Source organism: Ruegeria sp. CDSB136, from assembly GCF_059610965.1.
The window spans coordinates 109,934-158,340 of the sequence record NZ_JBXWOP010000013.1; the positions used below are offsets into that span (position 1 = coordinate 109,934).

Sequence of the window (48,407 nt, forward strand, 5' to 3'; positions counted from 1 at the left end):
GCACCGCCCGGGCCCGAATAGCGGGCAACGCGGTGAACACCTTCGAAAGAGATATAGAAGCTTTCGTCAGGCGCGACGGCGAGTCCTTCTGAATCACCTGTGTAACCGGGCAAGGCGCGCCCTGTGCTGGACAGGACAGGCCAATGCCCCAATACTTTGACCTCGCTGATACGGTCCCCGTCCCGGTCAATCCGCGCGGACACAAGGACAGCCCGGTCGCTGAGCGCGATCAGCTTTCGACCGTTTTCGGACAGACGGATCGCCGAAAAACCGCCAAACCAGCCCGATCCGTGGGTCCACGTAAAACTGCCCAGATGGGTGGCGGCAGGACCCTCGGCTGCCCGAAGAGGCCCCGCCAGCACCAGTGTCGCAATCAGTTGGACTGCAAGACGGCGGTGCATTGCTGGGGCAGATCGGCCAATCGGTATTCGCGGCGTTTCTTGGGGGCCGGTGCGTTTGGATCAGGCGGCGGTGGGTTGAGGATATTCTGCACCCATTGCTGCGCTTCGGCACAGCCATCACCTTTGGGCGGCGTATCCTGATTGACGCAGCCACGCGATCCTCTGGGGCATTTCAGCCGGACATGGAAGTGATAGTGATGCCCCCACCATGGCCTGATCTTGCGCAGATAGGCGCGGTTGCCCTTTTCGTCGTTGCACATCTGAACTTTGGCGCCCGGGAAGACGAATATCCGGGCCACGCGCTTGTCCTTGGCGGCCTCTCGCAGAACAGCATGGTGCTGTTTTGTCCAGTTGCCGTTCACATATGCCCCGTTCGAGCGGCGCAGGGAAATCGACGAGATATTCTCGCGTGCCTTGCGGGACAGCCTCATGTCGTTGCCCGGCAGCATCCATATATCGATGTCCAGACCAAGCTGATGGCTGCGGTGGCCGGATGTCATCGGACCGCCACGCGGCTGGCTGATATCCCCGACATAGAGACCATTCCAACCTGGTTGCTTCGCCGCAAAACGGCTGAGGTCCTGCACGTAATCGATCGCTTCGGGATGCCCCCAATTTCGATTTCGCGACAGACGCATGGCCTGCCATGTCGGCCCGGTTTCGGGCAATTGCACCGACCCGGCCGCACATCCGCGCGAATAACTGCCGAAGGCGGCGGGTTTTTGTTGTGAACTGACTCTCTGCGCCCCGAACAACTGCTTGGCCAGGGGTTGCGCCCCCGCCGCGCCTGCCAGCGTCAAAGTCGCAAGAATTGCCAAAAAACGTAATAAAATCATCTGCTCTGATCCCCTTCCGGTTTAACCCAGCGCATTAGGAACAGGCCCAGAATAAACAACAGAACGATGGGTGACACCCCCAGTCTTGCGCTGCCCGTCGCGGTGGTGGCGATCCCGATCAGCAGGGGCGCGGCAAAAGCGGTGGCGCGACCGGACAGCCCGTAAAGCCCGAAACTCTCGACCGGCGCCTCGGGATCGGTGTGGCGCACCATCATGGATCGGCTGGCCGATTGCAGGATACCGCCCATGCCACCGATCAGGACGCCGCAACCAAAGAAGACCAGATCCGGCAGGTTTGATCCCTCGGGCAACGCGATGCCGTAAATCTGCGTCCGGTCCATCAGAACGACAGTGACGCAGACAAAGATCAGAACCCAGATAGCGACCAAAATAACCGGTTTAGGGCCGTATTTCCGGTCCATCTTGCCGCCAATCCAGGCAAAGATGGCCGAGGCAAGAACGCTGACGATTCCAAACACACCGATCTTGATCAGATCCCATTCCAGCACCAGGCGCGCGTAAACGCCGCCAAAACTGTAAAGCCCGTTCAGCGCGTCGCGGTAAAACATGGACGAACCCAGATAGGCCGCAAGACTGCCCCGGTGCCGCAGGGCAGCAATCGACTTCCCGAGCAGGCGCAAAGCCTCGCCGACACTGCCCTTCTTGTTCGTCTGCGCATCGTCGCGCACCCACAGGAAATAGGGCACCATGAACAGAACGAACCACCCGGCGGTGAAAGGCCCGACAAAGCGCGTGCCCTCACGCGCGGCGGCGTCCAGCCCGAACAACGGCTCCATCCCGATCAGCGTCTTGCCGTTGGGCTGTTCAACAAACAGCGTCAGCATGATCGCCAGCGAGATCAGCCCGCCAAAATACCCAAACGCAAAGCCCGAGCCTGAAATCTCTCCGACTTCATTGTCATCGCCCAGATCGGGAAGCTGCGAGTTGATGAAGATCAGCGCATATTCCGCACCCACAAACCCCAATCCGAAGGCCGACAGCATCAGCCACATGTTCGAACCATCTGGCAGCGTGTACCATAGCGCGGAGGACCCCACCGCATACATCACCGAAAACGCGAAAATCCACGGGATGCGGCGGCCGGACACATCTGCCATGGCCCCCAACAAAGGCGCGCCAAACGCGATGATCAGCCCGGTGATGGTCAGGCAGTTCGCCCAGACTGTCTGCGCCTGCGCGGCGGCGGCTTCTGTTTCCAGTCCGGTATTGGCATAGTATCCGGCTGCGACCCCTGCAAAATAGGGGCCGAACACAAATGTCACCAGCAGCGTGTGATATGGCTGACTGGCCCAGTCGAAAAACCACCATCCCCAGATGCGCTTGCGCTTGGAAATCTCTGCCATCACTGCCTCTTTGTGCGTTTTGCTTCATAAGACGGGGCTTTGCGGCATTTCGCAAGCGTTCTGTTGGCCTGCACTTGCTCTTTGCGGCCGGGGCGCTTAGGTCTCAGCAAACGCGCAAACGGAGTGCCCATGCTGTCGCTGATCCAAATCCTTCTGCTGATCCTAGACATTGTCTGGTTCATCATCCTGGCCCATGTGATCATGAGCTGGCTGATCAACTTTCAGGTGCTCAACCTGCATCAACAGCTAGTGGCGCAGATCTGGTATGGCCTGAACCGACTGTTGGAACCGATCTATGGCCCGATCCGGCGCGTTCTGCCCAACATGGGCGGACTGGACCTGACACCATTGGTGGTGCTGGTCGCGGTCTATGCGCTGCGGATCATCCTGATCAACAATGCGGTCTATTTCGTCTGACCTCTTGTTCACCGAATCTTAGTGTGTGATTGTCCTGTCTTAAGAGCAGATAAACCTTAAAACAGGGCACCCCCGCACATGTTCGACGCCGCACCCCTGCTGCGAGATGTCTTTGGATTCGACGACTTCCGCCCCGGGCAGGAAGAGATCGTCGATGCTGTGACCGCAGGCGAAAACGTGCTGGCGATCATGCCAACCGGCGGTGGTAAATCCCTGTGTTATCAGCTTCCTGCCCTGCTGCGCGACGGGGTGACGGTGGTGATCTCCCCTCTGATCGCCCTGATGCGCGACCAGGTGCGCGGGTTGCAAGAGGCTGGAGTCGAAGCGGGAGCCCTGACATCCGGCAACACGCCCGAGGAAACCGACGCCGTGTGGGAGGCGCTGGAAGCCGGGCGGCTCAAGCTGCTTTACATGGCACCGGAACGGCTGGCGGCAGGATCTGCGCTGGGGATGCTGCGGCGGATCAATGTCAGCCTGATCGCCGTGGACGAAGCACATTGCGTCAGTCAGTGGGGGCATGACTTCCGCCCCGACTATCTGCGGATCGGAGAGTTGCGGCGCGCGTTGGATGTGCCGCTGGCCGCCTTCACCGCGACGGCGGATGCGGAAACGCAGGACGAGATCGTCGAGAAACTGTTTGACGGCACCGCTCCGCGTAAGTTTCTGCGTGGCTTCGACAGGCCGAACATCCATCTGGCCTTTGCCGCCAAGGACGGGCCGCGAAAGCAGGTGCTCGACTTCGCCGCCGCCCGAAAAGGGCAATCGGGCATTGTCTATTGCGGCACGCGCAACAAGACCGAAGTTCTGGCGCAGGCCCTGCGGGCTGAAGGCCATTCTGCCTGCCACTATCACGGTGGCATGGAGGCCGAAGATCGCCGCATCGTCGAAACCCGCTTTGCCCGTGAAGACGGCCTTATCGTGGTCGCCACCGTGGCGTTCGGCATGGGGATCGACAAACCCGATATCCGTTGGGTCGCCCACGCGGACCTGCCCAAATCCATCGAAGCCTACTACCAGGAAATCGGTCGCGCCGGGCGTGACGGCAGCCCTGCGGAAACCCTGACCCTGTTCGGCCCCGACGACATCCGCCTGCGCCGTTCGCAAATCGACGAAGGGCTGGCCCCGCCTGAAAGGCGCATGGCCGATCACGCACGCCTGAACGCGCTGTTGGGGCTGGCCGAAGCGCTGGAATGCCGCCGCCGGAGCCTTCTGGGTTATTTTGGCGAACAGGCTGAACCCTGCGGTAAATGCGATCTGTGCGACAGCCCGCCCGAAGTATTCGACGGCACCACACCTGTTCGTATGGCCTTGTCCGCGATCCTGCGGACCGAGGAATGGTTTGGATCGGGTCATCTGATCGACATTCTGCTGGGCAACGAGACCGACAAGATCCGTGCCCGCCGCCACGATGATCTGTCGACATGGGGTATCGGCAAGGACTGGTCGCGCCCGCAATGGCAGGCGATTTTCCGGCAGATGATGGGCCACGACCTGGTCCGCCCCGATCCTGAACGCCACGGCGCGCTGCGCATGACCGAGGCCGCGAAACCGATCCTCAAGGGCGAGGCGCAGATCAACTTGCGTAAGGATACAATACGCAAGGCGACTCGTCGGCCTGCGGTCAAGATGATGGTGTCGGAAGAAGATGCGCCTCTGCTGTCTGCGCTGAAGGCCAAACGCCGGGCGCTAGCGGAATCAGCCCGGGTTCCGGCCTATGTCATCTTCCCTGACCGCACCCTGATCGAGATGGCCGAAAAGCGCCCCGCCACGCTGGATGACATGGCCCGGATCGGTGGCGTCGGCGCGAAGAAACTGGAGCGGTACGGCGATACTTTTCTTGAAGTAATCGCCGGTGCGGTCGAAACCGTGCATCCCGCACGGCGCAAGCTGGCCGGACGCGATCAGGGCGACATCTACGATCGCCTGCTTGAAATTCAGACTCGCTTATCACGCGGTCCGGACGGGATCGACAAACCGCTGACTTGCTCGGCTTCTCAACTGGCAAAGGTGGCGCAACTCCGCTCGGACGATCCAAGAGCGATCGAGCAGGTTCTGGGAGACCGCCGTCACGAAAGGTTTGGCGCTGCCTTTCTGGACGTGCTGCGTCAGGCGGGCTAGATACCCTGCATCAGGCAAGAAACGAGGGCGGATATGCTGGTAGTCATTTCCCCGGCCAAGCGGCTGGACTGGGCAGAGCGGGATGTCGATGTCACGCAACCGGACTTTCAGGTTGACGCGATCCGCCTTTCGAAGACCGCCAGAAACTTGACTCTGGGCGATCTGAAGAAACTGATGGACCTGAGCGACGATCTGGCCCGGTTGAACCGCGACCGGTACCGCGTTTTTTCCGATGCGCCGGACGCAGAAGTGACCCGCCCCGCCGCATTGGCATTTGCGGGTGACACCTATCAAGGGCTCGAAGCAACCTCATTGGACGCCGAGGAATTGGTCTGGGCGCAGGATCATCTGCGCATTCTGTCCGGCCTTTACGGTGTGCTGCGACCGTTGGATGCCATTCAGGCCTATCGGCTGGAAATGGGCAGCAAGCTTAAGACCCGGCGCGGCAAAAACCTTTATGAATACTGGCGCGACCAGTTGAGCAAGGCCCTTAACGCGCAAGGTAGCGCTATTGGGTCTGACATTCTGATCAACTGTGCCAGTCAGGAATATTTCGGCGCTGTCGACCCGAAGGCGCTTAAACTGCGGGTCATCACACCGGTGTTCATGGAAGACAAAGCCGGTACGCCGAAGATCGTCAGTTTCTTCGCCAAAAAGGCGCGCGGTGCCATGGCGCGGTATGTTATCCAGCACCGGCTGACCGATCCCATGGGGCTGCTGGATTTCGATACCGGGGGCTATCAGTACCGTCCCGACCTATCGGAACAGGACAAACCGGTCTTTGTGCGTCCCTATCAGACCTGATCCAGCATTGAAGGATCAAAAGCCACCAGTTCAACGGTGTTGCCTTCGGGGTCCTCTGTGAAGACTCCACGCCAGCCGATCCAGCCGAATTCTTCGACGCGGTAGGGTTGTCCTAATTCGGTGTACCAGCGCATGACGGACTCCTGCTCGGAAAACGGCAGAGAAAGGGCAATGTGATGCAAGGATGACCTGCCTCCGGTCACGGGCTTGTTCGCGCTGTTCGGATGCAACCCGGGCCGCGGAGCCGCCGTGTGATGAAACAACGCCAGCACCTGTGTATGTCCGCCAAACCCTTCGGCGATGCGAAAAAAGGTAATGGCGCTGTTGTGATCGCCCGACAGACGCTCAAGCCCGATCACACTTTCATAGAACGCAACCATCGCGGGCATGTCGGCGCAGCGGATCGCAATCTCGCCCAACGCACGAGGGCGAAATCCGCGGTGATCTGAGGTTTGCTTGCGGGTCATGCGATCAGGCTATTCGACATGTCCGGGTTCGGCAATGACCGGGCAGGCGCCATCGGGACAGTGGTCCAGGATCATCTGAAGTATGCGCTGCTTGTGTAGCGGTTTCGTCAGATAGTGATCCAGCCCGGCTGACAAAATTCCGGTGTCGTCCCCGTCCATCGCATGGGCGGTCAGGGCGACGATGGGTACATGGCGCCCTGTCCCAACCTCGCGCCGCCGAATTTCAGCCGTAGCCTGTTTGCCGTCCATTTTCGGCATCGAGATGTCCATGAAGATCAGGTCCGGGTCAAAATCCAGATGGGCCTGCACCGCATCACTCCCGTTATCTGCAAATCGCAGATCGATATTCGCATCCTTGACCATCTTTTTCAGGATCAGTTGATTGGTGCGATTGTCCTCGGCCGCCAAAACCCGCATCAGACGCTGCCCGGAAGGCAATTTGAGCCGGCTGGTTGCCTCGGTGACCGAGACCGCTTCCACTGTTTTGCTGGCTTTGCCAAGCGCCATCAGCTGGGAATACAGTTCGGCCCGGGGAATCGGTTTCTGCAAGACACCTTCAACCAGGTGCCGGGAAGCGCTGGCGTGGATCAAAGCCGGGTTGGCGGACATGACGACGACGGGTGTGTCACCCAGTCCGCGTTCTTTCAGGATTGCCGCCAATTCAAGCCCGTCCATATCGGGCAGGTCATGGTCGCATAATAGCAGGTCGACCGTCTCACCCACGATTTTCAATGCCTCTGACCCGGTCTCGCAAACTGTGACCCTGAATCCCAGGCGCCCCAACTGCTTGCTCAGGATGGCTCGATTTACAGCCAGATCCTCAACCACGACCACATGACGCAAACGTCCCCCCAGATCAGGTGGCTCCGGCTGTGGTCCCGGCATGGTCGGCAAAGAGATGCGAAACCCAAAACACGACCCCTTACCAGGATCGCTCTCGACCCAGATGGTCCCATCCATCAGGGTGATCAGTCGCTTGGTAATGGCAAGCCCCAGGCCGGTCCCCTCGAACAGCCGGTTTCTTTCATCTTCCACCTGGTTGAATTCACCGAATATGTGGCCGATCTTGTCTTCGGCAATTCCGATCCCGGTATCTTCGATCGCGACATGGATGTCGCACGTCTGCGCCTTGGCATTGGGGACTCCGGTTACGCGGATCAGGACGTGGCCCTGTGCGGTGAATTTCACCGCGTTGCCTACCAGATTGGTCAGAACCTGCCGAATACGCCCCGGATCGCCCATGAACAACGTTGGAAGAAACAGATCATAATCCACCAGTAAGGTCAGGCCTTTTTCCCGAACGCCGGGCTGCAGCAGCATCGCCACTTCGAGAATGCACTGTTCGAAATCGAACTGCTCGGGGTGCAGGGTCAGCCTGTCTGCTTCGATCTTTGAATAATCCAGCACATCATTGATGATGACCAGTAGCGCCTCGCCCGAGTTCCGGATGGTGTTGACGTATAAACGCTGCTCTTCCCCAAGCTGCGTCTCGGCCAGCAACTCGGTCATGCCGACAATGCCGTTCATCGGGGTTCTGATCTCGTGGCTCATATTGGCCAGAAACGAGGATTTGGCGCGGTTGGCGGCTTCGGCCCGTTCCCGAGCCGCCGTCAGTTCGGCCTCATGCCGGACCGAGGCGGTTATGTTCAACGCCAGGCTGACCACGTCCCCGCCATTGCCGCGTTGATCGATGAGCTTGATATACTGGCCATTCCAAAGCTGAATGACCACAGGTTCGGGGTTTGCCTGCATCCACCGCGACTGCATCCGCGCCTGCCAGTCGGCCGCGCACTCGGGTCCGGTATCGACGATCCCCTCGGTGGTCAGGATCTCGAGGATACGCGCGTAGGATATGCCCGCAGCGATCTCTTCCAAGCCTTCGAACACGCTCAGATACGCGGCATTGGCTCCAATCAGGCTGTGGTTTGCGTCAAAGAAGGCAAACCCGTCCTGAATGGTCTGGATCGAATGCCACAGACGCCGCTCAGCCACTTCGATCTTGGCGTGGGCGACGGTCAGGTCGGACTTGACCCGTTCGTTCTCGCCGCGAACCGTCTCAACCTCGGCCTGGGTTTCGCCGATGCGTCTGGTCAGGGCGATGGCGTGCTGGCCCAGTTTGCGGTTCGCTGCCGACAGTTCTGCCTGTTTCAACTCCAACAACCGTTCGGCTGCCAGCCGCGCACGCCGTTCCTGCGCCAGTTTGTTTGCAAGACTCATTTCAGATGATCCCGGAACACATTCCCGCACCATCCCGCCAGACCGTGAAGAAGTGTTTAAGCCGTTGCCAAACAAGCGGGCCACATGCGAGGGTTGCTGCAAATAGGAGGTTGCGATGCACCGCTTGGTTTTGATTGCAATAGTTTATTTTCTTTCACATTTTTTCCAGCCAGCCCCAGGTCAGGCACAAACTGCCGCGCCAGAGTTCCGATACATCACGACCCGCGACGCTGATTTAATCGGAACCGATCTGAATGCGCTGTTCGACACGGATCTGAAATCCTGCATTCAGGCGTGTTCGGCCATCCAAAGCTGTACCGCATTTACCTTCAACACTCGTTCGGATGCCTGCTTTCCAAAGAAGGACATAACCCGGCAGGAACCCTACAACGGCGCTTTGTCCGCACAGAAGGTTTCAACGCCAGAATCGACCCTAACACTGGCCGATACCCGCAAAGGCACGCTGGATTTCCTGCGACCGACCGATTTTGAACGGGCTCGTGACCAGGCCAGGAATCTTGGATTTCTGCACTCGGCCGGCGGGTTCAATGTCGAAGACGCGATGAACGCGGCCCGCGCCGCCAATACGCCGGCACTGGCCATGCAGTGGACCGGTGTGGCCCTGTCGATCAATGATGCCTCTGACCTGTGGACAGATTATGCCCGCCTGCTGCTTGCCATCGACGCGTCGGGTTGGAACGAAAAAAATGTCCTTTACGATCGGGCGCTTGGCGCCGCCATAAACGGATACTTGCGCGCGGAATCAGAGGGCGCTCAGGTATCAGCACTGATAATCCTGTCGAACGCGCTTGAAGCTGTCGAACGCGGGCGTGACATGATCCCTGCGCTGCGACTGGCCCAGCAGCTTCAGCCGCGCGAGGATGTTCTGGCCGCTCTGGATCAGGCGATCGGCAAATACGGGTTCCGGGTTGTGGACAGCAGCGTTGAAAGCGATGCTGCCGCGCCGCGCATCTGTGTTGAATTCTCGGAACCGCTGATCAAGGCCGGTGTCGACTATGACCCCTTTGTTCAGCGCAGCGTCGATGGTCTGGTGGTGCAGGCAGACGAGAAGCAGCTTTGCGTCGATGGTGTCGCGCATGGTGCGCGGTATCAGTTCACCTTGCGCGAGGGGTTGCCAGCCGCCTCGGGAGAAGTGCTGAACCGCAACGTCAGCCTGACCCACTACGTGCGCGACCGTTCGCCAACGGCCCGGTTTCCCGGGCGCGGATATGTGCTGCCTAAGTCAGCGGATGCGGCCTTGCCCGTTGAAACGGTCAACGTCGCCGAACTGGATCTGACCTTGCGCCGTATCAGTGACCGGAACCTGTTGCGTGCGGTTCAGCAGGGCTTTTTCGGCCGCCCCCTCAGCGAATGGGAAGAACGCGAGTTCAGCAACGAGATTGCCGAGGATATCTGGACAGGCACAGCGGAAGTCGAAAACCAGCTGAACCAGACCATGACAGCGCGCCTGCCGCTGGCTGAGGCGATTGCTGATCAATCGGCCGGTATCTACACGCTGTCCGCGCGGGTACCCGGCAGTGACCCCTACGACGACCCGTCAGCAACGCAGTGGTTCGTTCTGTCTGATCTGGGTCTCTCAACAGCTCAAGGCACGGGCGGCCTGCATGTCACGGTCCGTGGCCTGACCGACGCCGCACCCCGCGAAGGGATCGAGGTTTCGGTGATCTCGAATGCAAATGCGGTTATTGCCCGGGCCAAGACGGATGCCGACGGCCATGCCCTGTTTGATGCCGGTCTTGTTCGGGGAACGGGGGCAAGCTCGCCCGCGCTGGTCGTGGCTGTCGATGGTGACAGCGATATCGGGTTCCTGTCGCTGACCGACCCGGCCTTTGACTTGTCCGACCGTGGTGTCGAGGGTCGGGCACCAGCCGGACCAATCGATGTCTTTCTGACCACCGACCGGGGCGCCTACCGCGCCGGTGAAACGATTCACCTGACGGCCCTGACGCGTGACGATCAGGCGCAGGCCATCGAGGGTTTGCCGCTGACCGCCATACTGCACCGCCCGGACGGGGTTGAATATCGACGCGCCGTGTCGGGCGGCGGTGTTGCCGGAGGTCATGTTTTTGCGTTGCCCGTGGCTATGGATGCACCGCGCGGAACATGGCGGATCGAAGTCAAGTCGGACCCGAAGGCTGATGCGCTAGCGCAGCAGACCGTACTGATTGAAGACTTCCTGCCCGAGCGGATTGACTTCGACCTGTCCTTGCCGGACGCCCCGCTGCATCCCGGCGACAACCCGCCTCTGCGGATCGAAGCCCGCTATCTGTTCGGTGCACCGGGTTCGGATCTGAACATCGACGGCCAGGTCCTCGCGCGCCCGGCGGAAGCGGTTTCCGGATATGACGGGTATCGGTTTGGCCGCTATGATGCAGCGGTTTCCACCAAAAGCACCTATTTCGGCAATACGCGCACCGACGCCGCCGGTCTGGCAACTGTCGCGGTGGAAATCCCTGTATTAGAGACTGAGGGCAAGCCCGTTGAAGCCACGGTGATTGCCCGGCTGGCAGACGGGTCTGGACGACCGGTCGAGCGTCGGTTGACAGCTCCGGTCCGGCCAACGCAGCCGGTCGTAGGAATCAAACCACTGTTTGACGGTGTTGTGCCTGAAGGCACCGAAGCCGGATTTCAGGTCGTCGGACTGTCGCCGGACCTGTCGGCAACCCCGATGCGCCTGCGCTGGACCCTGAACCGGATTGAAACCCGGTATCAGTGGTACCAGCTGTACGGAGAATGGAAGTGGGAACCCACCACCCGGCGCACACGGATCGCCACCGGAGAGGCCGAGTTTCTCTCAGACCCGCTGACTTTGACATCTGCGGTCGACTGGGGCCGGTACGAGCTTGTGGTGCAGCGGATCGATGGCGCATACGCCGAAGCGGCTGTCGATTTCTACGCGGGCTGGTACCAGGCCGCCGACGCCACAAGCACTCCGGACAGGTTGGACATGTCATTGGACCGTGACAGCTATCGCCCCGGTGACACCGCACAGTTGAGGATTGTGGCCCGCATGGCAGGTGTTGCGCAGATCGAGGTTCTGTCGAACCGGCTGATCCAACGCCAGATGATCGAAGTCCCTGAAGGAGAAACCGTTGTTCCCATCGATGTCACGCCGGAATGGGGCGCGGGCGCCTATGTCGCCGCCACACTCATCCGGCCGATGGACGTATCCGCCGGCCAGAACCCGGCCAGGGCCATGGGGATCGCTCACGCCAGTGTTGAACCGGTCGGGCGCAGGCTGCAGGTCGGGATTGAGGTGCCCGAACTTACGACGCCAAGACAGGTGCAAAAGACCCGCATCAGGGTCGAAAATGCCCCGGCCAATGATCCCGTCTGGCTGACACTGGCAGCGGTAGATGTCGGTATCCTGAACCTAACGGGTTTTGAAACACCGGACCCGCAATCCTATTACTTCGGACAACGCCGTCTGGGCGTCGAATTGCGGGACGTCTATGGCCGACTGATCGACGGGATGAACGGGACCATGGGTCTCGTTCGTTCCGGAGGTGACAGCGACGCTGGTATGCGACGGCAGTCACCACCGCCGACACAGGATCTGATGGCCGTATTCAACGGTCCGGTTCAGGTCGATGAAGCAGGCGAAGTCGAACTGGACATTCCTCTGCCCGATTTTAACGGCACCGTGCGTCTGATGGCCGTCGCCTGGTCGCGCAGCGCAGTCGGTCAGGCCGAAGCTGAGATGGTCGTTCGCGACCCGGTTGTCGTATCGGCCAGCCTGCCACGTTTTCTGGCCCCTGGCGACCAAAGCCGGATGCTGCTGGAGATCGTGCATGCCGACGGTCCGGCAGGTGAAATGACACTGGGTCTGGCGGCTTCGGCCGGGCTGGAACTGGCCGCAACCCCGACCAGTTTCACGTTGCAACCCGGCGGCAAGACCGTTTTGGAAGTTCCAATTCGCGCAGCTGCGGTTGGTGACCCTGAGATCAACCTGTCAATCACAACACCGGACGGCCGCGATCTGTCTCGGACGTTGCGGATGCCGGTTCGCGCAAACGATCCTGCCGTTGCTCTGACACGCCGATTTTCGCTGGGCGAGGGTGACAGCTTTCTGTTTTCGCAGGATGTCTTCGACGGATTCCGGCCCGGATCGGTCAAGGCGATCCTGTCCGCCGGTCCACTGGCGAAATTCGACACGCCCGGCCTGCTGGATTGGTTGAACAGGTACCCATATGGCTGCACCGAACAGATCACCAGTCAGGCGCTGCCGCTGCTGTATTTGTCTTCGGTCGCCCAGGCCTCGGGGCTGGGGAACGAACCGGCGATCGAAGCGCGGATCAGCACGGCCATCCGCAGCATACTGACCCGGCAAACCTCGAATGGTGCCTTTGGGCTGTGGCGCGCCCAGGGCGGCGATTTCTGGCTGGATGCTTATGTCACCGACTTCCTGTCCCGCGCCCGTGCGCAGGGCCATACAGTGCCGGACCGTGCCTTTGCACAGGCGATGGACAACCTGCGAAACAGGATCAGCTATGCCCCTGATTTCGATGAAGGCGGGCAAGACATCGCTTATGCGCTGATGGTTCTGGCCCGCGAAAGCGCGGCATCCATGGGCGATCTGCGCTATTACGCCGACGTCAAGGGCGATGCTTTCGCCACGCCTCTGGCAGCCGCTCAGCTTGGGGCGGCGTTGGCCTCTTATGGGGATCAGACACGAGCCGACAGGATGTTTGCCCACGCTGCCCAGCTATTGGCCGAACGGTCGGATCAAAGACAAACTTACTGGCGCACCGATTACGGAACCGAACTGCGCGATGCGGCCGGACTGCTGACGCTGGCCGTGAACGCAGGCAGCGAGGTGATCGACCGGGACGATCTGATCCGGCGGGTCAGTTCCGCCCCGGCGCATTTGTCAACGCAAGAGGCATCATGGTCGCTGCTGGCGGCGCATGCGCTGATCTCAAACCCGGAAAGCGCCGGGCTGCGTGTGAACGGTGCGCCGGTCGAGGGACCGTTTGTGCAGGTCCTGCATTCGGACAGCGACGATGTTCTGAACATAACTGCCGCAGACGGGCAGGCCACGGATATCACGATGACGGTGACGGGAATACCCGACATCCCACTTGCGGCGGGCGGCACCGGATATGCGATCGAGCGTGTGTATTTCTCAATGGAAGGTGAACCGCTGGAACAGTCCGCACTTTCAGTGGGCACGCGATTTGTCACGGTTCTGACCGTCACGCCGTTCGAGGATGGCGGTGCGCGCCTGATGATCGACGACCCGCTGGCCGCTGGTATCGAGATCGACAATCCCAACCTGTTGCGTTCGGGTGATGTGCGGTCGCTGGACTGGCTGGATTTGTCCGAAGCCAGGCATACCGAATTCCGGTCTGACCGGTTTTTGGCAGCGGTTGACTTGCAGGACCGCAAGCCGGTCACGCTTGCGTATGTGGCACGCGCCGTAACACCCGGTGCCTTTCATCACCCGGCGGCCTCGGTCGAGGATATGTATCGCCCGCAGAACCGGGCGCACACCAACACTGGGCGCGTTGTAGTCGAATGATCGGGGGTCAAACATATCGAAGTTTTGGCAAGGCCGATGCCTAGGGCCAACCTTCTTTTATTGGCACTTGCGGGGCTATTGTATGTGACCGGCTTTGCCCGCGACCGCTTCGCGGACTGGGTCGACGCCACATCGCTGCCTGCGGTTCTGACAGAAACCTCGGTCGAGATGCGGGACCGGAACGGCGATCTGCTGCGCGCGTTTTCAGTGGCGAACGGCATCTGGCGGATGCAGCATGGCCCGGTCGATCCGGGTTTTGTCAACATGCTGATCCGTTACGAGGACAAACGGTTTCGCGCTCACTCCGGCATCGATCCGCTGGCCATGGTGCGGGCCGGGGCGCAGTCGCTTTGGAACGGCCGACCTGTTTCCGGCGGATCGACCCTGACCATGCAGGTTGCCCGCCTGATCGAGGATGGCCCGACAGGTCGGTGGAGCGGTAAGCTCCGCCAGATCCGGGTGGCTTTGGCGTTGGAACAGCGCCTGAACAAGGATCAGATCCTGTCGCTGTATCTGACCCATGCCCCTTATGGTGGCAATCTTGAAGGGGTCCGGGCGGGCAGTCGGGCGTGGTTCGGCAAGGATCCGTCCCGTTTGACGCCTGCGCAGGCGGCCTTGTTGATCGCCCTGCCACAATCCCCCGAGGCACGGCGACCCGACCGCAATCTTCAAGCAGGGCGCAAAGCCCGCGACCGGGTTTTGCAACGGCTGCATCGCAATGGTCTTTTGTCCAGACCCGAGATGCAAAGCGCCATGGCAGACCCGGTGCCAACCAGAATGCGGCCCTTTCCCCAGCTGGCACCCCACCTGACGGACCGGGCCCGTGCGGGGTTGCCTGAAGCTCTGGCGCAGGACCTGACACTGGACGGGGCATTGCAGGCAAAGTTGGAACCGCTAATCGCGCAGGCCGCCAAACGGGCCGGACCCCGCGTTTCCGGCGCAATGATCGTGGCTGACCATGAAACCGGCGCGATTCTGGCTTCGGTCGGGTCAGCGGGTTATCAGGATGCGCGTCAGGGGTTTGTGGACATGACGCAGGCGTTGCGTTCACCCGGATCAACCCTGAAGCCCCTGATCTATGGACTGGCCTTCGATCAGGGGCTGGCGCATCCGGAAACCCTGATCAGCGACAGCCCGGTGATGTTCGGGCGATATGCACCCCGCAACTTCGACGGCGTGTTCAGGGGTGACGTGCGTATTCGCGATGCGCTGCAACTGTCGCTGAACATCCCGGTGGTGCGCCTGACGCAGGAACTGGGACCTGCCCGCGTTATGGACGCCCTGCTGCGTGCCAACACCGAACCGCGCCTCACCGGAGGCGCACCGGGTCTGGCGATCTCGCTTGGCGGTGTCGGGCTTAGCCTGCACGATCTTGTGCAGCTTTTTGCGGTGGTGGCGGCAGGTGGCCAAGGCCCCGTCTTGCACTATCGGGCATTGGATGGCGACGCCGATACGCGACGTGTACTTTCGGAACCGGCGGCCTGGCAGGTTGGCAATATTCTGACCGGACTAACCCCGCCATCAGGTGCGCAATCCGGTGTATTGGCATATAAGACCGGAACCTCTTACGGGCACCGGGACGCCTGGGCGATCGGCTATGACGGCCGTCACGTCATCGGTGTCTGGCTGGGGCGGTCAGACGGCACACCGGTGCCCGGCGCTTTTGGCGGCGCGCTTGCGGCCCCAGTTTTGTTTGAAGCCTTCGGTCTTCTGAAACCCAAATTCACTCCGATGCCGCCGCCGCCGCCATCAACCCTGCTTGTCGGTGCCGCGCAACTGCCCCAGCCTTTGCGGCGGTTCCGCCCTCGCGAAGCGGCTTTTGAGGCGGACCCTTCTGCGCCGCAACTGTTGTTTCCGCCCAATGATGCCTTGTTAGAGACAAATGGAGCCTCCCTTACGCTGAAGCTGAGGGGCGGAACCGGGCCGTTTTCCGTCCTGTCTGACGGCGTGCCCGTCGTAACCGGCCAGCACCACAGAGAGATTGAAATTCCCAACCCCGGGCCCGGACACACCGCCCTTGTCGTGTTGGATGCACTGGGCAAATCCGACAGGGTTTCGTTCAAGATCAGATGACAGGAGAAAACGATTGCGCAATTGGCTTGTTTTACTTCTTGCTTTGACGGCCACTCAAACAGCGGCTGAATGCGCGTCTGACGCCCAGATCGACCGGTTTGTTCAGGACTATCTTACGAACACACCTACCGTTGCTCTGACCCCGGACGGAAGCATGGCGGATGCGCTTTGCACGCAGGCGAAACTTGTCACTGCGATGCAGCAGCATCTTGGACCGTTGATTGGCTACAAGGCGGGCCTGACCAGCAAACCCGCGCAGGACAGGTTTGGAGCTAGCGAACCGGTTCAGGGTATTCTGTATCGCGACATGATGCTGGATGACGGGGCAAGTGTTTCAGAAAATTGGGGGGCCCGTCCAGTATTCGAGGCGGACCTGATCCTGGCGGTCGGCGACGCAGCGATCAATCAGGCAACCACACCTGACGAAGTGATGGAACATGTCTCGTCTGTTCGACCCTTCATCGAACTGCCTGACCTGACCCTGGCCGACGAAGAACCCATTAACCCAGTCACCCTGACCGCAATCGGGGTTGCGCCGAAACTCGGCGTTTTAGGGTCTGAAATCGCCGTCACCGATCCCGCCGCCATGTCGCAGGATTTGATGGGCATGACGGTCACGCTTAGCGCTGCCGACGGTGAGGTTCTGGCACAGGCGCCTGGCTCAGCCGTGTTGGGTCATCCGGCAAACGCGGCACTCTGGCTGATGTCAAAAGGGATCGAATTTGCACCCGGCGATCTGATTTCGGTTGGCTCGTTCGGTCCGCTGTTTCCGCCTGCCAAAGGCAAAGGCGGCGCGTCCGTCAGGTATGACGGCCTGCCCGGCAATCCTACCGTCAGCGTGACATTCGAGTAGCCTATCGCCGCCCCTCACGCAGCCAACCAGCCAGCAGGAACCCGCCAGCCAACAGCAATACCAGCCAGGGCGGCAGCAACCCGGCCTGTGTAACATCGCGCGTCTCATAGGCGTTTCTTGGGGTCAGACCGATCCAGCCGCGCCCCGAGGCCGGCCGCCCGGCGCGCACATTGCGGATCGACGGCAGCCCGTCCTCCAGACGGACAACACCACCGCGCAAATCTGCCAGAAGCGGTTCCAGCAGGTCGCCGGTTGCTATGGTCTGCTCGAACTCTTTCGGCGCAGCGGGCCCAAGACCGATCACCGCTGAATTCTCACCTTCTTCAAGGCGGTAAAGCCCGATCTCAGGTCCGATATATTGGGCCTCGAACCGTCCTGGTGACACCTCCTCAAGCGTGATGTCCAGCGTTTCGCCATTTGGGCGTATCACGGTCACGGTTCCAACCTCATCGCTGAGCGTCTGGCGGATGATGCGCATGACCTGACCGTTAGCTTCGGCCCACAGGGCTTCTTCCTCAAGTTCGGGTTCTTTCATCATCCAATGCGCAAGCCTGCGCAGCAGTTCCAGTTGTGGGCCACCGCCTTCGAAGCCCCGGCTCCACAACCAGGCGTGGTCCGACGCCAGAAGCGCCACGCGTCCTTCGCCCACCCGATCGAGCACCAGCAACGGCCGGTCATCAACCCCGGACATCAACGCCTCACCTGACCGGTGTTTGACATCGATCTGACGCAGCCACGCGCCCCAGGTTTCGGGATCGCCGAGATCGGTTGTAACCGGGTGGCGCTGACCAAGATCCGTGACTTTCGGCACATAGCGTTCCTCAATCACACGCGCGGTCGGCTGCGCGGGCAGGATCGGAGCAAGCGGAGATCGGAAAATGCTGTCAGCCGTCGCAAAATCCGGCCCGGCCGCAATTAGAACCGCACCACCTTCGTTGATGTAGTTGGTGACATTGTCCAGATAGATCGCGGGCAGGATGCCACGACGCTTGTAGCGGTCAAAGATGATCAGGTCGAAATCGTTGATCTTCTCAAGAAACAGCTCGCGCGTCGGGAAGGCGATCAAAGACAGCTCGTCCACCGGCACCCCGTCCTGTTTTTCCGGTGGACGGAGGATGGTGAAGTGGACGAGATCAACAGAACTGTCCGATTTCAGAAGGTTACGCCATGTCCGCCCGCCCGGATGCGGTTCTCCGGAAACAAGCAAAACCCGCAGCCGATCACGGACACCGTTCATCTGAATCAGCGCGGTATTGTTGCGATCGGTCAGCTCGCCCTCGGCCTGCGGCACCGAGAACTGGATGACGTTCCGCCCGCCATGCGGCAGCGTTATGGGAAGCTCGACATCCACCCCAATGGGAATGCTGAAGCTTTCCGGCGCGGCCCCGTCGACCGAGATTTCAAGAGGCGCGGTGGCTGCTCCGGCAGGTGCGGCGCCGCTGTCCTCGACCCGCAAGGTCAGCGTCACGGGCTCTCCGATAATGGCAAAGGCAGGCGCGTTGCGGACAATCAGTCGACGGTCCCAATCGCTGGCACGGCCGGTTTGCAGCAGATGCAATGGCGCGGGCAGGTCCGGGGCCTGATCGACGTCATGCACGATACCGTCCGAGACCACCAGTATCCCGGCGATACGCGCACGGGGTTCTTCCGCAAGCGCCTCGTTGAGGGCAGCCATCACCCGCGTGCCTTCATCCCCGTCACCGTCGCCGACGGCGATGCGGCGCAGTTCGGTATTGTCGCGGGATTCGATTTCTGCCGCCAGTTCCTCTGCGGCCCGTGCCGTCTGATCGGCGCGATCCGACAGGGTCTGACTGGCGCTTTCATCCTCGATCATCAGGACGATATCCGTCAGAGGCGCGCGATCCTCGACCTGATAGACCGGACCGGAAAGCGCCGCGACAACGACCAAAGCCGCCAACCCGCGCAAGGCCCAGCCGGACAGGCCGCGCCACAGCGCAAGAATGACACCGCCCAGCGCAACCCCGGCGACAATGGCCAATACCGGCCATGGGATCAGCGGATCAAAGATGACGGTCCCGGTCATTGCCCCAACCTGTCTAGCAAAGCGGGCACATGGACCTGATCGGATTTATAGTTCCCGGTCAGAACATGCATCACCAGGTTCACACCGAAACGATTGGCCAGCTCGCGCTGACGTTCGCCGGCATAACCGCGGCCAACCGGCAGCAGGGCCTGCCCGTTTCGGTCGATGGCCCAGGCACCGGCCCAGTCATTGCCGCCGATCACCACCGGGGTGACATTGTCGTTGAGATTTCGGAACGGCATCCCTTCGATTTGTTCCGCATCCGGCGGCGCGGCTTCGACCCATACCTCGGCCCCGCCATATCGACCGGGAAAATCCTGCAGCAGGTAAAAGGCACGGGTCAGAACATGATCGCGCGGAACAGGCTCTAACGACGGGATATTCAAAGGTCCGGCCAATTGTTGAAGCTTGCGCCCGTTAGGACTGGCGGCGCCAAAACGGGCCACATCCGAGTCGCGGGTATCAAACAGAATCATTCCGCCCGAGCGCAGATACGCGTTGAGTTTCGCGTACGCCTCGGAGGAAGGCTGAGGCTGGTCCGGCGTAATGGGCCAGTACAGAAGTGGAAAGAACGCAAGTTCGTCGCGTTCCAGATCGACGCCGATTGGCTCGGCTGGTTCCACGGAAGTTCGGAACAACAGCGTTTGCGAAAGCCCGCGCATACCGGCCCCTGCAATCGCATCCACATTCTCGTCACCTGTCAGCACATGGGCCAGAACCAGTTCCTGCGTGGCGCTTAGCGCAAATTCGGTATCTTCGGGCGATTGGGCCTGAGCCTCGGGGGTCAGCATCATTGCGCCAAGGGCCACCACCGCTGTACGCGCCAAGCCCAACCGCCCGGACAAGGCCAGCGAGGCTATCACATCCACGGTCAGCAACAGCAGCGCGAGGCTCAGCAACAGGCCCCCGATCGGGGTTTCCGTGTTAACCTCCTGGCCCCTGATCGTCACATCCCCAGACCAAACCGCCGGCTGGAATGTCGCGTCATCGGTCAGCGCGTTCAGCGCCAGTTTCTGTTTACCGCTTTCATACAGTCCCGGCCGCAAGTCCGGACCGACCGCCCGGGACAACAGATCAACACCGTCCACCCCGGCCAGATTGCCCGCATCCGAAAGCGACCCGAACCCGTCCAGAACCTGAATCGGCTCCCAGACGGTGCCCTGCAACTGAGCCTCCTGCCGGGATTTTGCGGCCGAGGCCACGGCCAGACGGTCCAGCATTTCAACAAACAAACCGGACAGTGGAACAGTCGACCATTCCGCGTCAGCCGTGACGTGAAACAGGACGACCTGGCCCAGACCCAATGTCTTTCGCGTGACCAACGGCGTTCCGTCAGACAGCGATGCAATCACCCGATCGGCCAGATTTGGGTCTGGTTGGGCCATGACTTGCGTGGTCACCGTCACATCACCGGGGATCTGCAGGCCATAGAATGGCGAGCCTTCGACGAATGGCGCCAGCCCCTTGGCTTCACCCCAACTCATCGCGCCGCCGACAGAACGCCCGCCGCTTCGCAGACGAACCGGCAGCAAGGCGTCCTCATCCTTGCGGCCCAGATCACTTGCCGCCATGCGCGGACCCGCAAAGCGCAGCAACAGCCCACCCTGTTCGACCCATTGAACCAGTTCAGCCTGTTCCGTGTCAGAGAGTTTGGCCACATCGGCCAGCACGATCACATCAGGGTTAGCAGGCAACACATCCAGCAGACCGCCATCGACAAAATCAGCGGTCGGTCTGAGAACCTGTGTGAGATAGTGCAGCGGCGACAGCAGTTCCAGCCCCTCGCGGTTCAGCGTACCGGCGATCAGGGCAACCTCGCGCCGCCTCAGGCTGTCATCGGTCAGCGTCGTGGTCCCGGCTGAGCGCTGGCCTTGAATTTCGAACCGCGTAATCCGGGCGCGCAACTCGGAAGGCAGTGACAGATCAACCTGCGCCTGGCTTTCACCATCCTCGAACGTCACATCGACCGATTGCAGAACGCGCATTGCACCTGCGGGGTCGCGGCCCTGAGCCAGGATCGTCAGCGACATGGCCGGTCCGGGTTCCGACCGCAGCGCTGTCACCTGAATAACGCCGTCCTGATACGCTGCGGGCAATAGTGCAAAAATCGGCGCAGACGGGCGGTAGACCGTGACGCTCCCGCGCCCCTGTAGGGCGGACAACATCCGGTCGTGGCCGGGGTAGTTCAGCCGGTCGCTGAACCAGCGTGTCTCGAACCCGCCGTCAACATCGGCTAGCGCCGCCAATACCTGATCCAATTGTTTCGGGTTGGGCTGCCAAGGCATCGGCATCAGGCCCGGCAGGCGCCCGCGCCATGCCTCAGCGGCCTGAAATACAGGTGTTTCCGGGTCGGTCAGGCGTAAAATCGATACGGGGCGACCGGCACGGCCGGCCTCGGTCAATTGCGCGTCGATCTGATCCAGCGTAGCTGACCAACGCGTTCCACCGGCCCAACTGGCGTCCAGAACCATCAGAAGCGGCCCCGATCCTGCCTGATCGCGCGACGGGTTCAGAACCGGCCCGGCCAGCCCGATGATGATCGCCGCCGCCGCCAGCATCCGTAACAGCAGCAGCCACCACGGGGTCCGGTCCGAGACGCTTTCGTCATCTTTCAACCCAAGCAGCAACGTTACCGCCGGGAACAGTCGGCGAATGGGTGCCGGTGGCACGGCGCGCAGAATCAGCCACAGGATCGGCAGGGTCAGAAGGCCCAGCAGCACCCATGGGGCTGTAAATCCGATGCCTGCCAGAACCGTCATTGCGTACCCCCGTCCAACGCACGATAGAGCCACAACAGAGCCGCTTGCGCGCTTTCACCGGTGTGGTGCTGACCCAGTTGCCAGCCAGTTGCACGACAAAGCTGTGTCAGCGCATCCTTGCGCGCGGCCAACCTGCCAAGATAGCGGTCGCGCAGATCTCCGGCCTTGAGGGTTTCATGCCGGACCGAGCCACCGACGCTTTCGAAAATAGTGCGTCCCTGGAAGGGAAAGGTCTCCTCGCCGGGGTCCAGAACCTGCAGCAAAACACCGCGAACACCGCGATCCGCAGCCTTGGTGAGCGCCAGTTCAACCTCATCCAGCGGACCCAGGAAATCAGAGATGAACACAGCCCGGGCATGCGGAACCATGGCCCGGTGTTCCGGTGGTGCATAGTCGACCTCGGTGTCCTCGGACCAGGCTTGCGCCAGCCGGATGATCTGGGCGTTGCCCCGCCGCGGCGGCAGCGTGGTGCCGGTCAGTCCGACGCGCTCACCACCCCGCACCAGCAAGATCGCTGTCGCCAGACCCAGCAGCCGCGCCCGGTCCGCCTTGGTCGGCAGCGCCCTGTCCGAGGCAAACCGCATCGATGCGCCCTGATCCACCCACAGCATGATCGACTGGGCGATCTGCCATTCCCGCTCGCGCACGAACTGCTGATCCCCCCGCGCCGAGCGTCGGTGGTCGATCAGACGGCGACTATCACCGGCCTGCGCCGGGCGGTATTGCCAGAAATCGTCGCCCAGGCCCGAACGCCGACGCCCGTGGTCACCCAGCAGGACGGTTCCGGCCAGGTGTTCGGCCCGCGCCAAAAGGGGCGGCAGCCGGGACGCCTCGGCCTCGGATCTTTCACGAAGGGTCAGCGCGGCATTCACGCCGCGGCCTCGGTACGCACCAATCCGGCGGCGGTGGTGTCGATCAGGCTGGCCAGACTGTCACCACGCGCACGCGCTGCAAAGTTCAGCGCCATGCGATGGCTGAGCACCGGACGCGCCATGTCCAGCACATCCTCGGCATTGGGCGCCAGACGCCCCTGCAACATCGCGCGGGCGCGTACGGTCATCATCAGCGCCTGTGCCGCACGGGGGCCAGGGCCCCAGGCGACTGTCTCAGAAACACGGTCCGAAACGCCCGGTTCTTCGGGGCGGAAGGCGCGGACCAGATCAAGGATCAGTTCGACCACCGATTCACCCACCGGCATCCGGCGCAACAGGACCTGTGCCGCCAGCAATTCCTCTTTGGTGAAAATCTGGCTGGCCTCGTCTTCTTCCACGCCCGTTGTCGCCAACAGAATGTCCCGTTCGGTTTGGCGATCCGGGTATTCGACATCGATCTGAACCAGGAACCGGTCCAGTTGCGCTTCGGGCAATGGATAGGTGCCTTCCTGTTCGATCGGGTTCTGCGTTGCCAGCACATGGAACGGAACACCCAACGGGCGATCTTCGCCCGCGACCGTCACCGTGCGCTCCTGCATCGCCTGCAGCAGCGCCGACTGGGTGCGCGGGCTGGCGCGGTTGATCTCGTCCGCCATCAGCAATTCGCAGAATATCGGGCCGGGGATGAACCGGAAATGACGGCTGCCATCATCGGCGGTATCCAGAACTTCGGACCCCAGAATATCGGCAGGCATCAGGTCAGGCGTGAACTGGATGCGATTGCCATGCAGGCCCATCACGGTCGACAGCGTTTCCACCAGCCGCGTTTTACCCAGCCCGGGCAGACCGATCAACAATGCGTGACCACCACATAAAAGCGCCGTCAGTGTCAGGTCCACGACCCTCTCCTGCCCGATAAAGCGGCGGGTGATCGAGGTCTTGGCCTCTTGCAGCTTGTTTTCCAGCGCTTCGATCTCGGCGACGAGGTCGGCAGGTTCGGACATGGTTTTCCCTTCCGTGGACGAATATGATTGAAGTGTATCGCGCAGACAGGAAATGGCAAAAGCAATGAGCGGACAAAAACCTGTGACACCTTCTCCCGATGGTCTTGCGGCCTCGGTCAAATCAGTCAAAAGGCGGGGTTTACCGCCCGTTCACCTTTGGAATCCTCCGTTTTGCGGCGATCTGGACATCCGTATCGCCCAAGATGGTTCGTGGAGTTATTTAGGTTCACCCATCAACCGTTTCGAGCTTGTGAAGCTTTTTTCCTCAATTCTTAAGAAAGAAGACGGGAAGTATTTTCTGGTGACCCCGGTCGAAAAGGTGGGAATCACCGTCGAGGATGCACCCTTTGTCGCCGTGGACTTTGACAACACCAATGAAAGCGGTGTGCAAGTCCTGACGTTCACAACCCAGGTGGGCGATAGAGCTGCCGCAGGGCCCGATCATCCGATCCGCATTGTCATCGATCCGGAAACGAATGAGCCGTCCCTTTACATATTGATGCGCGCAAACCTTGAGGCGCGCGTTGACCGCAAAAGCTTTTACCGCCTTGTAGATATCGGCACTGACCATGACGGCTGGTTCGGCGTCTGGTCCGGGGGCGTTTTCTTTCCCCTGATCCAGTCTGATGCGCTGGAGCGTAACTAGGCCAGGCGCACCGATCTTCGGTCTTGTGCCAGCACAACCGCCAGCGCGACGATGCCCGCGCCCAGCGCGCGGGTCCAGTTCCACTCATCTCCAAGCATCACCATGATCAGCATCACGTAGAACGGCGCGATGTTGATGTGAAACGAGGCCAGCGCGACGCCCAGCCTTGCGATGGAACCGACAAACAGAATCTGACTGATCCCCATCGAAATCAGCGCATAGATCGCCAGCATCCCGACCTGATCAACGTCAATCGGAGCAGACGGCAGAATATCCATCCCCAACTGATGCGACAGGATCATCAGAATGGTCGCCATGACCAGACCACCGACAAAAACGATCGTGGTGCGCCCGGTCTGGCTCAGTTCGGGGAAATCCCTCGCCGTTGCCTGACTAGCCCAACAGAACAGAGCCGTTGAAAGCACGGCGCAGACCGCGCCCAAGCCCAGCTGCGCCGGGGCCATTGAACTGGTGGCGATCAGGCCTCCGATAATCGATACAGCAACGCCAAGGGCAAAGTTCCACTTCAGACGCCGCGTACCTGCGGCAAGTTCGAGCAAGGTCGCCGTCAGCGGGGCGCAGGACGCGATGATCGCGACGGTGACGGGATCCGTCAGTTTCTGTGCGAGGATGATCAGGAACATGCCGGTGCCTATGCCAAGCCCGCCCACCAACAGCGCGTGCCGCCACCGTGCGCGAAGAACACGTGTCGGACCGTCGATCAGGATCCAGACCGGCACCAGAACAAGCACCGCCAAAGCCAGGCGCGCCGCCAACAGGGCGACCGGGGGCCAGCTTTGAAGCAAAACCTCAGCTGCCGGAAACCCGGCAGCCCAGCACAGCATGGACGCAACCGCCAGGCCATTGCCCGACAAGGCAGAGCTCTGGCCTTGGGGCACAGACGCGGATTGACCGCGAACGGTTTCAGAGCTCATCGCCATGAATTTCAGACCTTCTGTTGGCAGGGCGTCGCAAAATTGATTCGCCGCACAGGCCCGACGGTCGGCGATGTGCCACCGCTATTCTGGTCGATTTTCGACAATCTGTCGTTTTCAGTCCCTTTCCCGGACATCACCCCGGGTCTAAGGTCCCGGCGAAAGGAACACCGAGCACATGCCAAGATTTGCCGCAAATATCTCGCTTCTGTTTGCCGAACTTCCCTATCTGGACAGGTTCGAGGCGGCCGCGCGTGCCGGGTTTTCGGCCGTGGAGATACTGTTTCCATACGATCTGGCGGCCCGTGAAACCAGCCGCGCCCTGCTGGAGAACGGGCTTGAGCTGTTGCTGATCAATGCCCCACCGCCCAACTACACAGGCGGACAGCCCGGCTATGCCGCCGTTCCAGGTGGCGAAACCCGGTTTCAGACCGATATCCGCCGGGTCCTGAGATATGCGCAGGTGCTGCGCGCGGGTCAGATCCACATCATGTCCGGCTATGCAGAAGGCTCAGCAGCGTTTGAGACCTTTGTACGAAATCTTCAATGGGCCGCTGATTTCGCGCCCACGCAGAAATTCACGATCGAACCGCTGAACACGACGTCGCAACCCGGATATTTTCTGAATGATTATGATCTGGCCGCCAATGTGCTGGACCGCGTGGATCGCCCAAATCTCGGCCTGCAATATGACAGCTTTCACGCAGAAATGATCCACGGTGATGCGCTTGCCATCTGGGACCGTTTTCACCCCCTTGTCACTCATGCACAGATCGGGGCGGCCCCAAACCGCGCTGAACCGGGGCGCGGTGAAACGGATTTTCCCGCGCTTTTCGATGCAATGGATCGCTGCGGCTATACCGGGTGGGTCAGCGCCGAATACACCCCGTCAACCGACCGAACCGCAGCCTCGCTGGGCTGGATGCAGGGATGGGGTACTGGAATTCAGGCCTGAAATGCCACACATGGGGGGCAATCAACTGACAGGATAACCGGATGATACCTGCTCGTTACGCTCATGCCCTGTACGGACTAATCATGTCTGGTCTGATGTCCTGCATGGTGACCGGCATTGCCACGGTCAAGGCGGTGGGGTTTGGGCCGGACACACTGAGCGACTGGATCGCATCCTGGATGTTTTGCTGGCCAATCGCCTTTACCGTGATCCTGCTGCTTGGTCCCGCAGTGAAACGGCTGGTAGAACGACTGGTCAGGCCCGAAGCCTGACCCGCCGCAAAGATGGCCCGCCGGGCCTGATGCGCGGCGCGTTCCCCGGGTTAGTGCGCCTCGGCCCAGTTTGCACCCTTCCCTGCATCGACAACCAGTTTGACATCCAGCCTGACCGCGGGATCGGACGCGCCCTCCATCACATCGCGCGCGATACGGATCGTTTCGTCCACAGCGTCTTCGGCCACTTCGAACAACAATTCGTCATGCACCTGCAGCAACATCTTGGCGGGCAACCCCCTGATCGCTTCCGGCATCCGCACCATAGCGCGGCGGATCACGTCCGCCGCCGTGCCCTGAATCGGCGCATTGATCGCCGCGCGGCGCGAAAACCCGGCATGCGGCCCTTTGGCGTTGATCTCGGGCGTATGGATTTTGCGCCCGAACAAGGTCTGCACATAGCCATGCTCTTTGGCAAAGGCGACCGTGTCATCCATGTATTTCCGTATCCCGGGGAACCGTTCGAAATAGCGGTCGATAAAACCCTGCGCCTCGGCCCTTGGGATACGCAGATTGCGGGCCAGACCAAAGCCCGAGATGCCGTAGATCACACCAAAGTTGATCGCCTTGGCCTGTCGGCGGATGTCCGGTGTCATTTCGTCCAGCGGCACATCGAACATTTCGGACGCGGTCATGGCGTGAATGTCCAGCCCATCAGAAAACGCCTGTTTCAAGGCGGGGATATCGGCAATATGCGCCAGAATCCGCAGTTCGATCTGACTGTAGTCGAGACTGACCATCACATTTCCGGGCTCGGCGATGAACGCCTCACGAATACGCCGCCCTTCCTCGGTCCGCACCGGAATGTTCTGCAGGTTCGGATCGGTCGAGGCCAGACGGCCCGTATTGGCCCCGGTGATCGAATATGACGTATGCACCCGGCCTGTATCCGGGTTGATATGGGTTTGCAGCGCGTCGGTGTAGGTCGATTTCAGTTTGGACAACTGCCGCCAGTCCAACACCCGGCGCGGCAACTCGTGCTCGGTCGCGAGATCCTCCAGAATATCGGCCCCAGTCGAATACTTCCCGGTCTTGCCCTTCTTGCCGCCCTCAAGCCCCATCTTGTCGAACAGTATTTCGCCCAGCTGGGCAGGAGAACCGACGTTGAAATTCTCTCCCGCCAGTTCGTGAATATCAGCCTCTAACCCGGCCATTTTCTGTGCAAATGCATTGGACATTCGGCTCAGAACATCGCGGTCGACCTTGATTCCATGCATTTCCATTTCGGCCAATACCGGGACCAGCGGGCGTTCCAGTGTTTCGTAAACCGTCGTCACCTGAACCTGATGCAGTTGCGGCTTGAACAGCTTCCACAGGCGCAAGGTTATGTCCGCATCCTCGGCGGCATAAGCCGTCGCCTCGTCAATCGGCACCTTGTCAAAGGTAATCGCCGATTTTCCGGACCCCAGCAGCGGTTTGATCGGGATCGGTGTGTGGCTCAGATACCGTTCGGACAGCGTATCCATGCCATGGCCATGCTCTCCGCCATGCATGGCATAGGACATCAGCATCGTGTCATCGATCGGCGAAACGTTGACACCATAGCGCGCAAAGATCTTGGCATCGTATTTCATGTTCTGCCCGATTTTCAGGATCGAAGGGTCCTCGAACATCGGTTTCAGCAGAGTCAGAGCCTCATCCAGCGGCATCTGCCCCTCGGCCAGTGCGTCCGAACCGAACAGATCATCAGCGGATCCATCGCGGTGCGTCAGCGGAATGTAACAGGCCTCGCCCGCCTCCACGCACAGCGATATGCCAACAAGACCGGCGATCATTTCATTGAGGCCGGTGGTTTCGGTGTCCACGGCGACCCAGCCGCGTTCATAGGCCTGATCGATCCATTTCTGAAGCGCGCCTGCGTCCCTGACGCATTCGTATTTCGACGCATCGAACGGAACCGCTTCGGCTTCCTCAACCTCGGCGGCAGGCGCGGGCGCATCGACAATGACCGGAGCCTCGGCCCCCAGCTTGTCAGCAATACGCTTGGTAAGCGTCCGAAACTCCATCTCGGCCAGAAAACCCAGCAGGGTTTCGGCATCCGGGTCCTTCACCTCCAGATCGTCCAGCGAGAAATCCAGCGGCGTGTTTTCGTCCAGTTGCACCAGTTTCTTCGACAACTCGATCTGGTCACGCTTCTCGATCAGGGTCTGGCGGCGTTTGGGTTGTTTGATCTCTTCGGCCCGGTCCAGCAGGGTTTCCAGATCACCGTATTCGTTGATCAGCAGCGCTGCGGTCTTGACCCCGATCCCCGGAGCGCCTGGTACGTTGTCGACCGAATCCCCGGCCAGCGCCTGCACATCCACCACGCGCTCGGGCCCGACGCCGAATTTTTCGACTACGCCGTCGCGGTCGATACGCTTGTTTTTCATCGCATCCAGCATCTCGACCCCGTCACCGACCAGTTGCATCAGGTCCTTGTCAGAGCTGACGATGGTCACACGGCCCCCCGCCGCACGCGCCTGGACGGCCAGCGTGGCGATGATGTCATCCGCCTCATAACCCTCCAGTTCCTTGCAAGCGATATTGAAGGCGCGCGTCGCTTCGCGGGTCAGAGGCATCTGCGGGCGCAGGTCTTCGGGCATTGCCTCGCGGTTGGCCTTGTACTGATCATAAAGATCATTCCGGAACGTGTGCGAGCCCTTATCGAAGATCACCGCCACATGAGTCGGCGCATCCGGCCCGGCGTTCCCTTCCACATATTTCTGCAGCATGTTGCAAAAGCCCGACACAGCACCGATCGGCAAGCCATCGGATTTCCGCGTCAGCGGCGGCAGCGCGTGGTAAGCCCTGAAAATAAAGGCCGATCCATCGATCAGATGCAGGTGACACCCTTTTCCGAAATTGCTCATGCGCGCTCTCCCTGTCGGTCAGGGATGGTTCTGCCACAGGGGCGCTCGGGTGGCCAGTCAAGAAGGTGATCTATCTGGCGCAGATTATGTAGACCTACGCTGTGCTGAATGCCCTGCGCGCCTTGTCCCAACGCAACCCCGTGCGATCTGCGATCAACCGCATCTGCTTGTTCAGCGAGCGATCATTCAATCGGCGGTTCAGCGTGCGCAAGGGAATGAGGTTACGTTCCCCGTACCCATCAATCAAAAGAAACATGCGGACCTGACCACGCAGCCCGTAGACGATGTTCTGTTCGTGGATATCGCGCCCCACGATCTGATATTCGAACAGCTTTTGAACAAATCGATTGAGGTCGGCCAAGACTTCCTCGGTCAGCTTGTGCTGCTCACACATCCACAACAGATGTTTTGCCAGTTTGGAGTCTTCGGATTGAACACGCTCCACCACAACCCCCGGCCCGACATCCGTCTGTACGACGCCAAACGACCGCGCCAAAGGCAGTTGCGCAATGTCCTCACCGCTTTTCAACGCGGCTTTCAGCTCACACTCGATCTCTTTCAGGGCGTTGCGATATGCGGTGTCCGGCATGATCCGCCTGATCAGCCGCTTGGAAAACGAACGGTTTCGACGTGTTCGCGGGCGCGTTACCTTGATCAACAGGTCAGGCTGGCCCGGATACGCGTAAACGTTTCTGTGGCCGCCTTTTGCCAAGGGCTCCTGATCTGACAGGTGCAAAAGCTGTACTGCACAAAGCATCCGGCCTCCGTTCCGCGCGGCACGTGTCACGCTGTCAGCTGTGTGCCTCGCTGCCAGACAGCACGTATTTGCAGTCGCAATAGGGGCATTCAACCCAGCCGGTATCCTCGGGGATCTGCAACCAGACGCGCGGATGGCCCAATGCCCCCTCGCCGCCATCGCAGGCGACACGAGCGGTTTCGACGATCTTGGTTTCCGGCGCTTCGATGGTCACGGCTGGCGATCCTTCTTCGGTTGTCGGCCTCGCGGGCATGTATTAGGTGCGTTTATGAGCGATGAGCAAACCGGGGGCAAGAGCCACATGAGCGATGCGGCAATCAGGATCGAAGGGTTGCGCAAGACCTATCGCGGCGGCAAGGGGCAGCCCGAAAAGCAGGCGCTGAAAGGTATTGATCTTACGGTTCCGCGTGGATCGGTTTTTGGTCTGCTGGGACCGAACGGGGCCGGGAAGTCCACCCTGATCAATATTCTGGCCGGGTTGGTGATAAAATCCGCGGGCAACGTGTCGATCTGGGGCTTTGATCAGGATCAGCATCCCCGCCAGTCGCGGGCGGCCATCGGCGTGATGCCGCAGGAATTGAACCTTGACCCCTTCTTCACACCGCGCGGCGCTTTGGAGGTTCAGGCAGGTCTATATGGCGTGCCCAGGGCGCAGCGCCGCAGCGATGAGATCCTCGAACTGGTTGGCCTGAGCGATAAGGCCGAAGCCTACGCCCGCACCCTGTCGGGTGGTATGCGGCGGCGGTTGTTGCTGGCCAAGGCACTGGTCCACCACCCCAGGATTCTGGTTTTGGATGAACCGACGGCGGGCGTGGATATCGAACTGCGCCAGATGCTTTGGGCCAATGTTCGAAAGCTGAACGAGCAGGGCATGACCATTATCCTGACCACGCACTACCTGGAAGAAGCGCAGGAGATGTGTGACGAGATCGCCATCATCAACCATGGCGAAAAGATCGCGCAGGACAGCACCGCGAACCTGCTGGGCCGCATGGACAGCCGCACCATGGTGATCGTGCCGGACAACCCGGTCGCCGACCTGCCCGCGACGCCGGGGGTTGAGGCCACGCTGCGCGAAGATGGCAACCTTGTCCTTCAGTATCGAAGCGCGCAGACCAGCGCCGAGCAGGTTCTGGAATCGGTGCGCGCGGCCAATATTCGTATCCGCGATGTCCGTACCGAAGAGGCCGATCTCGAGGATGTGTTCCTCGCGCTGACGTCCAGCCGCACGGATGATCCCCCGGCTGCCGATCAGGACCAGCCGCGCCGGGGCATTCACCGGGTCAAGCTTTAGGCCCGGTCTATCCGCGCCTGATAGCAGTTGTTTCGTGCAGACCGGACGTGGATATATGCAACGTCCGGGCGGGTGAAAATCTCCGTGACCTTTTTACTGATCTGATCCGTTGCGGTGATCGCGCCGGTGCCATAGACGATCCGATCGTCCTGCCCGTAGCCCTTGATCAGATAGTCGGGCGATGTGGTCAGAATCTCGGGCAGCGCTTCACCCCCGTACTGCTCGCAAGGGGCGGCACATAAGAAGATCGGGCCGGTTTCGGCGTAGGGATGTGTCTCTAAAAAAGGCCGATGTGCCAATATCAGCATTTCCTCGCCCTTAGGAATGTTTTGCAGACAATGTCGGCAGGGATTCCCAGCCCCGGTGGAAACAACACGTTCCGGGGTGGCGCCATAGGCATCCGGTCCTCCTTTCTGAAAAGCGCGTACATCTTCGGTCGGTAATGCGGTGATTTTGAACATTTCGGGTCTCCTTTTGGCAACCATGCCCGTGACCTCAAGCCCAGGCGACCCGTTTCCTGCGCAAAGGACTCGAAAAAGAACAAAACGTGAATATAATATGGAATCGCCATGTATGCCGAACTGTCGATCACATCGAATTTCACCTTCCTCACCGGGGCTTCGCACCCCGAGGAGTACATGGAACGTGCCGTTACCTTGGGCCTGCCCGCCATCGCGATTGCCGATGACAACTCGGTCGCCGGCATCGTCCGTGCCCACACGCAGGGACGCGAGATCGCCCGCAAGGTGCGTGAACGGCTGGAGTGGGAGGCGCAGAACACCTCGATCGGCCCGCCCTGCCCTGATCACATCCCCAAACCGCTCTCTTATCCGGTCCATGCAGTGCCGCGCCTGATCCCGGCGGCGCGGCTGATCTTCACCGACGCGCCCACCGTCACCGCCCTGCCCCTGAACCGGCAGGGGTGGGCTAACCTGTGCCGTATCCTGTCGGCAGGTCGCCTGCGCGCCGAAAAGGGCGACTGCATCCTGCATCTGTCAGACCTTCTGGAGTTCTCCGACGGTCTCCACCTGCTGCTCTGGCCACTAGCGATCCGGTCCCGGGGCGGCGCGAACGCATGGCGGACACAGGCACAACAGCTGACGCGCCGCTTTGCCGGGCGCATACACCTGTTGATGCACCCCCGATATGATGGCGCGGATAGCGCATATTTCTCTGTGTTAGAGACTGAATCCAAGCAGCTTGACCTCCCCACACTCGCCAGCGCCACACCGATGATGCATCACGGTACACGCCGCAAGCTGGCCGATGTGGTGACCGCCATCCGCCTGCGCCGCAAGGTCGACGAATTGGGCCGCGATGCACTGGCCAACGGGGAACAGCGCCTGCGATCCGAGGCCGAGATGCTGCGGATCTTCAAAGGCTATGAGGGTGCCGTCGCCCGCGCCCATGCGCTCAGCGAGCAACTCACCTTCTCGCTGGATGAGTTGCGCTATGAATATCCCAGTGAAGGCAGCGAACAGGAAACCCCGACGCAGCGTCTGCACCGTCTGGCACATGAAGGGCTGAAATGGCGCTATCCGGCAGGCGCATCGGAGAAGGCGCAAAACATGCTGGCGCATGAGCTCACCCTGATCGGCAAGCTGAAATACGAACCCTACTTCCTGACCGTCCGCGACATCGTCCATTTCGCCCGCTCCCGCGGCATCCTCTGCCAGGGGCGTGGCTCGGCGGCCAACTCTGTCGTTTGCTTCTGCCTCGGCATCACCGAAGTCAGCCCCGAGATGGGCACAATGGTCTTCGAACGTTTTGTCTCGGAAGCTCGCGATGAGCCACCCGATATCGACGTGGATTTCGAACATGAACGCCGCGAAGAGGTGATTCAGCACATCTATGACCGCTACGGTCGCGAACGCGCAGGCCTCTGCGCGACGGTCGTGCATTATCGGGGCAAGCGCGCCATACGCGAGGTCGGCCGCGCCATGGGCCTGACCGAAGACACCATATCTGCGCTCTCGTCGCAGCTCTGGGGATTCTTCTCAGCTGCCGGGCTCGAGGCGCACCGGATGCGCGAAATCGGCCTCGATCCCGAAGATCGACGGCTGAAACAGACTCTAATGTTAGTGTATGAGATCGATGGCTTCCCCCGCCACCTGTCACAGCACGTGGGCGGGTTCATCATTACCGAGGGGCGGCTGGACGAACTTGTCCCCATCGAAAACGCCACCATGGAAGGCCGTACGGTTATCTGCTGGGATAAGGATGATATCGACAGCCTGGGCATCCTCAAGGTCGATGTTCTCAGCCTCGGGATGCTGACCTGTATCCGCAAGGCGTTTGATCTGATCGGGCAGCATCATCAGACCGATTACACATTGGCCACCCTGCCGCCCGAGGATCCGGCGGTTTATGACATGCTGTGCGTGGCCGACAGTGTGGGCGTGTTTCAGGTGGAATCACGTGCACAGATGAACTTTCTGCCGCGGATGAAGCCGCGCAAATTCTATGATCTGGTGATCGAGGTCGCCATCATCCGCCCCGGCCCCATTCAGGGCGACATGGTCCATCCCTATATCCGGCGGCGGAATGGCGAAGAGCCGGTTGTTTTCCCGTCTGATGCGTTGGGTGAGGTGCTGGGCAAGACCATGGGCGTGCCGCTGTTTCAGGAACAGGCGATGCAGATCGCCATCGTGGGCGCGGGTTTCACCCCGGAACAGGCTGACCGATTGCGCCGTTCACTGGCAACATTCAAGAAACATGGCAATGTCAGTGAATTCCGCGCCCTGTTTCTGCGCGGCATGAAGCGCAACGGCTATGAGGATGATTTTGCCGAGCGTTGCTTCTCGCAGATCGAAGGCTTCGGCTCATACGGCTTCCCCGAAAGCCACGCGGCCAGCTTTGCGCTGCTGGTCTATGCTTCGGCCTGGATCAAATGCCACCATCCCGGCATCTTCGCCTGCGCGCTGCTGAACTCGCAGCCGATGGGGTTCTATGCCCCGGCCCAGATCGTGCGTGATGCGCGCGAGCACGGGGTTCAGGTCCGCCCGGTCTGCATCAATGCCAGTTTCTGGGACAATGTGATGGAACCCGATGGCCATGGTGGGTTGGCCCTGCGGCTGGGGTTCCGCCAGATCAAGGGTCTCAGCGAGGAAGACGCCAGTTGGCTCACCGCCGCGCGCGGCAATGGCTACCATCAGGTCGACGATGTCTGGCGTCGTGCGGGCCTTGGCCCCTCGGTGATCGAACGCCTGGCCGAGGCCGACGCCTTTGCCGCCTGCGACCTGACCCGGCGCGAAGCGCTGTGGCAAGCCAAGGCGATTGCGACCGCCAAACCCTTGCCGCTGTTCTCGCAGGATCTGGAAGGTGAGGCGCTGGATGAGCCCGAAGCCTACCTGCCACAGATGACATTGGGCGAGCAGGTGGTCGAGGACTACGTCGCCACCCGTCTCAGCCTCAAGGCGCATCCGGTGGCCTTGCTGCGGCACCTGCTGACGCCGGGCCAGCGCGACAAAACCACCCCTGTAGCCTGACCGGATAACCGGATATTGCCCAAGAACAGAGTCGAATCCCAGGATCGTCATGACCCGACCTACCCTGCCCCCACGCTTTCCGGCGACACCGGACCAGATCAACACGCAAGTCCGCGCTTTCTATGCACGTGTGCGCGAGGAAGCCGTGCTTGGCCCGGTCTTTGCCAACCATGTCGACGACTGGCCCGCGCACGAGGAAAAGATCGCCGCCTTCTGGCGCAATGCCATCCTGTTCGAGCGCAGCTATGACGGTAACCCGCAGCGAGTCCATATCGAACGACCCGATGTGAAACCCGAACTTTTCGCCCGCTGGCTCGACCTGTTCGAAGAAGTCGCCACCCAAACGCTACCGCCTGAAACCGCCACGCCGTGGGTCGCATTGGCTCGTCGCATCGGTGTGGGGATGAAGGCCGGGGTGCAATCGGCGCGCCAGCCCAAGGACGCGCCGCCGATCCTGCAATGACCTCAGATCATGGCGGCTTTGCCATGTTAGCGGTAAAATAGGGGCTATCCGCCCCCGGAAAATGTGTTTAGTCAAAGGAAAAGCCAGCCCGAGAATTCATCCGGGCTGCCGCGTCAATCGCAACCACACCGACCCACGACCCGAGGCCAACTGATGAGCACTCAAAACTCCACCCTTCGGGGACTTGGCTACGCGTTTCTGGGCTTTGCGGTCTTTGCCAGCCATGACGCGCTGATCAAGGTCCTGGGCGGCACCTATTCGGTGATGCAGATCATCTTTTTTGCCACGCTGTTTTCCTTTGTCCCCATGGCTGTCACGATCCTGACCGACAGGACGACAGGAAACTTTCTACCCCATCATCCATGGCTGGTGCTGCTGCGGTCCGGACTGATGGTCACGGCCATGTCCTGCGCGTTCTATGCCTTCTCGGTCCTGCCGCTGGCCGAGGTCTATTCGCTGCTGTTTTCCTTCCCGCTGATCGTCACGGTCCTGTCGATCCCGATTCTGGGCGAGGTGGTTCGCGCGCAACGCTGGGCCGCGGTCGGCGTGGGCCTGATCGGCGTGCTGATCGTTTTGCGCCCGGGCACAACGGATATCACGCTGGGCCATCTGGCCGCCCTGACGGCCGCCTTCTGCAGCGCCTTTGCCTCGGTCCTGGTACGCAAGATCGGAAACGAAGAACGCTCGGCCGTTCTGATCCTCTACCCCATGCTGCTGGCCATCGTGGTGATGAGCCTCGCCCAACCGGCGGTGTATCTGCCTCCATCGCTGCTGCACCTAGCGATGATGGCCCTGGTCGGCGTTTTCTCGGTGATCGCACAGCACCTGATCATCATGGCCTATCGTTCAGCACCTGCAGGGGTGGTTGCACCCAGCCAGTACAGCCAGATCATCTGGGCCACGATATTCGGCGTGGTCTTCTTTGGCGAACAGCCCGACGGCTGGGTCGCAGTCGGCGCCAGCATCATCATTGCATCAGGCGTTTTTGTGGTCTGGCGCGAAAGCCGGTCCAACACCACTTCGGCTAACACCCCGGTTCTGCGGGTGCGATCACCAAGGTCGGATACGGGGGCGTCGAGACCGGGAGAGTAAGTTGTGCTCTGCTGTTTCGGTTTCCAATAAGTTACTTTCCAGCCTTCAGTCTGATTTTGTAGTCGCCATTTGCTCCTTTCTCATCAAATTTTCCTGTGGCACGAACCAAATCGCTTAGCTTGGAAAACCCATAGGTTCTAGGATCAAAATCCGTATAGATTTTGTTAAGCTGGCTACCCACAAGCCCCAGTTTCAACCAACCTTCTGGCTCGTCAGAATTCCGCACTACGTTCCCGATCAACTGGAACGCGTGATTCAATTCCCGCTTCGGTTCTTGGTTATCAGCTTGTTTTTTGTGACATACGCCTGCTTCGATATTCTCGATGTAGATGAACCTTTTGCAAGCCGCTACAAACGCTTTCGGGGCTTTCCGTTCCCCTATTCCAAAAACGTCCAGCCCCTGCTCTCGAATACGGCTTGCCAGACGCGTGAAATCACTGTCGGAGGAGACCAGCACAAATCCACTGAACCGGCCAGTGTGCAGTATATCCATTGCATCAATAACCAGAGCAATATCGCTTGAATTCTTGCCGGATGTGTTTGCGAATTGTTGATGCGGTACGATGGCGTATTCGGCCAGAGATTTCGCGTCCCACCCCTGTGGAGGCCCGTTGGAGAAATCACCGTAAATCCGTCTTAACCCTGCCTCACCCAAAGTAGCAATTTCTTCAAAAATATCGGCAGCGTGTTTTGAGGGAACGTTATCCGCATCAATCAGAACCGCCAGCCGGTCCGTACTCATTGTCGTCACTTCAATTCCTCAAATCAGAATTTAATTTGTAATGAGGAATGTATGCACGAAAAGAGGCGGGAAAATGCCCGCCCCGTGATTTTTTAATCTGATCAGTAAACGACGACCGAGCGGATGCTCTCGCCCTTATGCATCAAGTCGAACCCGTGGTTGATGTCGTCCAGACCCATGGTGTGGGTGATCATCGGGTCGATCTCGATCTTACCTTCCATGTACCAGTCGACGATCTTGGGCACGTCGGTCCGGCCACGGGCGCCACCAAAGGCGGTGCCGCGCCACGAGCGGCCGGTGACCAGCTGGAACGGGCGGGTCGAGATTTCGGCCCCTGCAGGTGCCACGCCGATGATGATCGATTCACCCCAGCCCTTATGCGCCGATTCAAGTGCTGCGCGCATCACGCCGACATTGCCGGTGGCGTCAAAGGTATAATCCGCGCCGCCCTTGGTCAGATCGACCAGATAAGGAACCAGATCGCCTTCAACTTCGTTCGGGTTCACGAAATCGGTCATACCGAACTTGGTGGCCATCTCGACCTTGGACGGGTTCAGGTCGACGCCGACGATCTGATCCGCTCCGGCCAGACGCAGGCCCTGAATCACGTTCAGGCCGATACCACCCAGACCGAACACGATAGCACGGCTGCCGATTTCGACCTTGGCGGTGTTGATGACGGCGCCGATGCCGGTGGTCACACCGCAGCCGATATAACAGATCTTGTCGAAGGGTGCGTCCTCGCGCACCTTGGCCAGCGCGATTTCCGGCAGAACCGTGTGGTTCGAGAAGGTCGAACAACCCATGTAGTGCAGGATCGGATCGCCATCCAGCGTCGAAAAGCGTGACGTGCCATCCGGCATCAGGCCCTGACCTTGCGTGCTGCGGATCGCCTGGCACAGGTTGGTTTTGGGATGCAGACAGTATTCACACTCACGACATTCCGGAGTGTAAAGCGGGATCACATGGTCGCCCGGCTTCAGGCTGGTCACACCCGGACCAACCTCAACCACAACACCTGCGCCTTCGTGGCCCAGAATGGCCGGGAACAGGCCTTCGGGGTCAGCACCTGAAAGGGTGAATTCGTCAGTATGGCAGATGCCGGTGGCTTTGATTTCAACCAGAACCTCGCCCGCCTTGGGGCCTTCAAGGTTCACGTCCATCACTTCCAAAGGTTTGCCCGCCTGAACGGCAACGGCGGCACGGGTACGCATGGTGTTTGTCTCCCTGTCTTAAATTGCCCCGACCCTGCGTCAATTGCAGAGCGTTTTCAACTGCGCTTTGATGGCAAATTGGCTAATTGTTTGATATTGCAGAAACGACATTGTCAGAAAGAGGAACGCCAATGCTTCGATTAATCCCGCTTGTGATCCTTCTGGCAGCCTGTACCGACACCAGCATTCCCGAAGATGTCGCCGCCACCCCCCAAGCCGCTTCGGTGGAACTGGCCTTTTGCAATGGGGAACCCTTTGCCGATTCCGTTGGCCAGCCGGTCTCGAGCATCCGGGCGGATCTGCCCGAGCGAGCCCGTGTACTGGGCCCGGATGACATCGCCACACAGGATTACCGCATCGACCGGCTGAACGTTTACGTGAACGGGGCCGGGATCGTTCAGCGGCTGGCCTGCGGGTAGGGGTCGGACTCGACTCTGGCATCGATTCTCAGATAAGAACAAAATGAGAACACTTTGATGTCTGCCGATGCCCAAACGCCGAATACTTTCGCTGTGGTTCCCCCGTCTGGGGGCTGAACGGCTGGTCCGCGCCGCGCGGGGCCTGCAGGATGGGCCTTTGGCCGTGGTGACCGAGCAGTCAAATATGCAGGTCGTCACCTCGCTGAACGCCGAAGCCCAGGCCGCCGGTCTGCGCGTGGGTCAGCCGGTGCGCGACGCCCATGCCATGTGTGCAGCACTTGTGACACGCCCCCGCAATGCCCCGGCCGAGGCCGCGTTTCTGACCGCGTTGCGTCGCTGGGTGGGCAAGTTCAGCCCTTGGGTGGCCGAGGAATCACCGGACGGGCTGATTGTCGACCTGTCGGGCTGCGCGCATCTGTTCGGTGGCGAAGAAGCGTTGCTGAGCGTGATCGAGACCGACTGCGCCGATATGGGGCTGAGCGTGCAGATGGGCATCGCAGATACGTTGGGGGCAGCCTGGGCCTTGGCGCGCTATGCCGGGCAAGAGGCCACGTCCGACCGCAACGGTGACGCCATCAGCCAGGAGGCCCGCGCCACGCGCGCCCGCGCAGGCAAGCGGCGGCACTGGACCAAAGGCGGGGCCGCGCCGCAGGTGATGGCACTGGGTGGCGGCGCACGGATCGCAGCACCGGGGCAATCCTATGGCGCGCTCAGCCCCCTGCCCATCGCAGCGTTGCGGCTCGAGGATCAGGTGGTCGCGCAACTGAACCGGCTGGGCCTGCGCCGGATCGGCGATCTGCTGGGCCAGCCCCGCGCCTCTCTGGCGCGGCGGTTCGGGCGGGGGCTGGTGCTGCGGCTGGATCAGGCGATGGGCAGCGCCCCCGAGCCGGTCTCGCCCGCCCGTCCGCCGCATCACTTTGCGGTGCGGATGACCCTGCCCAACCCGATCGGATTGGTCGAGGACGTGATGGCCGCCATCGACCGGGTTTTGCCCACGCTCTGCGCCAGATTGGAAGAGAAGGGCCGCGGCGTCCGTACCCTACGGCTCGAAGCGCATCGTGCGGATCAGGCGGCCGAGATCATCGAGGTCGGTCTGGCTCGCCCAACCTATGACAAACACCGTATTCGCCCTTTGTTAGAGATGAAAATCGACAAGATCGACGCAGGTTATGGCATCGACATGCTGCGACTTGAGGCGGTGCAGTCCGAGCCCATCCACGCCCGGACCCGAACCGGCCATGCCGAAGCCAGCCGCGCCGCCCGGGAACGGCTGGAGGGTAACAGAGCCGTCGAAGACCTGATCGGAAAACTGGGCGCGCGGGTGGGTCTGGAGGCGATCACACGGCGCCACCCGGCGGCTTCTCACATCCCCGAGAAAACGGCTCAGACTCTGGCCGCCGCGTGGTCGGAACCCGCCCGCAACTGGCCCGTTCCGCCACGCCCCCGGCCTTTGCAGATGTGGCAGCCCGAACCGGTGATGGCCCCGGAAACCCCAGAAGTGCCCGGTGCCTTTCGCTGGCGCGGGCGGGACTGGCAGTTGGCACAAGCCACCGGTCCGGAACGCATCGCGCCCGAGTGGTGGCTGGACGATCCAAACTGGCGCAGCGGGGTGCGCGATTACTGGGTGGTGGTGACGGAACAGGGTGAGCGGCTTTGGCTGTTTTACGGCCATGGCGGCACCCTGTCGGCGGGCTGGTTCTGTCAGGGGCAGTTCGGCTGATACTACCTGCCGCGAAACACCAGAAAGTCCGGCAGATAATCAAAAAACCGGACCAGCCACGAAAACGGAGCCGGAAAATCGGTGCGAAACCGGCGTCGCGACATCGCCTTGACCACACGGTTTGCCGCATCTTCCGGCGTCATCAGCATCGGCATCTTGAATTTGTTCTTCTCTGTCAGCCGGGTCTTGATGAAACCGGGGTTGACGATGCGCACAGTCACACCGGTGCCGGCAAGATCAAGCCGCATGGATTCCGCCAATGAAATCAGCGCTGCCTTGCTGGCGGCGTAACCAATCGCCGCCGGTAACCCACGATAACCCGACAACGACCCGATCAGCGTGATATCCCCGCGACCAGCCTGAACAAAGCCCGGCACTGTTTCGCCAAGAACCCGCAGGGCACCCGTGAAATTCACGTCATTCATCGCAAGAACGGCCTCGGTATCCCAGTGTTTTGCGGGCATCGGCTCGTAGATGCCGGCATTGTAAACCAGTCCGTCGACCTCTCCGACCTGTTGCCGCGCACGGCGAACCGCCTCAAGGTCCGCGACATCAAATGGAACGGCGCGCGCATTGGGCAGCGACCCGCAGATTTCTTTCAGACGTTCGGCGTTGCGGGCGGACAGGACCAGATGCGCCCCTTTGTTGCTCAGCGCCTCGGCCAGCGAGCGGCCCAGCCCTTCACTTGCGCCAATGATCCAGTAGGTCTTTCCATCAAAATCGATCATGCCTTTTCATTCCGGTTGTAACAGTCGTTTTACGCACCGGTGACCCGAAAGGATCACCCACCGTCCGGACCTGGGGATGCCACCTCAAACAGCCTTGGGATGCTAAGATACAGCAAAGTATTGCTTTTTATTGATCCACTGTCTTTGGCCCCGCGTATCTCAGTAAATAACGCATAACGAGGATGGAATGTTCGACGAAACCCCGCGTGTACGCAAGAAAATCGCAGTCATCGGCGCAGGCATTTCAGGCCTCTCTGCAGCTTATTACCTTTCCGAAGACAACGACGTAACCGTGTTCGAGGCCGAGCCCCGGCTGGGTGGTCACGCCCGAACGGTTATGGCTGGAAGGAACGGCGACCAGCCCGTCGACACCGGGTTCATTGTATTCAACTACGTTACCTACCCGCATCTGACGCGCCTGTTCGATGAACTGAACGTTCCCGTCAGCAAAAGCGAGATGAGTTTCGGGGCAACCATCGACAACGGCCGGATCGAGTACGGGCTGAACAACCTGCGAACCTTGACGGCGCAGAAACGTAACCTGACACGCCCTGCCTATTACAAGATGATTGCGGACATTTTGCGCTTTGGAAAAGAAGCACCCGATGCGGCCAAGGATGACGACACCACAATTGGCGAACTGGTTGACCAGTTGCGCCTGGGTCACTGGTTCCGCCACAACTATCTGATGCCAATGTGTGGCGCGATCTGGTCTACACCGGTCGAGTTCGTCGACCAGTTCCCGGCCCGTTCACTGGTTCAGTTTTTCCGTAACCATGCTCTGTTGGCCTCTGGCCGCGCCAATCAGCATCAATGGTACACGGTCACGGGCGGAAGTATCGAATATGTCCGCCGGATTGATGCGGCATTGCGTGCGCGTGGCTGTGAGATCCGTCTGGCCGCACCGGTTGATCACATTCAGCGCAGCGATCTGGGGGTTACAATTCACAGCCATGGTGTCTCGGACCTGTTTGACGAGGTGATACTGGCCACGCATTCGGATCAGTCGCTTGCCATTCTGGGCCAGGGTGCCACTGCATCAGAGAAGGCTGCATTGGGCGCAATCCGGTATCAGCCGAATGTCGCAACGCTTCACTGCGACCCCGCCCAGATGCCGCGTCGGCGCGCCTGCTGGTCCAGCTGGACCTACCGGTCGCAAGCCGGACAGGTAGGCGTGACATACTGGATGAACCGGCTTCAGAACATTCCTGATAGCGATCCTCTGTTCGTTACGCTGAATGCGCCGACCGAAATCGGCGACGACAAGATCTATGATCAGGTGGAATTTGCGCATCCGGTCTTCGACAAGGCCGCCATAAAGGCGCAGACGCAGATTCGAAACATGCAGGGGCAAAACCGGACATGGTTTGCCGGAGCCTACAACCGGCATGGGTTCCATGAAGACGGGATTGCCAGCGCAATGCATGTTGTCGGGTTGATCAAAGGAAACTCGCAAACACCCGGAGCTGAACATGGCGTTCCTCAAGAAGCTGCCATCCCTGTTTCAACCGACGCATAACAGCTGGCGTTCCGCGCTGTTGTCCGTCGCGATGCTTGCCCCCGGCGGGCTGGCGGCGTCTCCGGTCTTTGGTGTTCTGGACAATGCTCAGACGCGCGGCGCGGCGACCTTCCGGTACCTGGGCTTTCCTCTGTATGACGCGCAACTGTTCACGCAAGGAGGGGCGCCGCTCAGCTGGAGCAGAGATTTTGGCCTGGAACTGCGTTATCGGCGGAACCTGACAAAAAAAGCGCTCGTGAACTCGACACTGGATGAAATGAAACGCATCGGGCGCGCCGCGCCGGTTCGGCAACAGCTGGATGGTTGTTTCGACGCCGTCAGCAAAGGCGACACCTTTCTGGCCGTGTCACAGGGGCCGGACAAAGTGAGCTTCTGGCTGAACGGTCGCAAGACATGCACGATGGCTTACCCGGGGATCACACGCAGCTTCATGTCCATCTTCGTGGGCGAAAACACGCGCTCCGCCGCTTTCACCAAGTCGCTGTTGGGGAAATGATGCTTTATCCGCGGGTCAGCCTGTATGCGCTAATGCTTGCTGCGGCCGGTATCCCGCTGTACATACATTTGCCTCGGTTTGCGGCCGTCAATCTGGGCATTGGACTGGCCACGATCGGCACGGTACTTCTGGCGATCCGCCTGATCGATCTGGTGCAGGATCCACTGATCGGCTGGGCCATAGACCGTTGGGCAGGTGCGCAGGTTCTGTTTGCGGCCATGGCCATGGCGGGTCTGGCGGTCGGATTTCCCCTGCTGTTCTCATTACCTCAGGGCGCAAGTGTGGCGGCTTTGGTCGCCATTCTGATCCTGTTGTTTTCAGCCTATAGCCTTGGCACTATCCTGCTTTATGGCCGCAGCGCGACACTTGCCAAACGGCCTGACCCGAAAGAGCTGATGACGCTGGCCGCCTATCGGGAAAGCGGGCAATTGGCCGGAGTGATCCTTGCCGCAGGTGCGCCGGCATTGCTGGCGGCCCTTGGGGCGCAATCGCAAGGATATCCCGCATTTGGGCTGTTCCTTGGGATAATGGCTATCCTGTCAATAGTTTTGACATTCCCCATGTGGCGGCGACCGCCGATAACCGGAGAAGGGCTGACATATTCCGGCCTGGGCCAGGCTGGTGCGCTCAGGCTGCTGGTGCTTGCTCTGGTAAACAGCCTGCCTGTGGCAATAACATCCACACTCTTTCTTTTCTTTGTCGAAGACCGGCTGCAACTGCCTGGTAAAGCGGGACCTCTTTTGATCCTGTTTTTCCTTAGCGCGGGCGCAAGTGTTCCGTTCTGGGCGCGTCTCAGCAACCGAATTGGCCCAAAACAGACTCTGATTATTGCGATGCCTCTGTCAATTGCCAGCTTTGTCGGGGCGGCCCTTCTGGCGACCGGGAACCTCACGGGGTTTGCGTTGATCTGCATGACCTCGGGCGCGGCGCTGGGGGCAGACATGGTGGTCTTGCCCGCCATGTTCTCGGTGGTTCTGACACGTGCCGGGCTGAATGCTTCGGCTGCGTTCGGCATCTGGTCATTCGCTGGGAAACTGGGCCTGGCCTTGGCCGCCTTCTTCACATTGCCCCTGCTTGAACGCAGCGGATTCACCCCCGGACAGGCTAACTCGGCCCAGGCATTGAAAACACTCAATCTGGCTTACGCCGTGCTGCCCTGCATTCTGAAACTTGGCGCGTTTGGATTGGTCCTGACGTTGCCCTCAAAGGAGCCCGTCCAATGAAACTCCTTGCAATTCTCCTGTTTGCCCTGCTTGCCCTGTTGTTTGCAAAAAGGCGCTATTTCAGCTTTCGGTCTCAATCACCCGCAGATTATTCCGACACAGGCCCGAAGTTTTCGCTGAAAGAGCAACTGAACGGGGAAATCCTGTCCGAAGGGCTGATCTTTGGGCCAAACGGAAAGATGTCCAACAGCTTTGTCGCGCGCATGGTGGGGGAATGGACCGGAAATTCCGGGACGCTGACCGAGCATTTCACCTATTCCAACGGCAAACAAATTACCCGCAAATGGTACCTGACCCTGGGCACCGGCAACACTTTTACGGCAACCGCAGACGATATTGTCGGAGAAGGAAATGGCGTTATCGCAGGCTCGACCGTCAGGCTTTCCTACCGGATCGTGCTGCCTGAAGACGCCGGCGGGCATATTCTGGACGTCACCGACTGGATGTATCTGACCGAAAACGGCGCGATCATGAACCGGTCCGAGATGCGGAAATTTGGGGTGAAGGTCGTCGAGTTGATAGCGACCATGCGCCCCGCCCCAGCGGTCAAGACCAACCACCTGAACGGTGCACATGGCCGGGACGCGGCGACTGAGGCGAGGCCAATGCAATGACCTTTCGCCGCTTTCTGGCAGGCTGTATGGCCATTGCCGCGCTTACGATCCTTGCCGCCTGTTCCGCCAAGCCAAAGGTTCCCAAGACCTTTCTTTCTGATCGCCAACTGAACCTTGAGGAATTCTTTGATGGTCAGACGGTGGCCTATGGGCAGTTTCAGGATGTTTTGGGAAACGTCTCGCGCCGCTTCACGGTCGATATTGAAGGCAGATGGACCGGCGAAACACTGACATTGGTCGAAGACTTCACTTATGACGACGGTGCGACCGAGCAGCGCGTCTGGACCCTCACAAAAACAGGTGAGGATACCTGGACCGGAACAGCCCCGGGTGTGCTGGGCACCGCATCTGGCATCGAGCGGGGAGACACTTTCAACTGGAAGTACAGCATCGACCTGCCGGTCAAAGACGGCACGATGCGGGCCGATTTCGATGACTGGATGTGGCTGCTGGACGACGACAGGCTTCTCAATCGTGCATACCTGTCACGATTTGGTGTCCGTTTGGGCGAGGTTATCCTGTTCTTCGAAAAGAAGTAGTTCGGGCGTGAGCGGCCACGGTCATGCAACCGCAGCCTGACGCAACAATCGGCTAGGCACCGAATTCTGTCTGAACACTAGGCCGACTTTTCAGTTTTGTCCTCGACTGGCTCAGCATCCATTTCGATCACGTCCGCCTCGTCACTCGAAACATCCACAACGTCTTGTTCCGTCTCGGATTTATCCTCGAGCGCGCCGACGATCAGAGGCAGCATATGCACCCCTGTGGCACTGGCGATTTCCGGTGTTTGCGGCGTTTGCCAGCTGAGCGTATCAAAGCTGTGACAGTTCTGGCAGACCGGGGCCCACTCAGCCTGAATGTCGTGACAGTTGTCACAGACCCATTGCGGACCGCGCGGCGCGTTCAGCGCCTTGGCCAGCCACCCTTGCACCACCGCGTCCGACGAACCCTCGCCCCGCTCAATTGCAGCCATCAGCGTATAGGCCCGGGCATCTGCCTGTTTTTCCACCACATCGCCCAGCGCGCGGCGGGCTTCGGGGAAATCTTCGGCAACGATATTGAGTTCCGCCAGTATCAGCCGGGTTTCCTGATGCTGAGGATGAATGCGGGTCAGTGCCGTAAAGCGCTTGATCCGTTCGGATGGCGTTTCATCCGGCACGATCTCGGCAAAGGCATGCGCCAGATCGGGGTGAGGCTGAACCTCCCAGGCTTTTTTCAGAATCTTGGTTGCCGCCCGGGGCTTGCCCTTGGCGATATAGGCCCGCGCAGCCATTGCAGCGGCCGGAACCAGATCGGGTGACAGCCTGTTGGCTTCTATCGCGTGCTCCTGCTGTTCGAGAGTCGCATCTTCGTCCAGAATATCCTTGGCCTCGGACAGGGCCAGAACTGCATCGCGGCGTTTGAACACATCACGCGGCAGGTGGCCCGCTTTCAGTTTGGCCGTCAAGGTTGAACGCGCGCCAGCCCAATCCTGCGCCTTGGTCTGGAGACCCAGCAGAATATCCTGCGTTTCCTGATGCCTCGGCTTGATCGCCAGCGCCTTTTCGGCCAGCTTGCGCGCGGTTTCATCATCACCTTCGGCAAGTTTCTGTTTCATGATGCCGCGCACACCGACAAAACGGGTCGAGTTGTTCGTAACCAGTTTCTTGTAGGTCTCTGACGCCTTTTTGGTGTCGCCATTCAATTCGGCCGCCTGCGCCACCAGCAGGTTCGTCAGCTCGGGCTTGTTCAACAGTTTTTCGGCCTTTGTGGCCTTGTTCAACGCTATGCGTCCTTCCCCCGAAGCCAGCGCCATCAGGCCGTCAGCCAGCGCCTGATAGCCGCGCTGTTCGCGACTGCGGTCGAAATAGCGCGACAGGGCGGTTTCGTCGCCATTCAGGAATTTCAGCGTCGCAACCAAAAGGCTGAGCAGCTTGAAGAACAGCCAGACACCCAGGACCAGCAGACCCAGCCCAATCACTGATTGAAGCGGCCCTAACGTGTATTCCGTGCCCCCGGCCGTGATCTGAACACCGCCGCTGGTTTCCATAAGGAACCCTGCGCCCATGGCCAGCAGACCGATAATCGCAACAAAAACAAGAATCTTAAACAATGACCACAGCATGGCAGGCCCTTCAGTTCGAGTTTGCGCTTGGTTGAAGCGCATTTGCGGCGGCTACAGCGGCGACCCGTGTCTGAGCCGCCTGTTCCCAGTCTGCCATTGCCGATTGTCCGGCTTCAGGCAGGGATTTGAGTTCATTCAGCGCCGCCGGCAGGTCCCCGCTGGCCAAAGCGGCCTGCGCCCGCGACAGGATCGCGTCCGGGCTGTCCCCATCCTGCGGTGTAACTGACCGGGCGCCGGTCTGGCGCTGCAAAAATGCAATCACACCCGCACCTTTGTCCGCATCACGAGCGTCCGCCAGCGCCGCCCGGGCCGCCGGATCAAACGAGGCCCGCAGGCTGGACAGGCTGTCCACACCCTTGTCCGACGGACCCGACAAGGCGTCAGGCACATCCACGCCGTTGGCTGTCAGTTCGGCCACCAGATCGGCATAAGGCTGACCCGCATCCAGTTGACCCTGCAGGCGCGACACGATCGCTGCGTTGGTCGCAGCCAGTGCTTCGGCCGAAGCTTTCGCCTCAAGCGCCTGTGCGTCGCTTACCATCTTCTCGACCTCGGCGCGCTGTGCGGCCAGGGAATCCTGCAGCTTTTTCAACTCAGCCTCGAAGGCAGCTGATGTTTCCTGAGATGCCCCCTGGGTCAGAGCGTTGCTTTCAAGATCACTCAGGCGGGTGTCCAGAGGAGCAACCTTGCTGCTGAGTGTGTCGACACTGGATTTCAGGGCACCCAGATCCGTTTCGACCGGGGCCAGCTTGTCAGCCAGGGCAGTTACCTGATCGGAAAGACCGGAAACATCCGGGGCGTCTGCAAGAGATTTCGAAAGCTCCGCAATCTGGTCTGACTGTTCGGCCAGTTTCGCCTCAAGCGCGGAAAGGGCGTCTTCTGAACCCGAGCCATTGGTCAGATACCCGCTGCCCACGACATAGCCGACAGCCGCCGCGACCACGCCGCCGATCAGGGCCGGCACGAACCCACCCTTCTTTTCCACAACCCGTTCGACAGTTTTTTCTGCAACCGGCGCAAGCGCGGCTTCGGCTTCGGCTTCGGCTTCGGCTTCGGCTTCGGCTTCGGCTTCGGCTTCGGCTTCGGCTTCGGCTTCGGCTTCGGCT

39 protein-coding genes (1 of these 39 cut by a window edge) are annotated in these 48,407 nt (G+C 60.4%); 20 read left to right on the top strand and 19 right to left on the bottom strand.

Going from position 1 to position 48,407, the window contains the following annotated elements; genetic code table 11:
* The 3 genes in view from AC2FIR_RS14960 to AC2FIR_RS14970 are tightly spaced (each overlapping or abutting the next) and all read right to left on the bottom strand, a layout consistent with a single transcriptional unit that may run on beyond the window.
* On the bottom strand, positions 1-401 hold the beginning of the coding sequence (locus tag AC2FIR_RS14960) for an esterase-like activity of phytase family protein (RefSeq protein WP_496762617.1). It extends 484 nt beyond the left edge of the window; 401 of the gene's 885 nt are visible here — the first part of the coding sequence; it begins with the start codon at positions 399-401; its stop codon lies beyond the left edge, outside the window.
* Positions 374-1,237, bottom strand: coding sequence for a penicillin-insensitive murein endopeptidase (gene mepA / locus AC2FIR_RS14965; RefSeq protein WP_170807062.1), 864 nt, complete (start codon positions 1,235-1,237; stop codon positions 374-376). Before mepA ends, AC2FIR_RS14960 begins: the two co-directional genes overlap by 28 nt.
* Positions 1,234-2,601, bottom strand: a complete 1,368-nt coding sequence (locus AC2FIR_RS14970) for an MFS transporter (RefSeq protein ID WP_496746921.1) — start codon at positions 2,599-2,601, stop codon at positions 1,234-1,236. Before AC2FIR_RS14970 ends, mepA begins: the two co-directional genes overlap by 4 nt.
* 129 nt (positions 2,602-2,730) lie before the next feature.
* Between AC2FIR_RS14970 and AC2FIR_RS14975 the strand changes: the two genes are divergently transcribed.
* The 3 genes from AC2FIR_RS14975 (at position 2,731) to yaaA (ending at position 5,940) form a co-directional block, all read left to right on the top strand.
* The gene (locus tag AC2FIR_RS14975) at positions 2,731-3,018 is read left to right on the top strand and encodes a YggT family protein (RefSeq protein WP_170568510.1); all 288 of its coding nucleotides are present in this window, start codon (positions 2,731-2,733) and stop codon (positions 3,016-3,018) included.
* Between the two features lie 78 nt (positions 3,019-3,096).
* Entirely contained in the window at positions 3,097-5,136 is a 2,040-nt protein-coding gene (gene recQ, locus AC2FIR_RS14980; protein WP_496746922.1) for a DNA helicase RecQ, read from the top strand.
* 33 nt (positions 5,137-5,169) lie between these two features.
* A complete protein-coding gene (yaaA, locus tag AC2FIR_RS14985) occupies positions 5,170-5,940 on the top strand; it encodes a peroxide stress protein YaaA (protein WP_496746924.1) in 771 nt (256 codons plus the stop codon).
* Here yaaA and AC2FIR_RS14990 read toward each other — a convergent pair.
* Together AC2FIR_RS14990 and AC2FIR_RS14995 are read right to left on the bottom strand one after the other, a co-directional pair.
* On the bottom strand, positions 5,931-6,407 hold the full coding sequence (locus AC2FIR_RS14990) for a VOC family protein (RefSeq protein WP_496746925.1): 477 nt from the start codon (positions 6,405-6,407) through the stop codon (positions 5,931-5,933). The two genes, yaaA and AC2FIR_RS14990, sit on opposite strands and share 10 nt — an antisense overlap.
* Before the next feature lie 9 nt (positions 6,408-6,416).
* A complete protein-coding gene (locus AC2FIR_RS14995; protein WP_496746926.1) occupies positions 6,417-8,624 on the bottom strand; it encodes a response regulator in 2,208 nt (735 codons plus the stop codon).
* A 115-nt stretch (positions 8,625-8,739) separates the two neighbouring features.
* Between AC2FIR_RS14995 and AC2FIR_RS15000 the strand changes: the two genes are divergently transcribed.
* Genes AC2FIR_RS15000 through AC2FIR_RS15010 form a run of 3 tightly spaced genes read left to right on the top strand, consistent with a single transcriptional unit; the run spans position 8,740 to position 17,092 of the window.
* A complete protein-coding gene (locus AC2FIR_RS15000) occupies positions 8,740-14,166 on the top strand; it encodes an alpha-2-macroglobulin family protein (RefSeq protein ID WP_496746928.1) in 5,427 nt (1,808 codons plus the stop codon).
* Positions 14,167-14,202: 36 nt separating this feature from the next.
* Positions 14,203-16,239 carry a penicillin-binding protein 1C gene (gene pbpC / locus AC2FIR_RS15005; protein WP_496746929.1) on the top strand — a complete coding sequence of 679 codons (2,037 nt, stop codon included), beginning with the start codon at positions 14,203-14,205 and terminating at the stop codon, positions 16,237-16,239.
* Positions 16,240-16,252: 13 nt separating this feature from the next.
* Positions 16,253-17,092, top strand: coding sequence for a 2-keto-4-pentenoate hydratase (locus AC2FIR_RS15010; RefSeq protein WP_496746931.1), 840 nt, complete (start codon positions 16,253-16,255; stop codon positions 17,090-17,092).
* A gap of 1 nt (position 17,093) precedes the next feature.
* Here the strand turns inward: AC2FIR_RS15010 and AC2FIR_RS15015 are convergent, their stop codons facing one another.
* From AC2FIR_RS15015 to AC2FIR_RS15030, 4 genes are read right to left on the bottom strand one after another with little or no spacing between them, the layout of a single operon-like run.
* The gene (locus AC2FIR_RS15015) at positions 17,094-19,136 is read right to left on the bottom strand and encodes a DUF7408 domain-containing protein (RefSeq protein WP_496746933.1); all 2,043 of its coding nucleotides are present in this window, start codon (positions 19,134-19,136) and stop codon (positions 17,094-17,096) included.
* Entirely contained in the window at positions 19,133-21,895 is a 2,763-nt protein-coding gene (locus AC2FIR_RS15020; protein ID WP_496746934.1) for a DUF4159 domain-containing protein, read from the bottom strand. The genes AC2FIR_RS15015 and AC2FIR_RS15020 overlap by 4 nt, the downstream gene beginning before the upstream one ends.
* The gene (locus AC2FIR_RS15025; protein WP_321249849.1) at positions 21,892-22,767 is read right to left on the bottom strand and encodes a DUF58 domain-containing protein; all 876 of its coding nucleotides are present in this window, start codon (positions 22,765-22,767) and stop codon (positions 21,892-21,894) included. Before AC2FIR_RS15025 ends, AC2FIR_RS15020 begins: the two co-directional genes overlap by 4 nt.
* Entirely contained in the window at positions 22,764-23,771 is a 1,008-nt protein-coding gene (locus AC2FIR_RS15030; RefSeq protein ID WP_496746935.1) for an AAA family ATPase, read from the bottom strand. Before AC2FIR_RS15030 ends, AC2FIR_RS15025 begins: the two co-directional genes overlap by 4 nt.
* A gap of 64 nt (positions 23,772-23,835) precedes the next feature.
* Between AC2FIR_RS15030 and AC2FIR_RS15035 the strand changes: the two genes are divergently transcribed.
* Positions 23,836-24,417, top strand: coding sequence for a DUF1285 domain-containing protein (locus tag AC2FIR_RS15035; RefSeq protein WP_496746936.1), 582 nt, complete (start codon positions 23,836-23,838; stop codon positions 24,415-24,417).
* Here the strand turns inward: AC2FIR_RS15035 and AC2FIR_RS15040 are convergent.
* On the bottom strand, positions 24,414-25,358 hold the full coding sequence (locus AC2FIR_RS15040) for a DMT family transporter (RefSeq protein WP_480440982.1): 945 nt from the start codon (positions 25,356-25,358) through the stop codon (positions 24,414-24,416). The genes AC2FIR_RS15035 and AC2FIR_RS15040 overlap by 4 nt on opposite strands.
* Before the next feature lie 172 nt (positions 25,359-25,530).
* Here AC2FIR_RS15040 and AC2FIR_RS15045 point away from each other — a divergent pair, with 172 nt between their 5' ends.
* Positions 25,531-26,307 carry a hydroxypyruvate isomerase family protein gene (locus AC2FIR_RS15045; protein WP_496746938.1) on the top strand — a complete coding sequence of 259 codons (777 nt, stop codon included), beginning with the start codon at positions 25,531-25,533 and terminating at the stop codon, positions 26,305-26,307.
* A gap of 41 nt (positions 26,308-26,348) precedes the next feature.
* On the top strand, positions 26,349-26,579 hold the full coding sequence (locus AC2FIR_RS15050; protein ID WP_170807077.1) for a DUF2798 domain-containing protein: 231 nt from the start codon (positions 26,349-26,351) through the stop codon (positions 26,577-26,579).
* Between the two features lie 50 nt (positions 26,580-26,629).
* On the opposite strand, the gene polA is transcribed toward AC2FIR_RS15050, so the two are convergent.
* From polA to AC2FIR_RS15065, 3 genes are all read right to left on the bottom strand, one after another.
* Positions 26,630-29,428 (bottom strand): DNA polymerase I, encoded by a 2,799-nt coding sequence (gene polA, locus AC2FIR_RS15055; RefSeq protein WP_496746939.1) that lies wholly within the window; start codon positions 29,426-29,428, stop codon positions 26,630-26,632.
* A 94-nt stretch (positions 29,429-29,522) separates the two neighbouring features.
* Complete coding sequence (locus AC2FIR_RS15060) at positions 29,523-30,185, bottom strand: YrbL family protein (protein ID WP_496746940.1); 663 nt, start codon at positions 30,183-30,185, stop codon at positions 29,523-29,525.
* A 34-nt stretch (positions 30,186-30,219) separates the two neighbouring features.
* Positions 30,220-30,399: a zinc-finger domain-containing protein gene (locus tag AC2FIR_RS15065; protein WP_170807080.1), complete on the bottom strand. Its 180-nt coding sequence runs from the start codon at positions 30,397-30,399 to the stop codon at positions 30,220-30,222.
* An 87-nt stretch (positions 30,400-30,486) separates the two neighbouring features.
* On the opposite strand from AC2FIR_RS15065, the gene AC2FIR_RS15070 reads away from it, so the two are divergent.
* Positions 30,487-31,479: an ABC transporter ATP-binding protein gene (locus tag AC2FIR_RS15070; protein WP_496746952.1), complete on the top strand. Its 993-nt coding sequence runs from the start codon at positions 30,487-30,489 to the stop codon at positions 31,477-31,479.
* On the opposite strand, the gene AC2FIR_RS15075 is transcribed toward AC2FIR_RS15070, so the two are convergent.
* Positions 31,476-31,940 (bottom strand): DUF1203 domain-containing protein, encoded by a 465-nt coding sequence (locus AC2FIR_RS15075; protein WP_496746942.1) that lies wholly within the window; start codon positions 31,938-31,940, stop codon positions 31,476-31,478. The two genes, AC2FIR_RS15070 and AC2FIR_RS15075, sit on opposite strands and share 4 nt — an antisense overlap.
* 108 nt (positions 31,941-32,048) lie before the next feature.
* On the opposite strand from AC2FIR_RS15075, the gene AC2FIR_RS15080 reads away from it, so the two are divergent.
* The 3 genes from AC2FIR_RS15080 (at position 32,049) to AC2FIR_RS15090 (ending at position 36,522) form a co-directional block, all read left to right on the top strand.
* Complete coding sequence (locus AC2FIR_RS15080) at positions 32,049-34,967, top strand: error-prone DNA polymerase (protein WP_496746943.1); 2,919 nt, start codon at positions 32,049-32,051, stop codon at positions 34,965-34,967.
* Between the two features lie 49 nt (positions 34,968-35,016).
* Entirely contained in the window at positions 35,017-35,430 is a 414-nt protein-coding gene (locus AC2FIR_RS15085; RefSeq protein WP_496746945.1) for a group III truncated hemoglobin, read from the top strand.
* Positions 35,431-35,583: 153 nt separating this feature from the next.
* The gene (locus AC2FIR_RS15090; protein WP_170807084.1) at positions 35,584-36,522 is read left to right on the top strand and encodes a DMT family transporter; all 939 of its coding nucleotides are present in this window, start codon (positions 35,584-35,586) and stop codon (positions 36,520-36,522) included.
* A 31-nt stretch (positions 36,523-36,553) separates the two neighbouring features.
* Here the strand turns inward: AC2FIR_RS15090 and AC2FIR_RS15095 are convergent, their stop codons facing one another.
* Together AC2FIR_RS15095 and AC2FIR_RS15100 are read right to left on the bottom strand one after the other, a co-directional pair.
* Positions 36,554-37,264, bottom strand: a complete 711-nt coding sequence (locus tag AC2FIR_RS15095) for an NYN domain-containing protein (protein ID WP_496746946.1) — start codon at positions 37,262-37,264, stop codon at positions 36,554-36,556.
* A 101-nt stretch (positions 37,265-37,365) separates the two neighbouring features.
* The gene (locus AC2FIR_RS15100) at positions 37,366-38,478 is read right to left on the bottom strand and encodes an S-(hydroxymethyl)glutathione dehydrogenase/class III alcohol dehydrogenase (protein WP_170612866.1); all 1,113 of its coding nucleotides are present in this window, start codon (positions 38,476-38,478) and stop codon (positions 37,366-37,368) included.
* Positions 38,479-38,609: 131 nt separating this feature from the next.
* Here AC2FIR_RS15100 and AC2FIR_RS15105 point away from each other — a divergent pair, with 131 nt between their 5' ends.
* Together AC2FIR_RS15105 and AC2FIR_RS15110 are read left to right on the top strand one after the other, a co-directional pair.
* Positions 38,610-38,897, top strand: a complete 288-nt coding sequence (locus tag AC2FIR_RS15105; protein ID WP_496746947.1) for an I78 family peptidase inhibitor — start codon at positions 38,610-38,612, stop codon at positions 38,895-38,897.
* 67 nt (positions 38,898-38,964) lie between these two features.
* Complete coding sequence (locus tag AC2FIR_RS15110) at positions 38,965-40,617, top strand: DUF6504 family protein (RefSeq protein WP_480523025.1); 1,653 nt, start codon at positions 38,965-38,967, stop codon at positions 40,615-40,617.
* Positions 40,618-40,619: 2 nt separating this feature from the next.
* Here the strand turns inward: AC2FIR_RS15110 and AC2FIR_RS15115 are convergent, their stop codons facing one another.
* On the bottom strand, positions 40,620-41,345 hold the full coding sequence (locus AC2FIR_RS15115; protein WP_170612860.1) for an SDR family NAD(P)-dependent oxidoreductase: 726 nt from the start codon (positions 41,343-41,345) through the stop codon (positions 40,620-40,622).
* A gap of 187 nt (positions 41,346-41,532) precedes the next feature.
* On the opposite strand from AC2FIR_RS15115, the gene AC2FIR_RS15120 reads away from it, so the two are divergent.
* From AC2FIR_RS15120 to AC2FIR_RS15140, 5 genes are read left to right on the top strand one after another with little or no spacing between them, the layout of a single operon-like run.
* Positions 41,533-42,864 carry an NAD(P)/FAD-dependent oxidoreductase gene (locus AC2FIR_RS15120; RefSeq protein WP_170612858.1) on the top strand — a complete coding sequence of 444 codons (1,332 nt, stop codon included), beginning with the start codon at positions 41,533-41,535 and terminating at the stop codon, positions 42,862-42,864.
* Entirely contained in the window at positions 42,818-43,360 is a 543-nt protein-coding gene (locus AC2FIR_RS15125; RefSeq protein ID WP_496746948.1) for a hypothetical protein, read from the top strand. The genes AC2FIR_RS15120 and AC2FIR_RS15125 overlap by 47 nt, the downstream gene beginning before the upstream one ends.
* Positions 43,360-44,583: an MFS transporter gene (locus tag AC2FIR_RS15130; RefSeq protein WP_496762619.1), complete on the top strand. Its 1,224-nt coding sequence runs from the start codon at positions 43,360-43,362 to the stop codon at positions 44,581-44,583. The genes AC2FIR_RS15125 and AC2FIR_RS15130 overlap by 1 nt, the downstream gene beginning before the upstream one ends.
* The gene (locus tag AC2FIR_RS15135) at positions 44,580-45,197 is read left to right on the top strand and encodes a DUF3833 domain-containing protein (RefSeq protein ID WP_496746949.1); all 618 of its coding nucleotides are present in this window, start codon (positions 44,580-44,582) and stop codon (positions 45,195-45,197) included. Before AC2FIR_RS15130 ends, AC2FIR_RS15135 begins: the two co-directional genes overlap by 4 nt.
* Positions 45,194-45,736 carry a DUF3833 family protein gene (locus tag AC2FIR_RS15140; protein ID WP_496762621.1) on the top strand — a complete coding sequence of 181 codons (543 nt, stop codon included), beginning with the start codon at positions 45,194-45,196 and terminating at the stop codon, positions 45,734-45,736. Before AC2FIR_RS15135 ends, AC2FIR_RS15140 begins: the two co-directional genes overlap by 4 nt.
* Before the next feature lie 77 nt (positions 45,737-45,813).
* Here the strand turns inward: AC2FIR_RS15140 and AC2FIR_RS15145 are convergent, their stop codons facing one another.
* Both AC2FIR_RS15145 and AC2FIR_RS15150 read right to left on the bottom strand, forming a co-directional pair.
* On the bottom strand, positions 45,814-47,301 hold the full coding sequence (locus AC2FIR_RS15145; protein ID WP_496746950.1) for a heme biosynthesis protein HemY: 1,488 nt from the start codon (positions 47,299-47,301) through the stop codon (positions 45,814-45,816).
* A gap of 10 nt (positions 47,302-47,311) precedes the next feature.
* Positions 47,312-48,407, bottom strand: a 1,096-nt coding sequence (locus AC2FIR_RS15150) for a COG4223 family protein (RefSeq protein ID WP_496746951.1), incomplete at its 5' end; no start/stop codon positions are given.

Coding starts and splice junctions, on each gene's coding strand:
- mepA (WP_170807062.1), bottom strand. CDS start 1,237: ATGATTTTATTACGTTTTTTGGCAATTCTTGCGACTTTGACGCTGGCA.
- AC2FIR_RS14970 (WP_496746921.1), bottom strand. CDS start 2,601: ATGGCAGAGATTTCCAAGCGCAAGCGCATCTGGGGATGGTGGTTTTTC.
- AC2FIR_RS14975 (WP_170568510.1), top strand. CDS start 2,731: ATGCTGTCGCTGATCCAAATCCTTCTGCTGATCCTAGACATTGTCTGG.
- recQ (WP_496746922.1), top strand. CDS start 3,097: ATGTTCGACGCCGCACCCCTGCTGCGAGATGTCTTTGGATTCGACGAC.
- yaaA (WP_496746924.1), top strand. CDS start 5,170: ATGCTGGTAGTCATTTCCCCGGCCAAGCGGCTGGACTGGGCAGAGCGG.
- AC2FIR_RS14990 (WP_496746925.1), bottom strand. CDS start 6,407: ATGACCCGCAAGCAAACCTCAGATCACCGCGGATTTCGCCCTCGTGCG.
- AC2FIR_RS14995 (WP_496746926.1), bottom strand. CDS start 8,624: ATGAGTCTTGCAAACAAACTGGCGCAGGAACGGCGTGCGCGGCTGGCA.
- AC2FIR_RS15000 (WP_496746928.1), top strand. CDS start 8,740: ATGCACCGCTTGGTTTTGATTGCAATAGTTTATTTTCTTTCACATTTT.
- pbpC (WP_496746929.1), top strand. CDS start 14,203: ATGCCTAGGGCCAACCTTCTTTTATTGGCACTTGCGGGGCTATTGTAT.
- AC2FIR_RS15015 (WP_496746933.1), bottom strand. CDS start 19,136: ATGACCGGGACCGTCATCTTTGATCCGCTGATCCCATGGCCGGTATTG.
- AC2FIR_RS15020 (WP_496746934.1), bottom strand. CDS start 21,895: ATGACGGTTCTGGCAGGCATCGGATTTACAGCCCCATGGGTGCTGCTG.
- AC2FIR_RS15030 (WP_496746935.1), bottom strand. CDS start 23,771: ATGTCCGAACCTGCCGACCTCGTCGCCGAGATCGAAGCGCTGGAAAAC.
- AC2FIR_RS15035 (WP_496746936.1), top strand. CDS start 23,836: ATGAGCGGACAAAAACCTGTGACACCTTCTCCCGATGGTCTTGCGGCC.
- AC2FIR_RS15040 (WP_480440982.1), bottom strand. CDS start 25,358: ATGGCGATGAGCTCTGAAACCGTTCGCGGTCAATCCGCGTCTGTGCCC.
- AC2FIR_RS15045 (WP_496746938.1), top strand. CDS start 25,531: ATGCCAAGATTTGCCGCAAATATCTCGCTTCTGTTTGCCGAACTTCCC.
- AC2FIR_RS15050 (WP_170807077.1), top strand. CDS start 26,349: ATGATACCTGCTCGTTACGCTCATGCCCTGTACGGACTAATCATGTCT.
- polA (WP_496746939.1), bottom strand. CDS start 29,428: ATGAGCAATTTCGGAAAAGGGTGTCACCTGCATCTGATCGATGGATCG.
- AC2FIR_RS15060 (WP_496746940.1), bottom strand. CDS start 30,185: ATGCTTTGTGCAGTACAGCTTTTGCACCTGTCAGATCAGGAGCCCTTG.
- AC2FIR_RS15070 (WP_496746952.1), top strand. CDS start 30,487: ATGAGCGATGCGGCAATCAGGATCGAAGGGTTGCGCAAGACCTATCGC.
- AC2FIR_RS15075 (WP_496746942.1), bottom strand. CDS start 31,940: ATGTTCAAAATCACCGCATTACCGACCGAAGATGTACGCGCTTTTCAG.
- AC2FIR_RS15080 (WP_496746943.1), top strand. CDS start 32,049: ATGTATGCCGAACTGTCGATCACATCGAATTTCACCTTCCTCACCGGG.
- AC2FIR_RS15085 (WP_496746945.1), top strand. CDS start 35,017: ATGACCCGACCTACCCTGCCCCCACGCTTTCCGGCGACACCGGACCAG.
- AC2FIR_RS15090 (WP_170807084.1), top strand. CDS start 35,584: ATGAGCACTCAAAACTCCACCCTTCGGGGACTTGGCTACGCGTTTCTG.
- AC2FIR_RS15095 (WP_496746946.1), bottom strand. CDS start 37,264: ATGAGTACGGACCGGCTGGCGGTTCTGATTGATGCGGATAACGTTCCC.
- AC2FIR_RS15100 (WP_170612866.1), bottom strand. CDS start 38,478: ATGCGTACCCGTGCCGCCGTTGCCGTTCAGGCGGGCAAACCTTTGGAA.
- AC2FIR_RS15105 (WP_496746947.1), top strand. CDS start 38,610: ATGCTTCGATTAATCCCGCTTGTGATCCTTCTGGCAGCCTGTACCGAC.
- AC2FIR_RS15110 (WP_480523025.1), top strand. CDS start 38,965: ATGCCCAAACGCCGAATACTTTCGCTGTGGTTCCCCCGTCTGGGGGCT.
- AC2FIR_RS15115 (WP_170612860.1), bottom strand. CDS start 41,345: ATGATCGATTTTGATGGAAAGACCTACTGGATCATTGGCGCAAGTGAA.
- AC2FIR_RS15120 (WP_170612858.1), top strand. CDS start 41,533: ATGTTCGACGAAACCCCGCGTGTACGCAAGAAAATCGCAGTCATCGGC.
- AC2FIR_RS15125 (WP_496746948.1), top strand. CDS start 42,818: ATGGCGTTCCTCAAGAAGCTGCCATCCCTGTTTCAACCGACGCATAAC.
- AC2FIR_RS15130 (WP_496762619.1), top strand. CDS start 43,360: ATGCTTTATCCGCGGGTCAGCCTGTATGCGCTAATGCTTGCTGCGGCC.
- AC2FIR_RS15135 (WP_496746949.1), top strand. CDS start 44,580: ATGAAACTCCTTGCAATTCTCCTGTTTGCCCTGCTTGCCCTGTTGTTT.
- AC2FIR_RS15140 (WP_496762621.1), top strand. CDS start 45,194: ATGACCTTTCGCCGCTTTCTGGCAGGCTGTATGGCCATTGCCGCGCTT.
- AC2FIR_RS15145 (WP_496746950.1), bottom strand. CDS start 47,301: ATGCTGTGGTCATTGTTTAAGATTCTTGTTTTTGTTGCGATTATCGGT.